The organism is Microbulbifer discodermiae (genome assembly GCF_040742695.1).
Lineage (GTDB): Bacteria > Pseudomonadota > Gammaproteobacteria > Pseudomonadales > Cellvibrionaceae > Microbulbifer.
In genome coordinates this window covers 55,567-112,348 of the sequence record NZ_JBFLAB010000008.1, presented here as the reverse complement: position 1 = coordinate 112,348, position 56,782 = coordinate 55,567, and the positions used below count along the sequence as shown (strand labels likewise).

The window sequence follows — 56,782 nt, the reverse complement described above, 5'->3', positions numbered from 1 at the left end:
AGCTCCGGGGAATGCCGGCGACGCTTCACGGGTTTCTTAGCAGGGATAATTTCACTCATATTAGGTGTCCACTTGTTGATAGGTGGACACCTAAATTACAGCGCAGAATTTGGCTTGGTAGATGAGTTTGCCGGACGCTTACCACTGTCGTCTGAATCTTCCGCTTGATTGAATTCTTTGCAAAAAGCGAATACCGTTGGTCTGATGCCATAGCGCCCAGTCGCTAACCCGGTACAGGCTAAAGAAAAAATTAAAAAACAGCCAAAAAAAGCTAAAGAATACCGCAGTCACTGTCGTTCAACCCGCGAGCGCCCGGTAACAGTGGCGCTCGCGTGAAATCAATAACCACAGCCAGTCGATAACAAACCAACAATCAAATAGGGAAGGACCACACCATGACCGCGTGAGTAAGGCATAGGCGCCACCTCCCGGTGTTGAGACCACCGAGAGATGGCTAACCCCGAAAGATACCAGAGATATCTAGCGAGGCTGTCTTGGATGATACGCCACACATTCGCTCGTCTTCAATAAGGTTCCCCCTGAAGCCGGGCCCGACTGGCCACCCCCGCCCCTGGCGCCGGGGTGTCCTGTGGCGTAGCGTGACCATTGGTGTGGTGCTTTACTTCAGCCGCGCACCGCCCTGGCAGCGCAACCTCTCCCCGGATTTATCCTTTCCTTTTCCCCAAGGACCGCGCCTGCGGCGAGAGAAACGGCGCAAAGCCAATCCCGCTGTCAGCGGCTCTCCGTCACAGGCGATTCAAGGAGCCTAAAAAGATGCCTGTATTCCCCTGTCGATTGTCTAAGTCACTACGACTGCAAAGTTTTTATATCATCACACCCGTAGCCATCCACGACGATATTGTGGATTTGGAAATTGAGCCATGCGAGAGCGGCCGTCCCCTTTGGCTCAAACGCTTATTCGAGCTGCAGGAGCAAGCTTGGGAGCTGGCGGACCATCAAGCCATATTCCCCTCCTCCCATACACCAGCCCAACCCAAACCGACCAGGCGAAAGCGATCCTGATTCCAGGGGCAGGGTGCCTCGAAATACCGGGCGCCCTGAGCTGCACCGAAAGCGCTCAGCTTCCTCGGCTGTCGCTGCGGGAAGCTAAGCGCGGTTGGAGCGGCGAGCGGACCTTTCGATCTGTACCAACTCGTTCTAGTTGCGCGATGTCTGACCACTGCGTGGGGCACAGCTGTGACTGTAACTGAAAGCTGTGTCAATGGACGAGATGGAGTAGGCCCCGCTGATAGTCATATATAGGTATAGTTTTGTGGGAAGTGTGACCGGATCAGAGTTGGGGTTCCGATCATCCTGACCGTTATTTTGACGAGGTTGGGAACTGCGCCGAAAAAGCCAAGTAATACAGAGGGTTATAAATGGTGGTTTATTCCTGAACAGTGCTGGTCGTGCAATATATCTAACTTTCGCAGCTGTATAAATTTTGCACAGTAGCGTGGCTTAATAGAATTATTGGCGAGCTGGCGCAAAATTGCTTTCGGAATAGCAATCAGGATAATAATATCCATGGTGGCCACTATATAAATATCAGCTGCAAGTGCAGAGTAAATGTATGAGTGAAGAATGGTTCCACTGGTATGTGGAGCAAGCGACTAAAGAAAAGCGTTGGGCAAGGTATCGGGATAGGTTCCTGTGCCCGTGCTGCTTTATGCCCACTCTTGATGAAAGAGCGCGCTTTGATATTTGCTCTATATGTTTCTGGGAGGATGACGGGCAAGATACAGACGATGCCGAAATTGTTCGAGGTGGTCCAAATGCAGATTATTCATTGAAAGAAGCTCGAGCTAATTTTAAGCTAAATCACACAATGTATCGTGCAGCAGATAAAGAAGCTTTCAGTCGCGAAATGAAAGAAATGCCGATAAAGAAGAAAGTGTATCAGGCATTCGCGCGGGCAATAAAATCGGGTTCTGATTCAGACTGGGAAAAAGCACTTGAAATTGAAGATGAGTACTACAATCATAGCTAACCAGTTGATGCTGTTTGTTCCGGCGCTGCGGCTCTCTACCGAATACTTCACTTCTCTTACGGTTTTCCGCGGACCAACGTATCAAGTTTCATCAATCGGATAGTTTATGCCATTTACACCAATTCATATGGGACCAGGAATTGCTATCAAGGCTGTATTGCAGACTGGCTTCAGTTTAATGGTTTTTGGCTGGACCCAAATCGTAATGGATATTCAGCCTCTAATTAATACATAGGTAAACCACCGCCTCTGGCGGTGAGACTTGACAGGGCTCTGCCGTTCAGTCGTGCAGAGTAGAGAATATGGCCTCCCATGAACCGGCAAGTTCTATTAGGAGGCCATATGAGAGATTGGCAGAGCCAAGCCCACGTTAAGCATTATTGCAGGTATCACATAGTATTTGTCCCGAAGTATCGAAGAAAAGCGATATTTGGGGCTTTAAGAAGAGAGATCGGAGTCATATTCCGTGATCTTTGCCGCCAAGCAGGAGTTGACCTAGTCGAGGGTTATGCGATGAGGGAGCACATTCATATGTTGTTGATGATTCCTCCGAAGTTCAGCGTGGCTCATACGGTAGGGCTCCTTAAAGGTAAGTCGGCGATTCGAATATTTCGTGAGTACATGCAGGTGAAGAGAAATTTCACCGGTAGGCATTTCTGGGCCAGGGGCTACTGCGTTAGCACAGTTGGCTTAGATGAGCAGATAGTTCGAGAGTACATCAAGAATCAAGAAAGTGAGAAACGTCGTCAAGAGCAGATGAGGTTGATGGGCCTGTAACATAGCCCCCTCTGGGGGCTTTCATCATACCACCCGCTTTGTGGGTGGTTGCTGATTGTTCTAATTACGGGCGAAGGCCACCTTCACGGTTTTACACATACCTATGCAGGTGCTAGCCTGCTGGCCGTATTTTCGGCTTTAAGTGGTAAATATCTATCAGAAATAGGGCTCTATATTCTCGACATGAATCCAAATTGGCAGGTAAAGATATCCTGGCGGGTTGCGCTTTTATCTGGTTTTATAGGTGCGTATAGCCATGTGTTTATAGATAGTATAATGCACTCAGATATGCATCCATTTTTCCCATTTAGTGAAAGCAACAAATTGCAAGGGATTATTTCAGTCGAATTGCTGCATAAGCTTTGTATGGTTAGTGCTATTATTGGTGGAATTTTGTACTTTGCAATTAATTGGTTTATCAAATTTAACAAGCAAAGGCAGCGCCGTTTTAAAGCACCTACATAGTTTGAGCGTTATAAATATTTCTAGCATACTGGTGCCGGCATAGCTATACAAAAAAATATCTTAACCAGCGGTATGGAGTACACTCGGGCCATACCCGTATCTGAGTATAGGTGCAGTTTTATAGGGAAATGGACCTGTTATGAATTGAAATTTCGGTCACCGTGGCCGTTATTTTTCAGGAGAGGGAATCACGTCGTAAAATAGCTATGAGTTTTCAAGAAAAATTGAAGAACAAGGGAAAATTACTATCGTCTTACTTGATGAGATTCAGGCATTATTGTGTCAATTTCAGTTAAGAGGAAGGTGCACTACAGAATACGATGAATAAATAGACCGTAATTGATTTGCAATAGCTCCGGATAGGTTAGAAGCAGTTGTTTTCGAGACCAAAAGTATACTTCTAAAGAAGATTTGGCTAAATTCAAAGACGGAGCTGGGTCAATGGTCAGAGGATCACTGTGAGTTATATATCTTTCAGAATCTGCCAGGATAACTGCACCCCTCTATAGTTCAATTAGTCGTATTGGTCAGTTATGTCTATATTCGGCGCCGTTGTCGTTGTAGGGAAGGTGGTTATAGCCGCTCACTTCTATTGCTGGCTGGTGTAAAGTACATCAGGTAGTAAGTAGTATTTATGGCTTTGAACATAGAGTATTTATATAAAACTGGGGAGGGCGTATTTTGCCGCTAAAAAAATGGACCTTGCAATACATTGTTATAGCCTTAGTGCTTTTCCTTGTTTTTTTTGCCGTGCAGTCGCTTAAAGGCCGTGATCCGTACTATGCACTCAAATTCGCGACAATATGGTGCCTGGTTACCACAACCCTGTTTTTTATTGCCCGGGCGAGAAATTTCAGAAACCGGGTTGCCTGTAAGCTATGTAATGACCTTCCGCAGAAATAGACAGTTAACCCTTTTAGGGTGCGGCTAATCATTCTTTGGATGGAATATTTGAAGGTTGGAGGGTTAAGGGGAATGGGTTGGCAGGTTGCTGAAAAGGCTTTTTCAGCAACTTACTAGAGGCCAGGCCGCAGCACAGCTGTGCTGCGGCTCCGGCGTGAAGTTCAGTTGCTCCGGTTTTCCATATAATTCAACGTCAGCTCGGTGAGAGCCTGGGTGCCGGTTTTCAGTGCGGTTTCATCGACGTAAAACAGCGGCGAGTGATTGCTGGGTGCGGTAGTGCGGTCCTGATCCCTGGGTGTGACACCGAGAAAATAATAGAAGCCGGGAACCTCGTTGGCGAAAAAGGAAAAATCCTCTGCGCCGGTGATCTTTGGAACCTCTATCACCTGCTTGTCTCCCGCGGCGGCTCTAAGTACCGGCAGAGCCGCTGCGGTCAACTCGGGGTTGTTCACGGTGACCGGGTAACCCTCCAGGATACGTACTGTGGCTTTGGCCCCGGCGCTTTCGGCAATGTTTTCCGCGGTTGTCTTCAGTTTTTGAAAGATCTGGCGGCGGTTGTCCATATCGAAATTGCGGATAGTGCCCACCATCTCCACCTGGTCCGGGATGATATTGTTGCGAACACCACCCTCGATTTTACCAAACGACACCACGGCGGGCTCTTTGGTGATATCGATCTGACGGCTGACGATGGTCTGCACCCCCAGAATGATCTGAGCCGCTACGGTAATCGGGTCTACGCCGCCCCAGGGGCGTGAGCCGTGGGTCTGGCGGCCGTCTACGGTGATGTAGAATTTATCCGAGCTGGCCATCAGCGGGCCGGAGCGATAGCCGATGACCCCCATGGGCAGGCTGGAGGTCACATGTTGGCCAAAAGCCACCTCCGGCTTGTATTTTTTGAACAGTCCCTCTTTTAACATCAGTTCGGCACCGCCCTCCTCACCGTCCGGCGCCCCTTCCTCGGCGGGCTGGAAGATAAACAGGACATTGCCCTTGAGCTGGTCGCGCATGGCTGCCAGCACTTCGGCGGCACCCATCAGCATTGCCATATGGGTGTCGTGCCCACAGGCATGCATCACGCCCACCTGCTTGCCGTTGTACTCAGTGGTGACCTTGGAGGCAAACGGCAGGTCCACCCGCTCGGTGACGGGCAGGGCATCCATATCGGCGCGCAGCGCCACGGTTGGTCCCGGTTTGCCGCCTTTCAACAGAGCGACGACGCCGGTATGGGCGATTCCGGTCTCTACTTCCATGCCCAGTTCGCGCAGGTGTCGGGCGACATATTTGGCGGTTTCAAACTCCCGGTTGCCCAATTCCGGGTTTTGGTGCAGGTGACGGCGCCATTCGATGACCTTGGGCTCTGTCTTCTGTAGCAGTTGGTCTGTATCCGCAGACAGTGATGTGTGGGCGGCGAGCAGCGTTGCGCTTGCGGCGAAACACAGGAATACTCTTTTCACGGTGGATCCCCCGATATTCGTGTTGTCATCCCTGGATTCTACCGCCAACTGGAGGAAGGACCCCATGACCAATCCGATCATCGAGCGGCTGCGCACGCAGCTGCAGGAGGGGCGGGACTCACCCCTGTTGCGTTTTGGTCTCGGCAGTGCTCTGTTTCAGGAGAAGGCCTTCGCCGAGGCAGCGGAGCACCTGCAGGTCTGCACCCAACAGATGCCGGACCATTCGGCGGCCTGGAAGCAACTGGGCCGCACCTATATGGCACTGGAGCAGTGGGAGTCGGCCCGCACGACACTCACCCGCGGGCTACAGGTAGCTAAGGATCGGGGGGACAAGCAGGTTGAGCGGGAAATAGGGGTATTTCTGCGTAAACTGGATCGACTGGGCGGCGATTGACTCCTTTGCCCTGGTCAATTAGTGTCCACTCACTAGGCCCCAGGGAGGGAGGATGTCGCGCCATCCGGGCCGCGGGACAATGCTTGGCTGGCAGTCCTGCGCCGGTGGTAAAGCCAAAATAACACCAACCTCGAAGTTGTACGCCCATGAGAGCATCCAGCCCAGACAGGTTAGCCGGCAGTGCCCGCGCGAAAGGGGTGACTTGTGGCTGGGATTGAGTTCAGAGGGGTGGTCAAGCGCTATGAGGACAATCCGCCGGTTCTGCCGGGGCTGGACCTGCGGGTGGACGACGGCGAGTTTATGGTGCTGGTGGGCCCCTCCGGTTGCGGCAAATCCACCACTTTGCGCCTGATTGCCGGGCTGGAGTCCGTGACCGCCGGCGAACTGTGGATCGGCTCCCGCCTCGTCAACCTACTGCCGCCCAAAGATCGCGATGTGGCGATGGTATTCCAGAACTACGCGCTCTACCCCCATATGACTGTGTTCGAAAATATGGCTTTCGGTCTGCGGGTGCGCAGGCAACCGCAAGCGCAGGTTCGATCAAAAGTACAGCAGGTGGCGGAGTCCCTGGGTCTGACGGATCTGTTGCTGCGCAAACCCGGTCAACTGTCCGGTGGCCAGTGCCAGAGAGTGGCGTTGGGGCGCGCGATTGTGCGCGATCCACAGGTCTTTCTGTTTGACGAGCCACTGTCCAACCTGGACGCCGAGCTGCGGGTGCAGATGCGCGCGAATATTGGTGGTTTGCATCGCGACTTGGGCACCACTGCTGTCTATGTGACCCACGACCAGGTGGAGGCCATGACGCTCGGTTCCCGCATCGCTATTTTGAATGCGGGTGCGGTGATGCAGGTGGGGACACCGATGGAACTCTATGGCGAGCCGGATAATGTGTTCGTCGCCGCTTTTATGGGTTCGCCGCCCATGAACATAGTGCCGGTACAAAACCGCGGCGACTCGCTGGGGAATGGCCTCTTCACACTTGGACGTGAGGATGTCGCCGGCCTGGGGGGTGAGCTGCTGCTCGGGGTGCGCCCGGAGAAAATCTGCCATGGTGCCGAGGCGCCGCGACACTGGCCGCGAATGCGTGCGGCTGTGGCGATGGTGGAGACCCTGGGTGCCGAAATGCTGGTCCATGTGGGTGACGGCGCCGAGCGCATGATTGCGCGGTTGCCGGGGTTGCGACCACTTACTCCGGGTATGGTGCTGGAATTGGCACTGGACCCGGACTCGGTCTATCTGTTCGACAGCCAAAGCCAGTGCCGTATTCGTCCTGCGCACACCCGGCCGGAGCCGGTGCTGTGCCCCTGATGCGCTGGGCGCTGCTCTGGTTGCTGGGTTGCTGCACCCTCGGTGCCGGTGCACAGGATACCCAGCAGCTCATGCTGTGGCACGGATACCGCGGTGCCGAGCGCCTGGCCCTGGAGTCGTTGCTGGAGGATTTCAATCACCGCCAGGAAAAGATACGGGTGAGGGCCCTGGCGGTACCTTTCGATGCCTATGCGGACAAGCTTTCCGCGGCCCTGCCACGCGGCCAGGGACCGGACCTATTTATTTTTGCCCAGGACCGCATTGGTGGCTGGGCCAGTGCCGGGCATATCATCGCGCCCATTGACGCGCTGGTGGAGGAGCCGGTGCTGCGGCGCTTCCCGCAAAAGCTGGTGGATGCCATGGGTTACCGGGGCCAGCTTTTTGGCCTGCCGTTCAGTTTCAAAAGCACGGCGCTGATCTACAACCGCGCCCTGGTACCCAAACCGCCCGCCACCACCGATGAGATGGTGACTCTGGCGCGCAGTCTCACCGACAGAAGCCGCGGGCGTTTTGGTCTCGCCTACAGCTATACAGAGCCTTTTTTTCACGGCGCATTGATGAACGCCTTCGGCGGCGGCCTATTGGATCGCCGGGGGGAACTGGCGCTGGACAGTGCCGCCAATGTCCGCTCGCTGGCACTGCTGCTGGGCTGGGTGCGGGAAGAGGGAATACTGCCGGAAGCGCCCAACAGTACCCTGGTCACCAACCTGTTCAATCAGGGGCGCGCCGCCATGGTGATCAGCGGCCCCTGGATGCGGGGTGAGATCACGGACCACGTGGACTACGGCGTGGTGCCGCTGCCGCGGCTCAGTGGCAGCGAGCGCCCGCTGGCCCCCTGGGTTGCAGTCGAGGGTCTGTTTATCTCTCCCTGGTCCACCCACAGGGCGGCCGCCTACCAGTTGATGGTGTATCTGACTTCCCGCGCCGCCGCCGAGCATATGGCGCTGGCGGGCGGCCAGATGCCAGCCAACCTTTCCGCCTTCGAAAATCCAACCCTGGCGGCCGATCCTGTGGTCATGGCTTACCGGCGCCAGCTGGACACGGCCGTTCCCATTCCCAATGTGCCTGAGATGACAATGCTGTGGCTGCCCTTGGAGACGCTGTTGAAGAAGGTGGTGAAAGGGGCCGCACAGCCAGCGGCGGAATTGCGCCGCCTGCAGGTCGAGGTGGAGCGGGGTACGGCGGCTCTGGCCACCGCCCGGACAGGGGAGGCAGCGCCGCTTGCCCCTGGGCTCTGGGCATTGGTGCTGATGTTGTTGGCGTTCCTACTGCTTCGCCGGCGCGGGCGGTTGCTGGAGGTCTGGCGCGACAACCGCACCGCCTACCTCTGCCTTCTGCCGGCGATGCTGGGTATGCTGCTGCTGGTCTTCTTTCCGCTGTTGTACGGATTCTTGCTGTCTTTCACGGACACCTCCCTGCTCAACGAAAATACGCCATTGGCGTCGCGCTGGCTGGGGCTGGATAACTATCTCGGTATTCTGGGTGACTGGAACCTCTGGTACGGGGAGGGCGCCGGGCGCAGTATCAATTTCGATAATTTCTACTGGACGCTACTGGTCACCATCTGCTGGACCGCCAGTAACGTGCTGCTGTCCGTGGGGCTGGCGCTGGTATTGGCGATGGCCCTGGACCAGCCGATACTGGGCCGCACCTGGTTCCGCGTTGTGCTGATTCTGCCCTGGGCCATTCCCAACTACATCACAGCGCTGGTGTGGAAGGGAATGTTTCATCCCCAGTTCGGGGTTATCAACCAGGCCTTGCAGATAATTGGTCTGGCTCCGGTAGCCTGGTTCGATTCCATCGGCACCAGCTTTGCCACCGGCCTGGTCACCAATGTCTGGCTCAGTATCCCGTTTATGATGGTGGTGATTCTCGGTGGACTGCAGGCGATTCCCCGGGAGCTGTATGAAGCGGCCAGTGTGGAAGGGGCGGGGCGCTGGTTCCGGTTCCGCAATATCACCCTGCCGCTGCTAAAGCCGGTATTGGTGCCCGCCATCATCCTGTCGGTGGTGTGGACCTTCAATATGTTCAACGTCATCTACTTGGTGAGCGACGGCGCTCCCGCCGGGGCCAACGATATTTTGATCACCAAGGCCTTCCGTATCGGTTTTGAGAAATACCAGTACGCCTATGCCGCGGCCTATTCCATGGTGATACTGGCGCTCCTGTTCTGCTATGCCATCTGGCAGACCCGGGCCAGCAACACACTGGCGGTGGCCCGATGAGCCTCGGTTTTTTGCGCCGCATCTGTGCCGATATTTTCAGCTGGCGCTTTTTGCTGCTGGCGGGTGCAGCGCTGGTGGTCTGCTATCCGCTGTTGTGGGTGGTGAGCCTGGCTTTTTCCGGTCAGCAGTCACTGCAGCTGATACAGCTGCCTGAAGATGCGAGCCGGTGGCAACAATTGGCGGCACTGTTACCCCTGCCGCAACAGTGGACACTGGATAACTTCCGCTCCGTGCTCAACGAGCAGCCGTTTATGCACTGGCTGCTGAACAGTTTAGTGGTGGCGCTGAGCACCACCATACTGGGACTGGGGCTGTCCTGCAGCGCCGCCTACGCATTTTCGCGCTTCAGCTTCCCCGGACGTGAACGGGGCCTGATGCTGTTTCTGATATCGCAAATGTTTCCCGCGGTACTGATGCTGATTCCCCTGTATGTAATCGTGGTGCAGTGGCTGGAGCTGGGCAACAGCTGGCTGGGGCTGATACTGGTATATTCGATTACGGCGCTGCCGTTTTGCGTGTGGATGCTGAAAGGGTACTTCGATACTCTGCCCTACGAGATCGAGGAGTCGGCGTTGCTGGAAGGGGCCAGCCGCCTGTATATTTTCTGCCGTATCATTCTGCCTCTGGCGCGCCCGGCCATTGCGGTGACCGGACTCTTTTCTTTTATGACCGCCTGGAATGAATTCATTCTCGCCTCCATCTTTATGGACGACGAGGCGCTGTATACAGTGCCGGTAGGACTGCGTTTTTTTGTCAGCGACTACGCTTCCGAATGGGGCTTTTTCGCCGCTGGCTCCATACTGGTTTCCGTACCGGTAATCCTGCTGTTCCTGGTGCTTCAACGTTTTCTGGTCTCCGGCCTGGCGGCCGGAGCGGCGAAGGGGTAGGGTTGCGGGTTCCGTTTGTCGCGGGCGCCATGCCAGCCTCCGTGGAGACAGATATTTTTTTACCGGCCGCGGGCACAGTGCAGCGCCTTGGTCAGAGACAGTGACAGGAATTGAAATGACGAGCATCGTTGCGGATATCGGCGGCACCAACGCCCGCTTTGCTATTGCCCGGGCCAGTGGCGACGGCTATCGGCTGGAAGAGCTAAAGGTCGCCGACTGCAAGCGCTTTGGCGGCTTCGACGGGGCCCTGCAACACTGGCTCAAGGGCCTGCAGCAGCCGGCGCCGCGGCAGGCGTGTATCGCCGTGGCCGGCCCTGTGGATAAAACTGCTGCCGGTGGGCGTGTCTATATGACCAATCTCGGCTGGCATATCTGTGCTGACAAGCTGCGCAAGCAGTTTGGCTTCACCAGCATCCAGTTGATCAATGATTTCGCTGCACTGGCACAGTCCCTGCCGTTGCTGTCCGGAGAGGATTACCAGGTGCTGCGGGACCAGCCGCGGCCCCCCGGGGCGGCCATGGCGGTGCTGGGCCCGGGAACGGGTTTAGGTGTTGCGGGGCTGGTGTGGGGTGAAGGGCGCTATCACGTACTCGCGGGGGAGGGGGGACATGCGAACCTGGCCGCTTCAACCGAGAGGGAGGCGGAGCTGTTGCGGATAATAGGCAGCAGCCAGCGGCCGGTCTTCAACGAGTGGGTGCTGTCCGGCTGTGGGCTGGTGAACCTCTACTCTGCCGTGTGCGAATTAAACGGCCAGCCGGCGGAAGCCCTGGAACCGCCGGACATCAGCGGCCGCGGTCTGGAGGGTTCTGATCCCATGTGCCGGCAAACACTGCTGGATTTCCTCAATTTTCTCGGCAGTGCCGCGGGGGATGTGGCCCTCTACCTGGGCGCGCGCGGCGGTGTTTTTTTGGGTGGGGGCATACTGCCACGCATTGTCGAACTGCTGCCGCAAAGCGAGTTCGAACAGCGTTTTTTAAACAAGGGGCGGGTTGAGGACTGGATGCGGGCGGTGCCCCTCTACGCTCTCAAGGCCGGTTACCAGGCATTGATCGGGGCTGCGGTACAGCTGCGCAAATAACACTATCAACCCGGCAACCAAAGTTAGTTGCCGGTTTAATGTGGTACAAGGATGTGCCACCGCCGGGCAGAGGTCGGCGCTAGGGAACCTATGGTTAAGTCGACGCAAAGCCCCGTAGGGCGGGGCTGTGGCGCCACTTGGACTGTGTTGCTGTGCTCGTCAAGGACAACCAGCCTTGATCTTCGCGCAGTGCCTTGCCAAGCGGTGCTACAGGCTCCGCTGAGGCAGTACTGAATTAATCAGAGGCTTCCTAGCCCTTGGAAGCAAGCGATTCCGCGTAATCGTGCAGGTTTTCAGGGGCGACAATCCAATCGATGAGGAATCGTCCATTGGATTGCCTGGTTAACAGCGGGAGAAGAAAGCGCCCGAAACCATAATCCGGTGCGGCATAGGAAGTACTCCCCAACGGGGCTTCAAATTTTCCCGCCTACTCCCCCCTCGGGGGAGGATGGCAAGGACGATGGGCAGACCTAGGATGCAGGGTCTCACTATAACGATAAGTCCAGGGAGAAGATGATGAGTCTATCCAACCGTGCAAAGGGGCCCTTTCGGCCGGCTTTGCTGTCCGCTGCAATTGCGGCGTCTATGACCGCCTCTGTCGGCGTCGATGCGCAGGAGCGGGAGGAAACCGGACCTCTTGAAGAAGTCATAGTGACCGGTTTTCGCAAGAGTGTGGTGGACGCCATCGGCACCAAGCGCGATGCCCAGGCCGTTGTCGAGGCCATCTCCGCAGAGGACATCGGCAAGCTGCCGGATTCCTCCATCGCCGAAGCCATTTCCCGCCTGCCCGGCCTGGCGGCCCAGCGCCTGGATGGCCGTGCCAGCCGCGTAACTATCCGCGGTTTTGGCGAGAACGAGAGCGCCACCACCTTTAACGGGCGCGAGCAGGTGTCCATTGGCGACAACCGCGGTGTTGAGTTCGATCTCTACCCGTCCGAAATCATGAGTGGCGTAACCGTCTATAAAACGCCCCAGGCCAGTATCGAGGCCGAGGGTATCGCCGGGGTGATCGACCTGCAGACGGTAAAGCCGCTGGAACGCAACGACCGTGTGGTTCAGTTCAATGGTCAGTACGAGATGACCAGCTTCGACAAGCTGAACCCGGATGGCGAGGATAGTGGGCACCGCGCCACCTTTTCCTATATCGACCAGTTCGCCGACGACAGGTTCGGCGTGGCCTTCGCCTATAACACCATGAGTTCTCCCAACCAGGAAGAGCGCTGGAATGCCTGGGGTTACCCGGAATTTACCCACCAGGGGCAGACTTTTTCCATCCTCGGCGGTGCCAAACCCTTTGTGCGCTCCTCGGTACTGGAGCGCGACAGCGCAATGCTGGTGCTGGAGGCTCAGGCGACCGAAAAACTGCACACCACTTTTGATGCTCTGTATGTGGATTTTTCCGATGAGAAAATCCTGCGCGGTATCGAGGTGCCATTCGCCTGGGGGCAGGGTTCCATCAGTGCGGATTCGGCCGTGGTAGATCCCGACACTGGTTTTGTTTCCAGTGCGGTCACCGAAGGCCAGCGGGTGGTGGTGCGCAATGATATGGAAAATCGTGATGCCGAGCTGAGCGCCTTCGGTTTCAATGCCAAATACGATGTCAGCGACACTTTACAGCTGGAATTCGATGCCAGCCATTCTGCGGTGGAGCGCCAGATCTGGAGCCTCGAAAGCTACGCTGGCACCGGTCGCGGCGACAGCGAGGGTGTGGCCGATACCCTGGGCTACACCTTCAATTCCGGTAATGCCGGTGCCAAATTTAGCCACGGCCTGGATTACAGCGACTTCGACCTGATCAGGCTGGGGGGGCCGCTTAGTTGGGGGGCAAGCTCCGCACTGAACGACAGATATGGTCTTGAAGAGGGGGACAGCTACTTTAACTCGGCCCAGGACGGTTTCCTCAATGCCCCGGAAATCGACGACGAGCTGACCTCACTGAAACTGGCCGCTACGCAAATGGTGGACGCCGGTATCGTAACCGAAATCGAATACGGTGTTTCCTTCCGCGAGCGCGAAAAAGTCAAGCGCTCCCGGGGGTTCTATATGACCCTGAGGGACTTCCCGGATATGGTGGCCGTGCCGGAGCAGTACCGCCTGGGTAGTGTATCCCTGGACTTTATCGGTATGGGCGACATGATTGCCTACGACTCTGGCGCCCTGCTGGCGGACGGTTTCTATGAGCTGACCGATGAAGCACTGACCGGTATCCAGCACCTGACCAAGTCCTATAGTGTCAATGAGGAGGTCACCGCCGCCTTTGTCCAGGCGGGTTTCGACACTGAGCTTTTTGGCCTGCCGCTAACCGGTAATGCGGGCTTGCGCTATGTCTACACCGAGCAGAGCTCCCGGGGTTTTGCCGGTCAGGTTAACGGAGACGGATTGGTGGTCGCCGAGCCCATCCGGATCAGCCACGACTACAGCAATTTTCTGCCGAGTCTGAATCTGGCATTGGCGATCGACGACCAGCAGACGGTGCGCTTTGGCGTCGCCAAGACCATCTCCCGCGCACGCATGGATGAGATGAATGCGTCCCTGGAAGTTACCTACAACCAGCAGCCGGATGACAATGGCAACAACTGGAGCATCAATGGCGGCAATCCCACGCTCGAGCCGAAAGAAGCGGTGGGAGTGGATCTCACCTACGAAAATTATTTCAGTGAGGAAGGTTACTTTTCCGCGGCTATTTTCTGGAAGGATTTGAGCCAATGGCACTTCGACGACAACTACACCCTGGAGCTGGTGGGTGTCGCCAACCCGGCCACAGGACAAGTGCCGGGGAATTCCACGGCAACTGCCTCCGGTAAGGTGAATGCCGGCGGCGGGACCCTGACCGGTTATGAGCTGTCTCTGGCGCTGCCATTTAATCTCTTTAGCGAAAGCCTGGATGGTTTCGGCCTGCTCGCCAGCTATACGGGAATCGAGTCCGATATTCAGGATCAGAACGGCAATGATTTCCAGTTGCCCGGCCTGTCCGAGAGCATCCAGAATCTGACCACTTATTATGAAAATTATGGTTTTTCTGCCCGTGTGAGTTTGCGCAAACGCGATGACTTTAAAGGAGAAGTTTACGGCGTTGGATTCGACAGTCAGCAGGTGGATGTGGTGGGTGAGACCATCGTCGATGCCCAGATCGGTTACGATTTTGCCGAGTCCGGTATCGGTGGGCTGGAGGGGCTGTCGGTGTTCCTGCAGGGCCAGAACCTGACTGACGAGCCCTTCACCACCCTGAGCGACGGCAATGCGCAGCAGGTGCGCGACTTCCAGAGCTATGGCAAGACCTATCTGCTGGGTTTCAGTTACCAGCTGTAAAGCCAATGGCTGAAGTTTAACAGCCTGTTGTTCCGAACCGGGGGGTTTGGGTTACGGAAAGCCAGGGAAGGCTTTTCAACGGGCTGTTAAGTCGTTGCGCGCCCTTGTGATACTGTCATTGCAGGGGCTTTTTGATTTTTGCTTTTGCGGTGGAGGTTTCAGTGAGCGGTGCCAAGATCAAAAAAGTCGTGATTCTGGGTGGCGGAACCGCTGGCTGGATGATCGCCGCACTCTTGGCCAAGGTACTCGGCAAAGCAATTTCCATTACTCTGGTGGAATCGGACCGCATCGGCACTGTCGGTGTCGGCGAGGCTACTATTCCGCCGATCGTCAATTTCAATCAAGCCCTGGGGTTGGATGAACGGGAATTTCTCCGGGCCACCAAGGGCACCATCAAACTGGGTATCCAGTTCGAAAACTGGCTCCGTCAGGGCGAGAGCTATATGCACGCCTTTGGCAGTGTCGGCAAGAAGTTTCCCTTCTGCGATTTCCACCACTTCTGGTGCAGGCACCGGCACGCCGGCGGCACATCCAGTTACTGGGACTATTCGCTCAATTACCAGGCCGCAGTTCACAACAGGTTTGCACCACTGGCGCAGATCAAAGGCACCAACCTGCCCGGTATCTCTTACGCCTATCATTTTGACGCCGGGCTCTATGCACAGTTTCTGCGCCGCTTCGCCGAGGACAAAGGCGTCCACAGAATCGAGGGTACCGTCAGCGGTGTGCAGCTGTGCCCCCGGGATGGCTTTGTGGAAAGCCTGTCCCTTGGGGGCGGGCAGCGGATTGCCGCCGGGCTGTTTGTGGACTGCACCGGTCTGGCCGCGCTGCTGATTGAAAAAACGCTGGGGATCGATCTGGAAAGCTGGTCGCAGTGGTTGCCATGCGACAGGGCCATGGCGGTACCCAGTGCCGGCAGCCGCCCCCTGATTCCCTATACCCGCTCCATAGCACGGGCCGCCGGTTGGCAGTGGCGCATTCCCCTGCAGCATCGCAGCGGCAACGGTATCGTCTACTCCAGCGATCACTGGAGCGACGCTCAGGCCAGGGAGGCGCTGATGGACAGTCTGGATGGCGAGGCGCTGGCGGAGCCGCGCATCATACCGTTTCGCACCGGCCGCCGCCGCAATCAGTGGGACAGAAATGTGGTGAGCATCGGGCTGTCGAGCGGCTTTCTGGAACCGCTGGAGTCCACCAGTATCCATCTGATCCAGTCCGCTGCCACACGTCTGATCAAATCCTTTCCCCATCGTGGGATCAGGCCCGCGGAGGTGGCTGAGTTCAACCGCCAGTCAAAGGTGGAGATGGAGCGCATCCGGGATTTTATAATCCTGCACTACAAATTGAATCAGCGCCGGGACACAGATTTCTGGCGCCAGTGCGAGGCGATGGAAATTCCGTCCACATTAGCGGATAAAATCGAACTCTTCCGGCACACGGGCAAGGTGTTCCGGGATTACGACGATCTGTTCACGGAGGAGGCCTGGCAGCAGGTGATGCTCGGGCAGGGTATAGTCCCTGAGGACTATCACCCCATCGCCGATACCCTGTCCGAGCGGCAGTTGGATGAGTTGATGGCCAGCCTGAAAACCCTGATCGACGGAACCGTAAAAAGTCTGCCAGCCCACGAGGAATATCTGCCTTTTTGTTAACCCGGCACCTTACTTAGGGCCTGTTGACACTAACTGAGTTGGCCCTGTTGTGGCAGAAAAGGTGCCAATCGAGGCAAGAGGAGAGCGATTTGGTTGTTCCAAATGAGCGACGAGCAACGAAGAGTGGCGCCTTTTCTGGCACAACCCGAAGGGCTGCCCCTGGTTTCGCGCCCTGCGGCGATAGAAATTGCTTATGTGGACCCACCACGCAGCGCAATTCCTGCCTTGCAGGCCACAAAACCAGTGGCAGCAGGACTATCTCAGTTAGTGTCAACAGGGCCTAGTTTTCCATTCGCAACTGTTCAAGGTCGGCTTTCAACGCCCGCAGTTTTTCCTTTACCCGCGCCGCATTGTCCGGGCCCATGCGGATCAGGAGTTTGTGTACGCCCGGGAGTTTTTCAATTTTGGGATCGGCAAACTTGTAGTAGACCGACGGGCGCACCAATTGCACGGGTTGATCCACTTCCGGTGCTGCCAGTACCCGATCGATCGCCTTGAGCACCACATCGTGGAAGCGCTTATCGCGGATACCGAGTTCCCTATAGGCTTCCGCCAGTCGCGGGTACCAGAAACGGTAGAGCGCCACAGCGGCGTCGTTGTCCATCATCGCCAGCAATCTTACCGGTGCGTCGTAGCGCCGGTAATTCCCCTCCGACAGTGTCATCCCGGTGGGACCCTCCTCAGTCACCAGCAGTGTGCCGCGGGGGCTGTTGTAGGGGCGGTTCTTGGCCATCATTTCGCCGCTGGAGGCCGCGTTGACGGCGGCCACCCACTTGCGGATTACCTCGTCGGTCACCAGCCAGCGCCCGAGCGCACCATCGGGTGCCAGGCTGAGCAGGTCGTTGCGCACAATGGCATCGCTGTCGTTGAGTGCTGGCAATTGTCGCTGCGGTTGGGTTTCCGGCGCCGGTTCCGGCACCGGTGTCTGCTCCGGTTCCGGGATGGGGGTCACCTCGGCTTCAGGCTCGGGCTCTACCACCGGTGGTGGAGCAGGCTCAGGTTGGGGGCCGGTGCTGACGAGAAAGTAGGCCCCTACCGCCAGGGCGGCAAGGACGATTAGGCCGGCGATCCAGACGCGGCCGGACTGATGCTCTGACATTCCCTCACCTCCTCAAGCTTATTGGGTATCCGGTTTGCGGCCGGGAGCGGGCGCCAGGTTGTCACCAGGCGCCCCTTGAGCCTTTGACCGTGACTGGCGGGCGCGGTTTCACTGGTGGCTATCCGGCAGGTGATAAAAACCTTGTCCGGCCGTCAGGTTGATAAGCTATCCGCATACCAGTGCCGGCGCAAGCGTGCGCCATCTACGCCCCCTGCGGGAGGATGCGGCTGCTCCGGGAGCGATTAGAGTGGGTTGCCCGGTTGACCATAGCCGGCGCCGAGTCCGGAGACATAACTATGAAACGAATCGCCCCGATCCTTGCCGCCTTTGTGCTTGCCGCCGTCTCAAGCAGCACCGCTGCCGACCCCTTCTGGCATAACGCCACCATCTATTTTATGTTGCCGGACCGTTTCGCCAACGGGGACACCGACAATGACCTGTCCTATGGCCGGCAAGCGGATGCAGGGCCCCTGCGCGGCTTTATGGGGGGGGATCTGCAGGGGGTGATCGACAAACTTAACCAGGGCTACTTCAACCAATTGGGGGTGGATGCCATTTGGGTCTCGCCGCTGTACGAGCAGATTCACGGCGCGACTGACGAGGGCACCGGCCGCACCTACGCCTACCACGGTTACTGGCCAAAGGACTGGACCGCAGTCGACCGCAACTTTGGCAGTGAGGCACTACTGGAGGAATTTGTCCGCACGGCGCACCGACACGGTATTCGTGTGTTGCTGGATGTGATTATCAACCACACGGGGCCGGTGACCGGTCGCGACCCGCGGGCGCCGCTGTCCTGGGTGCGCACCGAGCCGGTGTGCAACTGGTCCGGCTTTGCCGGCAACGTGCGCTGCACCCTGGTTGCCAACCTGCCGGATATCCGCACCGAAAGTGAAGCGCCGGTGGCACTGCCGCCGGCGCTGGTGGCCAAGTGGCAGCAAGAGGGGCGCCTGGAGCGGGAAAAAGCTGAGCTGGACGAATTTTTCGCCCGCACCGGATACCCCCGCGCGCCGAAATACTATCTCATTAAATGGGTCACCGACTGGGTGCGCGACTATGGTGTGGACGGTTTTCGCGTGGACACCGCCAAACATGTGGAGCCACAAGTCTGGCGGTTGCTGAAACGGGAGGCGAGCCGGGCGCTGGCTAAGTGGAAAGCGGACAACCCCGGGGAGAAACCCGATGACCGGGGTTTTTTTATGCTGGGGGAGGTCTATGGCTTTGGCGCCGACAGTTTTGGTGCGAGTGAGGGCCGCAATTACGATTTTGGCGATCGCCAGGTGGATTTTTTCGACTACGGCTTTGACAGTCTGATCAATTTCGATTTTGCCCGGCGCGTCAAGGGCGATACCGAGTCACTGCTCGCCAGCTACTCCGGGGATCTGCACGGCGGTGCCCTGGACGGGGTGGCCATACTCAATTATTTGGCTTCCCATGACGATATGCATTCGTTCGATCGCCGGCGTCAGCATGCCCGGGAGGCGGCGACCAAATTGATGCTGGCACCTGGAGCAGCACAAATCTACTACGGCGATGAACTGGCGCGACCCCTGCATATGACCGATGCCCAGGGCGATGCGCAGTTGCGCGGATTTATGAACTGGGACCAACTGGGCGAGCCGCAGACACAGGCCATCCTGTTGCACTGGCAAAAGCTGGGGCAGTTCCGTCAGGCCCATCCGGCTGTGGGTGCGGGGGTGCACAAAATGCTGTCGGAACAGCCCTATGTGTTTTCGCGCACACTGAACGGTGAACAGCCGGTGTTGGTGTCCCTGGGTCTGGCACCGGGCAGGAAGTCCATACCTGTGTATGGGGTCTTCGCCGATGGTGAGCTGGTGCGGGACTTCTACTCCGGCCAGCAGGTGCCGGTAGAGGGGGGCAAGGTCGAGCTGGAGTCACCCTATGAGCTGCTGCTGTTGGCAGCGGTGGACAGGCCCTAACAGTCTGAAGTTACCAACAGAAAACCGGGGCGAGTTTGTGTATAAGTGTTGAATATCCCGCTGCGAGCCAGCGATTGCGATAGTCCGGCCGCTGAGTATAAAAAAGCGCCAGCCTTTATCAGGTTGTTGAAAAAGCTTTCCCAGGCTTTCCTCTAACTCTCTTCGACAAATCAGGCAGTCACACGCTGGATTTGCGGCCCAAGAGTCCCTGTTAAGCTGCAAGCGGTATGGCCGTACCGATCGAGTTAGTGTCATCAGGCCCTCATTTATCCCTGGGATAACGGCGGTACCCGGCAGCGTCAATCGGCGGTAGTCGGTTGCGGCCCTTCGACGGTCACTTCCGCTTCCCCCTCTATGCGCAGGATCGCGGGGGTAAGGAAACCGGAGAGCCCCATCAGTATGCAGCCGGCGGCACCGGCGATGTACCAGGCCCGGACACCGACCAGCTCGGCGACGGGTGCGGCGAGCAGCAGACCCACCGGGGCAGTGATGCCGGCGAGGCTGCCCACCAGCGAGAAGATGCGGCCCTGAAAATCCGTGGCGACTGTCGCCTGAAGGATTGCGTGGATAGGGCCGTTGACCATGGCCGTGATGACGCCGATCGCGAACATCGCACCGGCGACGGCCAGCACACTGGGCGCCATTCCCACCCCGAGGGTCGCGATGCCCATGGCCATAAGGCCGCTCAGGGTCGTCAGGATGCGCCGCCTGAACCCGCCCCAGATTCCCAGCAGGATTCCACCGGCAAACGAGCCGATACCAAACACCGAGTTGGTCCAGGCGAGGTCGGTCGCTGTTCCTGTCAGCTCCTCACTCACAAGCAGTGGCAGTAGTGAGAAGGCCGGGATCAGCAGCATATTGACGCCCATAGCGATCAGAACTAAGCCCATGTGGCCCGGCCGCTCGCGCAGGTAGGTGAATCCTTCGTCCACGTCCCGCAAGGTCCCGCGGACCCCAGTGGACGACGGCTCTTCGCTGGATCGCTCCGGCTGAGGTACACGAATGAAGACCAGCGGTAGGATTGCGATTAGCGCGGTAGCGACATCCACCAACATGATACCGCTCATTGAGAGGGTAGCGACCAGGAGTCCGCCCAAGGGCGCGGCGATGACGAGCATGCCGCCCAGCATCATCTGGTTAATGCCCTGGATGCGGGTCAGGTGCCGTTCGGGGACCATCAGTGTCGTGGACGCGAGCATCGCCGGTGCATGGAAGGTTGATCCGATCGCGCGCAGGAGGAGCGCGGCGAACACAGTTTCGACACTCGCCATGTCGAGCAGGAAGAGAGCCGCTAACCCCAGTGATGTGGCCGCCACCAGGGCGTCGGCGGCGAGCATTACCCGTTTGCGGTTCCAGCGATCGACAAGGGCCCCTGCGAATGGGCCGACCAGGATCGGGGGCAGGAGGCCGAACAGCGACGCCGTAGCGAGCACGGTGGCGGAGCCGGTCTGGATGGTCAGCCACCAGATGATTGCGAACTGGACTGCCTGACTGCCGACCAGTGACAGCGCCTGTCCTGTCCAAAGGATCAGGAAAGGCCTCATCGGCGGATCATCGGCGCAGCTGGATTCTGCCACTGTCGCGGCGTCCGGTGTCTGTGTCCCGAGGTCGGGACTCCTGGCGCCGCTCATCGCTGTCTCCATCCTTCAATGACTACCGCAGGGTTTGACTTTTCTTTGTTGTGTAATTGGCGGGTAGTGATTGCATCCTGGTCCGATGCGCCGCAACCCCGGGCTGAAAAAGCCGCGCAGGGCTTTTTCAGCAACCTGCCAGATTTTCCGGCAGCAGATCGAGGCTGGTCCCGTCAAAGCCAAAATTTTCCAGCGGCACCAGTTGGGCGGAAATCTCAAACTGGCGCTGGGCCTTTTGATCGCACCAATCCATGATCTCCAGTTGGTCACCTTCCACACCGTGGAGCAGGGATTCCCAGTTGGACCTGGCTGTTTCGATAAGGCTCTGATAGTGGAGATCCTGGCCGAGCTTGAGAAAACGGAATTCCCCATCGGCGCTCTCCATCCTCAGCCATCCTGCGCCGCGTTCTCTATTTTGTTCGCCGATAAGCAGCGGACCCTCGGGGTCACTGTGCAGGGGGCACAGTGCGGAGTCAGCCGGCGGCGCTACGGGAGTGCCGACCCAGACCCATCCCGACAGGCCGATACGGCTGAGCTGCCACTCGCCCAGCGAGACAGTCTGTTGTTTGTCGATGCGAAACTCATCGCATTCCCTCTGCTCCGAACTGCCCTCGAAGCCGACCGCTGCGCCGGGATTTTTGCTGCGGAAACTGCGTAGCTGCCGGGTCATTGCGCTGTTCACTTTCCAGTGTTTCCGCAGCCTCCAGCGCATGGGGTAGTCGCCCCAGGCTACGATATAGTCCTCGCCCTCGGTCAGGGTTTGTACCAGGCGCCAGAGGGACCCGTCGATAAGAATACCGGTACCACTCTGCGCCGGGGCTTCCATTGCGTTGACGACATGTTCAGCACGACCCTCGATAACCTCGTACCAGGGAAAGCCGTGGCGCAGTGGTGGAGGGAATAGTAAAGGCGGGCGCCCGGACAGCAGTCGGCGAAAAAGCACTGACTTCTCGATTTCCCAGTCGGTCAGGACATAGCCTTCCCTCTGGGCGGTCTGTCCCCAGGCAAAGGCGGCACGGATCAACTGTTTTTCTCGGTCTGAAAAGCTCATGGACAGGGGACGGGTATTGTAAAGCGGGCACCTTACCACTGTGGGTGAGTGGGCGCTAATGTAATTGGCTGTAATAGAATGCGCGGCCAAAAGCGATGGTTGCTGGCTATACTGCCGGGCTTGGTATTTTGTTGAGGGGGAGTTCGGTTATGACCTGGATGCGGTGGCTTGGCACTGTTGTAGCCATGCTTTACGGAAGCCTGTCCCAGGTAGTCTGGTCCGAAGCGGTGGATAGCCGTGACTGCTACCTGGATGGCTGGAGGAGTGCGCTTAAGTGTTCGCGTCTCACCGTTGGTGAAGGGGTGACAAAAGTAGATCTCGCGGTGATGGTGGCGCCCGCGGTAAACGAAGTTGGCAGGGCGCCACTCTATTTGCTCGCCGGGGGGCCGGGCCAGGCGGCCAGCGACCTGGCGCCACTGCTGAATCTGTTTGACAGGATAAACCGGGAGCGCGCGATAGTGCTGGTGGATCGCCGCGGTGTAGGGCGCTCACAGCCGTTGGATTGTGGCTGGAAGCTGGACCCCCCCGACGATCTGGAAGTGTTTTCCGCACAGCTGGCGGACTGCTATCTGCAACAGAAAGATTTCGCCAACTCCCTGAGTAGCCGCCAGGAGGTCGATGACCTGGAGCGGGTGCGACAGTATCTGGGGCATACAAAGATTGCCCTGTGGGGCGTTTCCTGGGGTAGCCGCACAGCCCTGCTCTACCAGCAATGGTACCCGGAAAGCTTGAACAGCCTGGTTCTGGACGCGGTGGCGCCCATTGAGGTCAAGGTTTTTTTAGCCGCGACGGCGGCGGAACAAGCGTTGCGAAAACTGGAGCGGGACTGTTCCGGGGACCCGGCCTGTGCCCGGCTCGGGGACTGGCGGGCCGACCTCGATCAGCTGCTGCAAGACTGGGACAATGATACCCGCCGGTTTCCCGACCCTTATACCGGTGTGCTTACCGGGGAGCCGGTACCCCGTTGGATTTTGCTGAACATCATCCGCGGCGCTCTCTACCTGCCGGAAACCGCGGCGCAACTACCCTATGCCATCAAGCAGGCCGGCAGTGGCAATTATCGCCCCCTGGCGGCAATTGAAGGCGTTTTGCGCGGGAACAACATGTCGCTGGGCCTCACCTTTTCGGTGGCCTGCGCCGAGGAGCTGAGCCGGACCAGCGACGAGGAGGTTGCCAGTGACAGTGCGGATACGTTTCTCGGCACAGCCTATGTAGCCCTGTTTGAGCGGGGTTGCCGGGTATGGCCGGTGGCTGAAAGGCCCTACCCCCAACCGGAGTCCAGGAGCCATCCGGTTCTGCTGATTTCCGGCGAGGCGGACCCGATTACGCCACCCGTTTATGCGGATACACACCTGGATTACCTCACCGATAAGCAACACCTGGTCGTGGCGGGGGGCGGGCACTCCAATTCTGCCCGCGGTTGTATCCCCGAACTGATCGAGCGCTTCCTCAAGGCGCCTGAGACCTCGCTGGATCCGGGCTGCGTAGAGGAGATTCAAAGGCCCCCATTCATGGTCGACAAATTCGGCCCGGAGCTGGGGGCACAGCGCGGGGAGGCAGGGGGGCAAATGGAAATCGGAGGGCGCGGCAGTGATCCGGGTTGAATCAGTCAACAAACAGTTTGCGGGCAGGCGGGTGCTGCACAACCTCAGCTTTTCGGTGCCCGACGGCCGCATCACTGCGCTGCTGGGCGCCAATGGCGCGGGCAAGACGACCTGTCTGCGCATTATCTCCGGTCTGCTGAAGGCTGATGGGGGCGAGGTTTCAGTGGGCGGCCTGGATGTGGCCCGCCACCCCTTGGCCATTCGTCGACAGCTGGGCATCATCGGTGACCGGGAGGGTTTGTACGAGCGCCTCACTGTCGGCGAATATTTGTCCTTTTTTGCCAGTGCCCAGGAAGTGCCCGCTGCGGAGCTGGAGCAGGCGCTGGTGCGTATCCGCGCGGAACTGGAACTGAACGATCTCTGGGACCGGCGCATCAAGGGGTTTTCCCAGGGGGAACGTATGAAGGTCTCTCTGGCCCGGGCACTGGTACACAGGCCCAGCCATTTGATTCTCGATGAGCCCACCCGGGGCCTGGATGTGCTGGCCGCCCGCTTGCTGCGCAAAACGCTGTTGCGATTGCGCGCGGAGGGAACGGCCATACTGTTCTCAAGCCATATCATGGCGGAGGTGCTGGAGCTTTCCGATACAGTGCTGGTTATGGCCGGTGGCACCATCGTCGGCGATGGCACGCCGGATGCGCTTAACGAACAGTCCGGATGTGGCAACCTGGAGGACAGTTTTGTCGCGCTCGCCTATGGAGAGCGGGAGCTAATGGATAAACAGGGGGCACTGCCATGAGTGCGGTAAAGGATTTGTTCTCGCGGCAGATGCGCGCTTTAACGGGCAAAGAGTTTTTGGAAGTCTGGCGCGACCGGCGCGCTCTGATGATTGCCGCGGCTTTCACCCTGCTGTTTCCCGCGCTGATGGTCGGCGCCGGCTCCCTGTCCCTGAAGGTGTTGTCTGAAGACCATGCCAATGTCGCGGTTATCGGTGCTGAATATGCGCCGCTATTGGTGGAGCGGTTGCGGGGAGATGGCTTGCAACTGGAACTCCTGGATGAGGGCTCCCCGCCGGAACTGCTGCGGGAGCGGTATGACCTGGTGCTGCAGATAGAGGTGGCGTTCGAGGAGCGCTACCGGGACCTGTCGACGCCGCAGATTTATTTATACTTGGATGGCTCGGAGCAATCCGGTGGGCGGGGTGCGCAACTTCTGCAGGCGCGCCTGAATGGACTGGAGCGAATCGTTGCGCAACAGCGCCTCTCGGCGCAGGGCATTGCCCCCGGGCTTTTGGCTCCCTGGCAATTGCAGGTGCGCGATGTCAGTACACCCTCCAGCCGTGCGGTGGCGGTGCTCGGTACCTTGGTCCAGGTACTGCTGATTTCGGCGTTGCTGGTGTGCAGTGCGGCCCCGTCGATCGATACCTCCGCCGGGGAGCGCGAACGTATGAGCATCGAAATATTGCTGCAGCAGCCATTGCGAGGCTGGCAGATCATAGTGGCAAAAGTGCTGGCGGTGACCAGCATAGGCTGGCTAGGTGCGCTGATCTCGCTGGCGGTGTTAACCATCGCTTTCGCGCTACTGCCTCTGGCGGATATCGGCGTCCAGTTTTCCGCTGACGCCTGGTCGTCGCTGGTGATGGGGTTGTTGCTGCTGCCGCTTGCACTGTTGGTGGCGGTATTGCAGATACTGCTGGCACTGCGTTCGCGGTCCTTTAAGGATGCCCAGATCCAGCTGAATATTTTGCAGGGGCTACCGCTGATGCTGTTGGTGGTGTGGAACCTGTCCGGTATCGACCTGGAGGCCTCCGCCTGGCAGCTGATCCCGTTTCTCGGTCAGCAACTGTGGTTGAACCTGTTAATGGCGGGGGAGCCCGTATCTGTGCCTATGGCCCTGGCCGGCTCCCTGGTCACCCTTTCGGCTGTGGGGCTGTGTATATTAGTCGGCGCCCGGGCCTTGCGCCGGGAGAGCCTGCTGGGGGCCGCATAGCCGGTGAAGAGAGGTTGGTGAGGGCATGAACGATTCCCGCGAGGGGCTGCTGAGTATCGATTTGGAGTCCATCGCTGCTAATTATCAGGACCTGGCCGGGCGCCTGGCCGACGGCAGCCGCTGCGGCGCAGTGGTAAAGGCCAATGCCTACGGCCTGGGTATGGAGCATGTGGCGCCGGCTTTGTATCGACGCGGCTGTCGCGACTTTTTTGTCGCCACTCAGGCCGAGGGGGAGCAGCTGCGTGCCCTGCTGGGCAGTGATGTGTCCATCGCAGTTTTCACCGGGGTGCGGCCGGGCAATGAAGGCCGCTGTATCGGTTCGGGCCTGCTGCCGGTGTTGTTTACCCTGCCGCAGGTGCGGGCCTGGGTGGAGGCCTGCGGGCGGGCAGGGGTCGCGGCGCCCTCGGTGCTCAAAGTGGACACGGGGATGACCCGCCTCGGAATGACTGCGGAGGACTTCGATGTTCTGCTGCAGGACCTCCCTTTACTGAGGGCGGCAAATATTCGCCTGCTGATGAGTCACCTGGCTTGCGCGGACCAGTCTCAGCATCCGCTCAACCGCGTGCAACTGGAAAATTTTAGCCGCGCTGCAGAGCGATTGCGCGAGCGGTTGCCGCAGGTTCGCCTCAGCCTGACCAATTCATCGGGTATTTTTCTCGGCCCGGAATACCACTTCGATATCGCCCGCCCGGGCTCGGCCCTCTTCGGTATCAACCCCACGCCGGGGAGGGAAAACCCCATGCGCGCGGTGGTGGAACTGAGCCTGCCGGTGGTGCAGACGCGCTATGTGAGCCAGCGGCGCCAGGTGGGCTACGGCGCAACCCAGTCGGTGGATGCCGGTACCTGGCTGGCGGTGGCGCGGGGTGGCTATGCCGACGGTATACTGCGCTCTCAGGCGGGTCGCGGTTGCGGCTGGGCCTGTGGCCGGCGGCTGCCGATGGTGGGCAGGGTGTCGATGGACTCCGCCACCTACGATATTTCCGCGCTGGAGCCGGCGGACCGGGATGCTCTGCAGACGATTCAGGTGTTGAACACCGAACTCACGGTGGATGAGATCGCCGCCCATGCCGGAACCATTGGGTACGAAATTCTTACCGGCCTGGGCCACCGTTACCACCGCCGCTATTTGGGAAGCTGAAATTGTCCCGTAACAATCCATTGCAGACGTTGCGCCCGGTGCTGGAACTGCTGGCCGACGGAGAGGTGCATTCCGGGGAATCCCTGGGCTCCGCGTTGGGCGTGAGCCGTGCGGCAGTGTGGAAGCAGCTGCAGAAGCTGGAGCAGCAGGGAATAGTGCTGGAGTCTGTGAAGGGGCGTGGCTATCGCCTCCCCGGTGGGCTGGACCTGTTGTCGCCGGCGGCGATCGACTCCTATTTAAACCCGGGCGCGCGCGCCCTGTTGGGCGGCTTGCAGGTGGTTGACCAGGTGGATTCCACCAACGCCCGTATGCTGGAGCTGCTGGAGCGGCGTTGCGGACACGCGGTGGTGATGTTTGCGGAGCAGCAGACGGCTGGCCGCGGCCGCCGCGGTCGCCCCTGGGTGAGTCCCTTTGGTGGCGGAATCCACTTTTCTGTCGGCTGGCAGTTCAATGGTGGCGTTCAGCTGCTGGAGGGGCTGAGTCTGGCGGTGGGTGTGGCACTGACCAGGGCGATGGCCGAGTTTGATGTGCCGGACCTGCGCGTGAAATGGCCCAACGACATCTGGTGGCGGGGGCGCAAGCTGGCGGGAGTGCTGCTGGAACTCAGCGGGGACCTCTCGGACAGTTGCGCTGTGGCAATCGGCATAGGGCTCAATTTTTGCCTGTCGCCCCAGAGTGCGGCGGCTATCGACCAGCCCTGGGCGGAATTGGCGGGTATCAGGCCCGGCCTGGATCGCAATCGGGTTGCGGCGGCGGTGCTCAACCATCTTTTGCCCTTGCTGGAGCAGTATCCGGGGGAGGGGTTCGGCCCCTATCGGGACGCCTGGCTGCAACTGGACCAGTTTGCCGGCCGCCCCGTGATTCTGCGCTCGGCGCAGCGGGAATGGTGTGGTGTGGCCCGCGGGGTGGACGCGTCCGGGGCATTGTTGCTGGAGCTGGATGGCCGGCTGCAGCGCTTCCACGGCGGTGAATTGTCGCTGCGTGAGGCGTGTCCGTGATTCTCGAGTTTGACCTGGGAAACTCCTGCGGCAAGTGGCGCCAGCTCCGGGCTGGCGCGGTGATGGCGCGGGGCAGTCTGTCCTACGCCGATCTCCACCGCGGTCTGCTGCCGGGGGAAAGTGCGTTGGCGCGCCCGCGGCGGGTGCGCGCGGCCAATGTGGCCGGGGCTCAGGTCGCGGGGGTGCTGCAGCAGGTTATCGGGGACAAGTTCGGTCTGCCGGTGGAGTTTGCCCGTGTGGAGCCAGACTGTGCCGGTGTCACCTGCGCCTATCGGGATGTGGGCCGCTTGGGGGTGGATCGCTGGCTGGCGGTGCTGGCCGCCCACCAGCGCTATCCGGGTCCGGCGCTGGTGGCTGATTGTGGAAGTGCGTTGACCCTGGATCTGCTGGGGGCTGGCGGTCAGCACCTGGGCGGTTATATATTGCCGGGGCTTGAATTGATGCACCGGGCGCTGTTTCGGGATACCGACGCGGTCAAGGTCTCATTGGACCCCTCTCCGGGGATGTCGCTGAGTCCCGGGCGGGACACCGGAGAGGCGGTCAACCGCGGACTGCTGCTGATGGCACTGGGGGCTGTGGAGCGTTCACTGCGGCTGCTTGAGTCCCAGAGCGGTGGTGCGGGGCCGCGCCTGTGGCTGACGGGCGGTGATGCTGCGCTGATCTCGTCTTTTTGTGAGTGGCCTTACCAGATAGTGCCGGACCTGGTGCTCGATGGACTGGCGCTCACCAACCCATAACTCGGATTCACATATAAGCCCTATGCGCTGGATAGTTTTACTGCTGTTTCTCGTCAATGTTGGCCTCTTTGCCTGGTTTCAGACTCTGGGGCAGAGCGTCGACACTCCCGCCGTGCGGCCACCGCCAAAAGAGGCGCAGGGGGAGCGGATACAGCTGCTCAGCGAGGTGCCGGCGAACAGTCTTGCCGCTGTGGCTCCGCCGCCGCAGCAGGCGGAGCCGGAACTGGCGGAGGACCAGCTCTGCACCATACTGGGCCCGTTCGGAGAGGCGTATCAGGGCGAGGATATTGTGCAGCGGCTGGGGGCCCTGGAGGTGACGGCGCAACTGCGCAACATAGAAATGCAGGGGCAGATGCGCTACTGGGTCTACCTGGCGCCGATGGGCTCCCGGCGCGAGGCGCTGCACAAGCTGCGCCAGTTGCAGGCCGAGGGAATCGACAGCTATGTGATTCCCAAAGGCTCCCTCAGCAACGGCATCTCGTTTGGTATTTTTGCCGAGCGGGGTCGCGCCGCATCACTGGTTGACGACTTGCGTGGACGCGGTATCGATGTCCTTATGCGCGAGGAGCCCCAGACTTATGCGGAGCTCTGGCTGGTTATCCCGCCCGGGGGCAGCGGGCAGTTGGCGGAGGAGTTCTGGCAACAGCTGCAATTGGAGTATCCGCAGCTCAGTTTGCGTCAGAACCTCTGTGATGAAGTGCGCTCCGGCCACCGCGGGCCAGAGCAATCCGCCGGTGGTTGAGAAGGCAAATTTCCCGGCCGGGAACGGTTGCTTGTGGGGGGAACATCCCCTAGAATCCCGCCTCCACTTAGGGGCCGAAGCGGGTTCCATATAGTGAGGGAAAGGGCTGGCGTAGCTCAGTTGGTAGAGCAGCTGACTTGTAATCAGCCGGTCGGGGGTTCGACTCCTCTCGCCAGCTCCATTTTGCTTCCCGTGCTGCAAGTCGTCGGATTGTGCAGTTAAGTCTGTGAATTTGAAGGGAAAATTGTTGACAGCGCTCTGGCTGGTGTAGAGAATACACGCCGTTTTCGAGCAGGGGTTCCCGAGTGGCCAAAGGGATCAGACTGTAAATCTGACGCGAAAGCTTCGGTGGTTCGAATCCACCCCCCTGCACCAATTTGACACGCTGGACGGCCGCCGGGCCGGGCAGTGTTGCCAGCGGGAGATGGAAGGGCCTGTGTCTGGAGTCTCCCGTTCGCGGGCATAGTTCAACGGTAGAACCTCAGCCTTCCAAGCTGATGATGCGGGTTCGATTCCCGCTGCCCGCTCCAAGTCGTAATGCCGGAGTTTCGGGATGTGCCGTCGGTGATCGGCGGCGAGGTAGTGATCTCCGGGGTGCTGTCGCTGTGCTGCCCTCGGGTGGCAGATTGTGGCAGTTAAACGCTCATGTAGCTCAGGGGTAGAGCACACCCTTGGTAAGGGTGAGGTCGGCGGTTCAATTCCGCCCATGAGCTCCATTCTTATGACCGCGGGGGCAGAGGTCTCTGCGGTTATTTGTATCCGGGTTTTGGGTTTCGCTGCTCGGGTGCGCCTGTTCCGGAAGTAGGTGCGGGCTTTGTCTGTGTCTATATTAGGAGGCTAGCAATGGCAAAAGAAAAGTTTGAACGTTCCAAGCCCCACGTGAACGTGGGCACCATCGGTCACGTAGACCACGGCAAGACCACCCTCACCGCTGCCCTGACCCGCGTATGTTCGGAAGTCTGGGGCGGTGACGCCGTTGCCTTCGACGGCATCGACAATGCCCCGGAAGAGCGCGAGCGCGGTATCACCATCGCCACCTCCCACGTGGAGTACGAGTCCCCGGTCCGCCACTATGCCCACGTGGACTGCCCCGGACACGCCGACTACGTCAAGAACATGATCACCGGTGCCGCGCAGATGGACGGCGCTATCCTGGTATGTTCCGCTGCCGACGGCCCCATGCCGCAGACCCGCGAACACATCCTCCTGTCCCGTCAGGTAGGTGTACCTTACATCGTTGTGTTCCTGAACAAAGCGGACATGGTCGATGACGAAGAGCTGCTCGAGCTGGTGGAAATGGAAGTGCGCGAACTGCTCGACCAGTACGAATTCCCCGGTGACGACACCCCGATCATCATCGGTTCCGCGCTGATGGCGCTGGAAGGTAAAGACGATAACGAAATGGGTACCACTGCAGTCAAGAAGCTGGTGGAAACCCTGGACGAGTACATCCCTGAGCCGGAGCGCGCCGTAGACCAGCCGTTCCTGATGCCCATCGAAGACGTATTCTCTATCTCTGGCCGCGGTACCGTAGTGACCGGCCGTGTAGAGCGCGGTGTGATCAACACTGGCGATGAAGTTGAGATCGTCGGTATCAAGGAAACCACCACCACCACCTGTACCGGTGTGGAGATGTTCCGCAAGCTGCTGGACGAAGGTCGTGCGGGTGAGAACATCGGCGCCCTGCTGCGCGGCACCAAGCGCGACGAGGTAGAGCGTGGTCAGGTACTGGCCAAGCCGGGTTCCATCACTCCGCATACCAAGTTCGAAGCGGAAGTGTACATCCTGTCCAAGGACGAAGGCGGTCGTCACACTCCGTTCTTCAAGGGCTACCGCCCGCAGTTCTACTTCCGTACCACCGACGTGACCGGTGCGGTGGAGCTGCCGGAAGGTACCGAGATGGTGATGCCGGGTGACAATATCCAGATGAAAGTCACTCTGATCGCCCCCATCGCCATGGAAGACGGGCTGCGCTTCGCGATCCGCGAAGGTGGTCGTACCGTTGGCGCAGGTGTTGTTGCCAAGATTATCGAATGATCATTGGCTGTCTCAAAGTCGTTGAGATATGCGACTTTGCCAAGTGCGGGGTAGGGTGTTAAGATCCGCCCCCGCATTTTCGGGCGGCGTAATGGGCCCGAATGGATACAGGCCAGTAGTTCAATTGGTAGAGCACCGGTCTCCAAAACCGGCTGTTGGGGGTTCGAGTCCCTCCTGGCCTGCCAACTTTTCAACCGCCCCGCCGGGTCGTGCCTGAGGGCGTCACGAGTCCTCGCCATGTATGGCTGGCTTGTGTGTGTTAGCGCTAAGGGCTTCGTTTATGAATGCTAAAGTAGAAGCGAAAACCTTTCGACTGGACGGTCTGAAGTGGCTGCTGGTTGCGCTGCTGGTGGGCGCTGCGGTCGCGGGCAATTCCTACTATGCTGAATTCCCGCTGTTGTACCGCGTGCTGGCAATGGTCGCGCTCATTGTCGTGGCACTGGCCGTTGCCTTCAATACAGCGAAGGGCAATGCGCTCTGGACCCTGTTGCGGGAAGCGCAGGCCGAAGTGCGTCGAGTCGTCTGGCCGACGCGCCAGGAGGCAACTCAGACTACCTTGATTGTGATGGTCGTCGTGTTGATTATGGCGCTGATTTTATGGGCGCTGGATTCAGCTCTGGGCTGGGCGGCCTCCAAGGTTATCGGCTAAAGGTTGATACATGTCTAAGCATTGGTATGTGGTTCAGGCTTACTCCGGCTACGAGAAACGTGTTGCGTCTTCTCTGAAGGAGCGTATCGAGCTACAGGAAATGGGGCACCTGTTCGGTGAAGTGCTGGTGCCCACCGAGGAAGTGGTGGAGATGCGCGCAGGCCAGAAGCGCAAGAGTGAGCGCAAGTTTTTCCCCGGCTATGTCCTGGTGGAAATGGAACTGAATGACGACACCTGGCACCTGGTGAAAGAGACGCCGCGGGTGCTGGGCTTTATCGGTGGCAAGGCGGACAAGCCGGCACCGATTACCGATCGCGAGGCTCAGGCGATTCTCAACCGGATCGACGATTCCGTCGACAAGCCCAAACCCAAGACTCTGTTTGAGCCCGGTGAAATGGTGCGGGTCATCGACGGGCCTTTCAATGATTTCAACGGTGTGGTGGAAGAGGTCAACTACGAGAAGAGCCGCCTGCGTGTCGCAGTGCTGATCTTTGGACGCTCCACCCCGGTAGAGCTGGAGTTTGGCCAGGTAGAAAAAGCCTGAGCCCAGCGAGATTTTCAGCCCCCTTCCACCCATAGGGTGGTAGGGGGCTTTCGCGTCCCTGGAAACTGCCGTCATTGCGGCGGGCCGCCGGGGAACCCTGGGGAGCCGGGCGTTGCGGTTTTGCTGCCGTACAGCGCAGGCGCTACCACCCAAATCAAGAGGAAGCTGTAATGGCTAAGAAAGTCGAAGCTTATATCAAGCTACAAGTGAAGGCCGGCCAGGCCAATCCGAGTCCGCCCGTCGGCCCCGCACTGGGTCAGCACGGTGTGAACATTATGGAGTTCTGTAAGGCCTTCAACGCCCAGACCCAGAGCCTGGAACCGGGTCTGCCGGTGCCGGTTGTGATCTCCGTATACAGTGATCGCTCCTTCACCTTTATCATGAAGTCTCCGCCCGCTGCGGTACTGCTGCGCAAGGCCGCTAAGATCAAGAGCGGTTCTGGTCGACCGAATACCGACAAGGTCGGTAAGGTGACCCGCGCGCAGTTGGAAGAGATCGTAGAAATGAAGAAGGCCGATCTGACTGCATCCGATATGGACGCCGCCGTACGCACTATCGCCGGTTCCGCGCGCAGTGCCGGTATCGAAGTGGAGGGTCTCTAAGTGGCTAAATTGAGCAAGCGTCAGCGCGCTATCGCTGAAAAAGTCGAAGCTGGCAGGACCTACGGCTTTGAAGAGGCCGTGGCCCTGTTGAAGGAATTGTCCAAGGTGAAGTTCGCAGAGACTGTGGACGCCTCGGTTAACCTGGGCATAGACCCGCGCAAATCCGACCAGGCTGTTCGCGGTGCGACCACTCTGCCCCACGGTACCGGTAAAGATGTGCGCGTTGCAGTTTTCACCCAGGGTGCCAACGCCGACGCCGCCAAGGAAGCGGGCGCGGACCTGATCGGTATGGACGAACTGGCCGCTGACGTAAAAGCGGGCAAAATGGACTTCGACGTAGTGATTGCCTCTCCCGATGCGATGCGCGTAGTGGGCCAGCTGGGTCAGATTCTCGGCCCGCGCGGCCTGATGCCGAACCCGAAAACCGGAACTGTCACCCCGGACGTGGCCACTGCGGTTAAAAACGCCAAGGCGGGCCAAGTGCGTTTCCGTGCCGACAAAGGCGGCATCATCCACGGTGGTATCGGCAAGGTGAACTTTGACGCGGCCGCGTTGAAGGAAAACCTGGAGGCCCTGGTGGCGGACCTGAAGAAGGCCAAGCCGGCTTCCGCGAAAGGCGTGTTCCTGAAAAAGATCACCCTGAGCACCACCATGGGCCCCGGGCTGACTATCGATCAGTCCTCCCTGAATATTTAATCCGCTGTAGGGCGACCCCTCGGGCTCGCCCTCAGTGCTACCGAACTTTGGGGTTCGCTGGAATGCCTCGGCAGGAAAGCGGGCCGTCAAAGACCGTAGGTGCCCGATGCGTTGAGGTTTAACGTATCTGGCTTAATGCGGACTCCGGCCAGGCTGGCCAAGCAGGGGTCCGAGCCTACGCAGACGGTGTCGCCCAAACCAGTATTTATGCTGGATTTGAGCTTTATGCACCGGAACGATCGGGCTGAGCCCGGTTTTTTTCAAATCCAGGAGTGACACTATGGCTATTGGACTCGAAGACAAGAAAGTGATTGTCGCGGAAGTCCAGCAGGCTGCTGAAGGCGCTCTGTCAGCGGTGGTTGCGGATTCCCGCGGCGTTACCGTGAATGACATGACCGCCCTGCGCAAAGAGGCACGCGAGAACGGCGTTTGGTTGAAGGTCGTCCGCAACACTCTGGCGCGTCGCGCTCTGGCCGGTACCGATTACGAATGTCTGACTGACAAATTCGTGGGTCCCAGCATCATTGCATTCTCCAACGAACATCCAGGTGCCGGTGCGCGCATCCTGAGTCAGTTCGCCAAGGGCAATGACAAGCTGGAACTGAAAGGTGCCGCCTTTGAAGGCGCGGTCACCGACGTCGCACTGTTGGCAAGCCTGCCGACATACGACGAGGCGATCGCCAAGCTGATGAGCGTGCTCAAAGAAGCGTCTGCTGGCAAGCTGGTCCGCACTATCGCGGCCATTCGCGAGCAAAAAGAGCAGGAAGCTGCGTAACAGATTCGCGCTGGCGAATTGCAGTTTCGAAACGAAATACGAGCAGCTACTGCTCAAACCAATTCAGGTAATGAATTATGTCTCTGACTAAAGAAGATATCATCAACGCAGTTGCCGAAATGTCCGTTAAGGACGTTGTCGAGCTGATCGAAGCTATGGAAGAGAAGTTCGGTGTAACCGCTGCCGCAGCTGTTGTAGCTGGCCCGGCTGGTGGTGAAGCCGCCGCTGAAGAGAAGGACGAGTTCGACGTGATCCTGACTTCCGCCGGCGACAAGAAGGTCAACGTGATCAAGGCCGTACGCGGTCTCACCGGCCTGGGCCTGAAAGAGGCCAAGGCGCTGGTCGACGGCGCTCCGAGCCCGCTGAAGGAAGGCGTGAGCAAGGACGAGGCCGAAGCGGCCAAGAAGGACCTGGAAGAGGCCGGCGCAACCGTAGAGCTGAAGTAATTCGGTTGCCGAAAGGCTCCGCTGTCGCCGGCAGGGCCGGCGGTCAGCGGCGAGGCTGGTGGATTTTTGTCCGCCGGCCTTTTTGCCGTTTGCGGGACAGGGGTTTGTGTCGCTCCCTCGCCGGGTATTGCGCCGGTACTTAGACACATTCAACGCGGGCCGGGCTCACCAGCGCGGCTGCAGGAGAGGGTTCCGACCAGCGCAGGGAAACGTTTGCGCTGATCAGAGGCTTCTCGCCCGGAGGGGCTCCCGACTGGGGTCCCACGAAGTCTTGTCACTGATCAAGCTGGGGAATATGAATGGCTTATTCGTACACTGAGAAAAAACGTATCCGCAAGGATTTTGGCAAGCTGCCAAAGGTCATGGATGTGCCCTTCCTGCTTGCGATACAGCTGGATTCATATCGCAACTTTACGCAGGCGGATGCGCGCCCCGACGACCGCCGGGACGTGGGCCTGCAGGCGGCGTTTAAGTCTGTATTTCCGATTGTGAGCTACTCCGGTAATGCGGCTCTCGAATATGTGAGCTACACCCTGGGCAAGCCCGCCTTCGATGTCAAGGAATGTACCCTGCGCGGCGTGACCTACGCCTGTCCCCTGAGGGTGCGCGTGCGCCTGATCATTTATGACAAGGAGTCCGCCAACAAGGCTATCAAGGACATCAAGGAGCAGGAAGTGTACATGGGCGAGATTCCGCTCATGACCGACAACGGCACCTTTGTGATCAATGGTACCGAGCGTGTGATCGTGTCACAGCTGCATCGCTCCCCGGGTGTATTCTTCGATCACGACAAGGGCAAGACCCACTCCTCCGGCAAGCTGCTGTACGCCGCGCGCGTTATCCCCTACCGCGGCTCCTGGCTGGATTTCGAGTTTGACCCGAAAGATCTGGTATTCGTGCGTATCGACCGCCGCCGCAAACTGCCGGCGACCATCCTGCTGCGCGCCCTGGGCTACAGCTCCCAGGAAATGCTGGAGATGTTCTTCGAAACCAGCAGGTTCGAATTGCGCGAGGAGTCCGTCAGCCTGGAGCTGATTCCCTCCCGCCTGCGCGGCGACGTCGCCTCCTTCGATATCAAGGACAACAAGGGCAAGGTCATCGTCGAAGAGGGTCGCCGCATCACCCCGCGCCATATTCGCCAGCTGGAAAAAGCCGGTGTGGAAAAACTGGAAGCGCCGTTGGAATACCTGCTCGGCCGGACTCTGGCCCACGACATCATCGACGAGTCCACCGGTGAAATCGCAGTCGACTGTAACGCGGAGATCACCGAAGAGGTCATCGCCAAGCTGCGTTCACTGAACGTCAAGCACTTCGAGACCCTGTACACCAACGACCTGGACCGCGGTCCTTTTATCTCCGACACTTTGCGCGCAGACCCTTCCCGCACCCAGCTGGAAGCCCTGGTGGAAATCTACCGTATGATGCGCCCGGGCGAGCCGCCCACCAAGGAGTCCGCGGAGTCCCTGTTCGAGAATCTGTTCTTCGCCGATGAGCGCTACGACCTGTCCGCCGTTGGCCGGATGAAATTCAACCGCCGCCTCGGCCGCGAAGACGAAACCGGTCCCGGCACCCTGAGCAAAGAGGATATTGTCGAAGTCCTCAAGACGCTGATCGATATCCGCAACGGCCAGGGCATGGTGGATGATATCGACCACCTGGGTAACCGCCGGGTGCGCTCCGTGGGCGAAATGGCGGAAAACCAGTTTCGCGTAGGCCTGGTGCGGGTGGAGCGGGCGGTCAAGGAGCGTCTGTCCATGGCCGAGTCCGAAGGACTGATGCCGCAGGACCTGATCAACGCCAAGCCGGTTGCGGCCGCAGTGAAGGAGTTCTTCGGCTCCTCGCAGCTGTCCCAGTTTATGGACCAGAACAACCCGCTGTCGGAAGTGACCCACAAGCGCCGTGTTTCCGCTTTGGGCCCGGGCGGACTGACCCGCGAGCGCGCCGGTTTTGAGGTGCGGGACGTGCACTCCACCCACTATGGCCGGGTGTGTCCGATTGAAACGCCGGAAGGCCCCAATATCGGCCTGATCAACTCGCTCGCCACCTATGCACGTGCCAATCACTACGGTTTTCTCGAAAGCCCCTACCGGAAGGTGGTCGATGGCCAGGTCACCGATGAGATCGAGTATCTGTCGGCGATCAACGAGGCCAACTATGTAATCGCCCAGGCGTCCGCCGCGGTAGACGGTAACGGCCGCTTCACCGACGACCTGGTGAGTGTGCGCCACCAGAACGAATTTACCCTGAAGGCGCCGGGGGAAATCCAGTATATGGATGTTTCTGCCCGCCAGGTGGTCTCCGTGGCTGCGGCCATGATCCCCTTCCTGGAGCACGACGACGCCAACCGGGCACTGATGGGCTCCAACATGCAGCGTCAGGCGGTGCCGACCCTGCGCGCCGAAAAGCCGCTGGTGGGCACCGGTATGGAGCGCACTGTAGCGGGCGACTCCGGCGTGTGCGTGGTGGCCAGGCGCGGCGGTGTGATCGAGCGCGTGGATTCCAGTCGCGTGGTGGTACGTGTGCACGACGCCGAGGTGGAGGCCGGTGAGGCGGGCGTGGATATCTACAACCTGACCAAATATATCCGCTCCAACCAGAATACCTGTATCAACCAGCGCCCCATCGTCAATACCGGCGATGTAGTGGCCCGCGGTGATATTCTCGCCGACGGCCCGTCCGTGGATCTGGGTGAGCTGGCCCTGGGGCAGAATATGCGCATCGCATTTATGCCCTGGAATGGCTACAACTTCGAGGATTCCATCCTCATCAGCGAGCGGGTGGTACAGGAAGACCGCTTCACCACCATCCACATCCAGGAGCTGACCTGTATTGCCCGGGACACCAAGCTGGGCAGTGAGGAAATTACTGCGGATATCCCCAATGTGGGCGAGTCTGCACTGAACAAGCTCGATGAATCCGGCATCGTCTATATCGGTGCGGAAGTGGGCGCCGGTGACATATTGGTGGGCAAGGTCACTCCAAAAGGGGAAGCCCAGCTGACCCCGGAAGAGAAGCTGCTGCGCGCCATCTTTGGTGAGAAGGCCTCCGATGTGAAGGACTCCTCCCTGCGTGCGCCGAGTGGCACCCGCGGTACCGTGATCGACGTGCAGGTATTTACCCGCGACGGCCTACAGAAAGACCAGCGCTCCATCGACATCGAAAAGGCGCAGCTGGACGAGGTGCGCAAGGACCTGAACGAGGAATACCGCATCGTCGAGGGCGCCACCTTTGAGCGTCTGCAGGCGGCCCTGGAAGGCCAGAAGGTCGCCGGAGGCAAGGGCGTCAAGAAGGGCGACCTGCTGACGGCGGAAATCCTGGCCGGCCTGGAGCGCGACGACTGGTTCAAGTTGCGCATGGCGGAAGACAGTCTCAACGAGCAGTTGGAAAAGGCCGAAGCGCAGCTCACGGAGCGCCGCAAGCTGCTCGACGAAGCCTTCGAAGACAAGAAGAAAAAACTGGAGTCCGGCGACGACCTGGCGCCCGGTGTACTGAAAATCGTCAAGGTCTACCTGGCGATCAAACGCCGCATTCAGCCCGGTGACAAGATGGCCGGTCGCCACGGCAACAAGGGCGTTATTTCCGTGATCAAGCCGGTCGAGGATATGCCCTACGACGAGAACGGCGAGCCGGTGGATATAGTCCTGAACCCCCTGGGCGTTCCCTCGCGGATGAACGTGGGTCAGGTGTTGGAAATGCACCTGGGCATGGCCGCCAAGGGACTGGGTGCCAAGGTCGATCAGATGGTCAAGGAGCAGCGGGAAGTGTCCAAGGTGCGCGGTTTCCTGGAGGAGGTCTACAACTCCAGCGGCGGGCGCAAGGAAGAGCTGAACGCACTCTCCGATGAGGAAGTCATGGCCATGGCGCAGAACCTGCGCAGAGGGGTGCCCATGGCGACACCGGTGTTCGACGGCGCCGACGAGAGTGAGATCAAGCAGCTGCTGCGCCTCGCGGATCTGCCGGAGTCCGGCCAGATCACCCTGCACGACGGTCGCACCGGCGATGCGTTTGAGCGCCCGGTGACTGTGGGCTACATGTACATGCTGAAGCTGAACCACTTGGTGGACGACAAGATGCACGCGCGTTCCACCGGTTCCTACAGCCTGGTTACCCAGCAGCCGCTGGGGGGCAAGGCGCAGTTCGGTGGCCAGCGTTTCGGGGAGATGGAGGTCTGGGCGCTGGAAGCCTACGGCGCCGCCTACACTCTGCAGGAGATGCTTACGGTCAAGTCCGACGATGTGGAGGGACGCACCAAGATGTACAAGAACATTGTCGACGGCGACCACCGCATGGAGCCGGGCATGCCCGAGTCCTTCAATGTACTGGTCAAGGAGATCCGTTCGCTCGGTATGAACTTCGAGCTTGAGAACGAGTAACAAGGGTCCCTTGTCGGATTCAGTAGATTGCGGCCGGCGGCGCGGCGACAGCCCGCCCGGCCCGCCCGGCCCAGCCGGGATGACTACCCCCTAGTGGAGAAAGGCTTTGAAAGATTTGTTAAACCTGGTGAAGGATCGGGACCAGCTGGAAGAATTTGACGCTATTCGCATCGGTCTGGCGTCTCCCGACATGATCCGCTCCTGGTCCTACGGCGAAGTGAAAAAGCCGGAGACCATCAACTACCGCACCTTCAAGCCGGAGCGTGAGGGGCTGTTTTGCGCCAAGATCTTTGGCCCGGTGAAGGATTACGAGTGCCTGTGCGGCAAGTACAAGCGCATGAAGCACCGCGGCATTATCTGTGAGAAATGTGGCGTTGAGGTGACCAAGGCCAAGGTGCGCCGCGAGCGTATGGGCCACATCGAACTGGCCAGCCCGGTGGCCCACATCTGGTTCCTGAAATCCCTGCCGTCCCGTATCGGCCTGCTGCTGGATATGACCCTGCGGGATATAGAGCGGGTACTCTACTTCGAATCCTATGTGGTCACCGATCCCGGCATGACCACCCTGGAGCGCGGCCAGCTGCTCAACGACGAACAGTACTTCGAGGCGATGGAGGAGTTCGCCGATGAGTTCGAGGCCAAGATGGGCGCCGAGGCGATCCAGGAGCTGATGCACGACATTGACCTGCCGTCGGAAATCCAGCGTCTGCGGGAAGAGATTCCAGCCACCAACTCCGAGACCAAGATCAAGAAGCTGTCCAAGCGCCTGAAGTTGCTGGAGGCCTTCTACAAGTCCGGCAACAACCCCGAGTGGATGATCATGCAGGCCCTGCCGGTGCTGCCGCCGGACCTGCGCCCCTTGGTACCCCTGGATGGCGGCCGCTTTGCGACCTCCGACCTGAACGACCTCTACCGCCGCGTGATCAACCGCAACAACCGCCTGAAGCGGCTGCTGGAACTTAACGCGCCGGACATCATTGTGCGCAACGAAAAGCGCATGCTGCAGGAATCCGTGGACGCGCTGCTGGACAACGGCCGCCGCGGCCGCGCCATTACCGGCTCCAACAAGCGCCCGCTGAAATCCCTCGCGGACATGATCAAGGGCAAGCAGGGCCGCTTCCGCCAGAACCTGCTGGGCAAGCGCGTGGACTACTCCGGCCGCTCCGTGATCGTGGTGGGGCCGACCCTGCGGCTGCACCAGTGTGGCCTGCCCAAGAAAATGGCGCTGGAGCTGTTCAAGCCGTTTATTTTCGGCAAGCTGGAAGCCCGCGGCCTGGCCACCACCATCAAGGCGGCCAAGAAAATGGTTGAGCGCGAAGAGGCGGTGGTGTGGGACATTCTCGACGAGGTGATCCGCGAGCACCCGGTACTGCTCAACCGTGCGCCGACCCTGCACCGTCTGGGTATCCAGGCGTTCGAGCCGGTATTGATCGAAGGCAAGGCGATCCAGCTGCACCCGCTGGTGTGTGCGGCCTATAACGCCGACTTCGACGGCGACCAGATGGCGGTACACGTACCCCTGACCATCGAGGCGCAGCTGGAATCCCGCGCGCTGATGATGTCCACAAACAATATCCTGTCGCCTGCCAACGGCGAGCCCATCATAGTGCCGTCCCAGGACGTGGTACTGGGCCTCTACTGGATGACCCGCGACCGGGTCAACGACAAGGGCGAGGGGATGTTCTTCTCTGATATCAAGGAGGTCAGCCGCGCCTTTTACGCCAAGCAGGTGGGACTGCAGGCGAAAATCAAGGTGCGTATCGACGAAGTGGTCGTCGGTGAGGATGGTGAAAAAGAGGAAAAGCGCACCGTTTACGATACCACCGTCGGTCGCGCCCTGCTGTGGAACATAGTGCCGCAAGGCCTGCCCTTCGAGCTGGTCAACCAGCCCATGAAGAAAAAGGCCATTTCCCGTGTATTGAACGAGTGCTACCGCAAGGTGGGGCTCAAGGCGACGGTTATTTTTGCCGACCAGTTGATGTATACCGGTTTTGACTTCTCCACCAAGTCCGGTTCCTCCATCGGTGTGAACGACTTCGAGATCCCGGCAGCCAAGGCGGATCTGATCGCGGCGGCGGAAGAGGAGGTCAAGGAGATCGAGAGTCAGTTCGCTTCCGGTCTGGTCACCGCCGGTGAAAAATACAACAAGGTTATCGACGTCTGGTCCCGAACCAATGACAAGGTGACCCAGGCGATGATGGCCGGCATCAAGAAGGAGCCGGTCATCGACCGGGAGGGCAGGGAGACCCAGCAGGATTCCTTCAACTCCGTCTATATGTATGCGGACTCCGGCGCGCGGGGCTCCGAGGCGCAGATTCGTCAGCTCGCCGGTATGCGCGGTCTGATGGCCCGTCCGGACGGCTCCATTATGGAGAGTGCCATTACCGCCAACTTCCGCGAGGGTTTGACCGTACAGCAGTACTTCATCTCCACCCACGGCGCCCGTAAGGGTCTGGCGGATACCGCACTGAAAACCGCCAACTCCGGTTACCTGACCCGCCGCCTGGTGGACGTGGCCCAGGACGTGGTGATCACCGAAGTGGACTGCGGCACCGACGACGGCCTCACCATGGCGCCGGTGATCGAGGGTGGCGACGTGATCGAGTCCCTCGGCGACCGTATCCTGGGCCGGGTTGTGGCCCGGGACGTGATCAGGCCCGGCAGCGACGAGATTGCCGTTCCCGCCGGCACCATGATCGACGAGAAGTGGGTGCAACGCATCGAAGCCATGGGTATCGACGAGGTGCTGGTGCGCTCGCCAATCACCTGTGAGACCGGGCACGGTATCTGCTCCCAGTGTTACGGCCGCGATCTGGCCCGCGGCCACCGCGCCAACTCCGGTGAGTCTGTGGGTGTTGTCGCCGCCCAGTCCATCGGTGAGCCGGGCACCCAGCTGACCATGCGGACCTTCCATATCGGTGGTGCGGCGAGCCGCGCTTCCGCTGCGGACAGCGTCCAGGTCAAGCAGGGCGGTACCGTGCGCCTGCACAATGTGAAGACCGTGAAAACTGAAGCGGGCAATCTGGTAGCGGTATCCCGCTCCGGTGAGCTGGCGGTCGCCGACAGTGCCGGCCGTGAGCGGGAGCGCTACAAGCTGCCCTATGGTGCACAGATTACCGTTGCCGAGGGCGCCGAAGTGGATGGGGGCCAGATAGTGGCCAAGTGGGACCCGCATACCCACCCCATCATCACCGAGGTTGCCGGTTGGGTGCGGCTTTCAGGCATGGAGGAAGGGCTCTCCGTGCGCAAGCAGACCGACGAGATCACCGGTCTCTCCTCTATCGAGATTATCGATCCGGCCGAGCGCCCGGCGGCGGGTAAAGACCTGCGCCCGGCGGTGACCCTGGTGGATGAAAGTGGCGAGGAACTGACCCTGGCCAGCAGCAATGCCCCGGCCCACTACGCACTGCCGCCGCGGGCCATCCTCAGCCTGAAGGATGGGGACAAGGTGAATGTGGGTGATGTTATCGCCCGTATACCGCAGGAATCCGGCGGTACCAAGGACATCACCGGTGGTCTGCCGCGGGTGGCCGACCTGTTCGAGGCGCGCAAGCCGAAAGAGCCGTCCATCCTGGCGGAAATCTCCGGTACCGTTTCCTTCGGTAAAGAGACCAAAGGCAAGGTGCGCCTGCAGATCACGCCCCGGGATGGCAAGCCACTGGCCAACGGCAAGGATCACTACGAGGTCCTGATTCCCAAGCACCGCCAGCTGACCGTGTTCGAGGGTGAAACCGTAGAAAGGGGCGAGGTCATCTCCGACGGTCCGCCCAGCTCCCACGATATCCTGCGCCTGAAAGGCGTCGAGGAGCTGGCGCGCTACATCACCAACGAGATCCAGGAGGTCTATCGTCTCCAGGGTGTGGGCATCAACGACAAGCACATTGAAGTGATCGTGCGTCAGATGCTGCGCAAGGTGGAAATCACCGAGATGGGCGATTCAGAGTTCATCAAGGGCGAGCAGGTGGAATACCAGCGTGTGATCGAGGAGAACGAGCAACTGCGGGCCGAGGGCAAGCAGCCGGCCCAGTTCGAGCGCCTGTTGCTGGGTATCACCAAGGCATCCCTGGCCACCGAGTCCTTCCTGTCCGCGGCATCCTTCCAGGAGACCACCCGCGTCCTCACCGAGGCAGCCGTGACCGGCAAAGGGGACAGTCTGCGCGGTCTGAAAGAAAACGTCGTTGTGGGCCGCCTGATTCCGGCGGGTACCGGTCTGGCCTACCACAGCGAGCGCAAGCGCAAGCGCAGCCTGCAACTACCTCTGGGCCAGGCGGAAGGTCCGTCTGCAGCAGAGGTGGAAGCGGCGCTGACCGAAGCCCTCAAATCGTCCGGGGGCTAAATGGTCAATCCGCAACTGCTGCGGTTGCGGATTGACTCGGCGGGCGGGCGCCGATAGAATGCGGCCCCCGCTAATGGGGCGTGTCCGCCTGGACGGTGGTCGCGTACTGACGATAAGCCCTCACTCGCTGTTGATTGGGTGGGGGCCTTTTATTTTTGGAGTGATTTTTAATGGCAACGATCAACCAGTTGGTTCGTAAGCCGAGAAAACGCAAAGTCGAAAAAAGCGACGTTCCCGCACTGCAGGCCAGCCCGCAGCGCCGCGGAGTCTGCACCCGCGTGTACACCACTACACCGAAGAAGCCGAACTCCGCACTGCGCAAGGTTTGCCGTGTGCGCCTCACCAATGGATACGAAGTCACTTCGTACATCGGCGGTGAGGGCCACAACTTGCAGGAACACAGTGTGGTACTGATTCGCGGCGGTCGTGTTAAAGACCTGCCGGGTGTGCGCTACCACACGGTACGCGGTGCGCTGGACTGCGCCGGCGTAAACGACCGCAAGCAGGGCCGTTCCAAGTACGGTGCCAAGCGTCCCAAGGGCTAATCCCCATAACGATTTGCGTTTCGGTTTCCAACCGGAGTAAGGCTGAGCTCGCCGGATTGTAAGGTTTTACGGCGGCGTCTCAGAGTAACCCTGAAGAGAGGCAACACCCATGCCGAGAAGACGAGTAGTCGCCAAGCGCGAAGTACTGCCCGATCCCAAATTCGGGAACGTCACCCTGGCCAAGTTCATGAACCATGTCATGATCAGCGGCAAGAAGTCGGTGGCAGAAAGCATCGTATACGGTGCTTTGGACATGGTTTCAGAAAAACTGAACAAAGACCCCATCGAAATTTTCGAAGAGTCCTTGGAAAACATCGCCCCTATGGTGGAAGTAAAGTCCCGCCGTGTGGGTGGCGCCACCTACCAGGTGCCTGTTGAAGTGCGTCCCTCGCGCCGTATGGCCCTGGCGATGCGCTGGCTGGTGGAGTTTTCCCGCAAGCGCGGTGAAAAATCCATGGCCCAGCGCCTGGCCAACGAAATGATCGATGCCTCCCAGAACAAGGGCGGCGCGGTCAAGAAGCGTGAAGACGTCCACCGTATGGCGGAAGCCAACAAGGCGTTCTCTCACTACCGCTTCTAAGTCTGATGATGACCTACATCGGCAATTAATACCGAAAGGCAGCAGGGAAATTTCCCAGCTGCCTTTTGCCGTTATATCGAGGATACAACTGTGGCACGTAAAACGCCTATCGCACGCTACCGCAACATTGGTATCTGCGCCCACGTAGACGCTGGTAAAACCACCACTACAGAACGCGTTCTTTTTTACACGGGTCTGTCCCACAAAATTGGTGAAGTGCACGAAGGTGCCGCCACCATGGACTGGATGGAGCAGGAGCAGGAGCGTGGAATCACCATCACCTCCGCTGCGACCACCTGTTTCTGGGCCGGCATGCAGCAGCAGTTCGACCAGCACCGCGTCAATATTATCGACACCCCGGGGCACGTGGACTTCACCATCGAGGTGGAACGTTCCCTGCGTGTGCTGGATGGCGCCGTCGTTGTACTGTGTGGCTCCTCCGGTGTTCAGCCCCAGACCGAAACTGTCTGGCGCCAGGCCAACAAGTACGAAGTTCCCCGTATGGTGTTCGTCAATAAGATGGACCGCGCCGGGGCCAACTTCCGCAACGTCGTCAGCCAGCTGAAAGACCGCCTGAACGCAAATGCGGTGCCGCTGCAGATGACCATCGGCGCCGAGGATGAATTCAAGGGCGTAGTCGACCTGGTCAAGATGAAGGCTATTATCTGGAACGAATCCGACCAGGGCATGACCTTCACCTACGAGGATATTCCCGCAGACCTGCTGGGTGAGTGTGAGGAAATGCGCGAATTCCTGGTGGAAGCGGCAGCGGAAGCCAGTGATGAGCTGATGGAAAAGTACCTGGAAGAGGGCGAGCTGACCGAGGAAGAGATCAAGGCAGCCATCCGCCAGCGTACCCTGGCCAATGAAATCGTGCCGGTTCTGGGCGGCTCTGCGTTCAAGAACAAGGGTGTGCAGGCGGTACTGGACGCGGTGATCGAATACCTGCCGGCACCGACTGAAGTTAAAGCGATCGAAGGCACCCTGGAAGACGGTGAAACCGTTGAGAGCCGCGAAGCGGACGACGATGCCCCCTTTGCTGCCCTGGCCTTCAAAATCGCCACCGACCCCTTCGTCGGTACCCTGACTTTCTTCCGTGTCTACTCCGGTAAGCTGGAGAGCGGTACAGCGGTTTACAACTCCGTGAAGATGAAGAAAGAACGTGTTGGCCGTATGGTGCAGATGCACTCCAACGACCGTAAAGAGATCAAGGAAGTACTGGCGGGTGACATCGCTGCTGCCATCGGCCTGAAAGACGTCACCACCGGTGACACCCTGTGTTCCGAGAGCAACAAGATTGTTCTGGAGCGCATGGAGTTCCCCGAGCCGGTGATCTCTGTGGCGGTCGAGCCCAAGTCCAAGGCGGACCAGGAAAAAATGGGTATCGCCCTGGGCAAGCTGGCCCAGGAAGACCCGTCTTTCCGCGTCAAGACCGACGAGGAGACCGGCCAGACCATTATCTCCGGTATGGGTGAGCTGCACCTGGACATTATCGTCGACCGTATGCGTCGCGAGTTCAATGTCGAGGCGAATATCGGCAAGCCTCAGGTGGCCTATCGCGAAGCGATCCGTAACACCAGCGAAATCGAAGGCAAGTTTGTGCGTCAGTCCGGCGGACGCGGCCAGTATGGTCACGTCTGGGTCAAGTTTGAGCCCGCCGAGGACGCGTCCCAGGAAGGTCTGGAATTCGTCAATGAAATCGTGGGTGGTGTGGTACCCAAGGAATATATTCCGGCGGTACAGAAAGGTATCGAAGAGCAGATGCAAAACGGTGTCCTGGCCGGCTACCCGCTGCTGGGCCTGAAGGCGAGCCTGTACGACGGTTCCTACCACGATGTGGACTCCAGTGAGATGGCGTTTAAAATCGCCGGTTCCATGGCCACCAAGAAACTGTCCTCCGTGGGCGGCGCTGTGCTGCTGGAGCCGGTCATGAAGGTGGAAGTGGTGACTCCGGAAGAGAACATGGGCGACGTGGTCGGCGACCTCAACCGCCGCCGCGGCCTGATTCAGGGCATGGATGACAACCCCGCCGGTAAGGTGGTTAACGCGGAAGTTCCCCTGGCGGAGATGTTCGGTTACGCAACCGACCTGCGCTCCGCCACCCAGGGCCGCGCCACCTACACCATGGAGTTCCTGAAGTACGCCGAGGCGCCGAGAAACGTTGCCGATGAGATCATCGCAAAGAACAAGGCCTGATTCACTTCTGTTCAAAAGGGCCCCGGTGAAGCGCCGGGGTTTCTTTGGCAAACATCTAGCTTAGAGGACATTTAAAATGGCAAAAGAAAAGTTTGAACGTTCCAAGCCCCACGTGAACGTGGGCACCATCGGTCACGTAGACCACGGCAAGACAACCCTCACCGCTGCCCTGACCCGCGTATGTTCGGAAGTCTGGGGCGGTGACGCCGTTGCCTTCGACGGCATCGACAATGCCCCGGAAGAGCGCGAGCGCGGTATCACCATCGCCACCTCCCACGTGGAGTACGAGTCCCCGGTCCGCCACTATGCCCACGTGGACTGCCCCGGACACGCCGACTACGTCAAGAATATGATCACCGGTGCCGCGCAGATGGACGGCGCTATCCTGGTATGTTCCGCTGCCGACGGCCCCATGCCGCAGACCCGCGAACACATCCTCCTGTCCCGTCAGGTAGGTGTACCTTACATCGTTGTGTTCCTGAACAAGGCGGACATGGTCGATGACGAAGAGCTGCTCGAGCTGGTGGAAATGGAAGTGCGCGAACTGCTCGACCAGTACGAGTTCCCCGGTGACGACACTCCGATCATCATCGGTTCCGCGCTGATGGCACTGGAAGGCAAAGACGATAACGAAATGGGTACCACTGCCGTCAAGAAGCTGGTGGAAACCCTGGACGAGTACATCCCTGAGCCGGAGCGCGCCGTAGACCAGCCGTTCCTGATGCCCATCGAAGACGTATTCTCCATCTCCGGCCGCGGTACCGTAGTGACCGGCCGTGTAGAGCGCGGTGTGATCAACACTGGCGACGAAGTTGAGATCGTCGGTATCAAGGAAACCACCACCACCACCTGTACCGGTGTGGAGATGTTCCGCAAGCTGCTGGACGAAGGTCGTGCGGGTGAGAACATCGGCGCCCTGCTGCGCGGCACCAAGCGCGACGAGGTGGAGCGTGGTCAGGTACTGGCCAAGCCGGGTTCCATCACTCCGCACACCAAGTTCGAAGCGGAAGTGTACATCCTCTCCAAGGACGAAGGTGGTCGTCACACTCCGTTCTTCAAGGGCTACCGCCCGCAGTTCTACTTCCGTACCACCGACGTGACCGGTGCGGTGGAGCTGCCGGAAGGCACCGAGATGGTGATGCCGGGTGACAATGTCCAGATGAAGGTCACGCTGATCGCCCCCATCGCCATGGAAGACGGGCTGCGCTTCGCGATCCGCGAAGGTGGCCGTACTGTTGGCGCAGGTGTTGTTGCCAAGATCATCGAGTAATTGTAGTCTCGACTGATCTAGTCTAAAGGAAGACCGCAGTGGAAACATTGCGGTCTTTTTCTTTTCTGTGTTAGATCCACTTCTTAACAAATATTGATTTATATCAACTTGCAGCACCGCCGATGAGGTATCACGAAGTGTGAGGGCTTGAGAGTCCGTAGTCAGCTCAACAGATAAGCATTCGAACAAAAAATCCTATAGCACCCACTAAAATGCTCTGAAGGTCAAACAATAGGCTTCGAATAAGAGCTGTGCCAACTTCAGAAAATCTAAAAGGGCGCACCGGTAGAGATAAAATTCCTGCTGCAATATTTCGAATTTCTTTACATATCCTTATACGCTTTAGTAGTACTTGATTTATTTCTATTCCCAATAAGATAAAAAATTATAGCAACTAAACATCCTGAAATATGACTGGTTTGCATCGGGATAAATAATTTACCACTGCCCGAAGGGAGAGGGGATGCATTGATGTATATCTCTACAGCTATTTTAATGGGAACAAAAAAGACTGCGAAGAGACATATGGTCTGCCAGGGACGTGCCTCTTTGATACCCATTAATGCGCAATAGTATAGAATGCCATAAGCGATTCCAGACAAGCCCCCATAGTAATTCATGTGGGGCTTAAAGATTAGTAAACAGATGCTAATAATCATGGGTAGACTAAAGTAGAATATATAAGGGTTTGGGTATTTTTTATTCTCCATCACATAGCCTAAAACCAAGAAGGCGAATAGATTAAAAGTCAGGTGTGTGGTGGAAAAGTGGACAAGATGGCCGGTTATAATACGCCAAATTTCACCATCGAAAATAGCATTGCGATCGAAAACGAGAGCGGAGGAAAAATTAGATGACAAGCTTGCTAGCAAGCTTGTCAGAGTAACTAAGGCTAAAAATATCAGTTGCCCCATTACTATGTTTTCTTGGTTCTTCTGGAGTAGAAGAAATATGCGCTAATAAGTGCTAAGAAGATTACAGTTGCGGCATCAAGGCTTCCGCCGCCTGTATATCCAGGGCTGTGCGCTATTTGAAAATCTTCTGGTAGCTCTTTCACTTTTTCTTTAAATAACTCCAGTTGAATCTCCAGATTTGTAACAAGATCTTTACTTGCCTCTTTGAAGCCGTCTATTCTGTCAGCTCTCAATTGCTCTGAAAGGTTGACTGGAGTGGCCTTGCTTTTTATATGACTGATGCCCGGAGCACGAAATAACATTTTACGGCTTTGGATATCGTAAACCGATGCATCCACCATTGTATTAGTATCATTTTTTTCACCAGGTATGACGTAGGCTCCCACTAGTGTCCAATAAGTTATTGAAGCTATGCCTTCGTCGGTGAATTGAGTTTGGTCATACGAAAGCAGGGCCACGACATCTATGTCATAGATAGTTCGAATTTGGTCTAAATTCGTAAAGCCACCTTCTTTTTTTAAGTAAGCTGAAGGAATTAATTCTATTGATTTTACAAATGTAAATTTTTTGAAATTCTTGCTGACTTCATGCATTAGGTCTATTTTATCTTTTTCGGTAAGGGTTTGCTTCCCTCTGGTTCCCTCAGGAACAAAAGCAACTCCCACTTTCAATGGCAGGGTTAACTGCGGAATGCCTGGGCTTTCAATGCGCTCATCCTCATTCGGGTACAAATATTGAACGGCACTACTGCTGTAATGTTGGGATCTTACAAAGCCGCAATTTGATAACGCCACGCTGTTAACTAGCAAGATTATTAAAAATAAATATTTTTTTGATGGTTTCATTAAACGTCCTTTAGATTGTTACTTGATGCATTTAAAATTGGTTATATTGCTTAAATAACTAATTATGAGAATTTTCGGCATGGTTGGCACTGGTTGAGGTGTTAGTCGAGTATCTGGATGTGGAGGTATAAAACTACTTGTTCGCTTGAGCATAAGAGAGCAAATCCCTTGTAACTTGTTAAACTTGTTCGTACGGGTCGACGGGACATGAGTGCTAATTAAAGAATAATACTCTTAGGTGTTCTTTTTGTAATTCTTCTTCCTGCCTGCCCGGTCTTGATGACCATACGTTTTCCGGTAGCCACCGCCAACCTTCATTAGAGACTTGCTTCCCGTTTTCGGTATTGCTGAGTTCGATTGCTAGGGTCGGGCGATCCATTGATTTCTTATAGCATTAATCTTACCACTCAATGTTCGGAGGCCAAACTTTTTCGAGAGGTTAGTTTTCTACCGCAATTCGGGCGCCCTAACGCCCGGATTGAGGTTTGTCTTATTGCGTCACAGCTTTTGGGATACTTCGGTGGGTGGTTGGTAGAGGCTCAATATGTGTCCGTCCGGATCGGCAAAATCCGCAGTCAAGCCGCCATCCGGAGCATGTTGCACTGGGGCAATAATTTCCACGTTGCAGGCGACCAGCTGTTCAACCATACGGTGTATGTCGTTGTCGCCGGTTGAAAAAACAATGATAGGTGTCCTTGCCGGCTTCTCCTCCCCTTTAAAGAAGACCAGTACAGAGTCGCCGATATGGGCTAGCAGATGGCTGTCGTCTTCTTCCCCCTCTGCAGCGGCTATCCAGCTGGTCTCAAGCCCCAGGGTGCCTTCATAAAACTGCCGCGTACTATCCAGGTCGCTGACAAAAAATACCACAGCGCCTATATGTGAATTTTGCAACATAACAATCTCCGGTCAATGCTTGGTTTCGAGTGTATATCCGCTTTGCGGACACTTACTTATTGCCGCGCCTGGGTGTTTTGTGAGCCGATCGCTCAGTTTATTTTTCCGCTAATCTGCTCTGCCGTCAGAGTGGTTGGCCAATATGGAGCGGCGCGGCGCGCGAACCGGATAACGCTATTTCTCCGGTGAGCGGCTGATTGCAAGCAGGTTGCAGTCCGGGTCTGTGATGCCAAAGCGAAAGTCCACCAGGCGGGCGGGCCCCTGTGCCAGGGCGGCGCGGCGTTGGCCGGCTCCGGGAGGGTTTGCGCTGTCCATTCGCGCGGCGTAGGCCGCAGCCAGGCTCGCGGGGTCGATCTTCCTGCGAGCCTCCTGCGAGGCGAGTTTTTTGCGCATAGCGCTGAGGCGTTGGCGCAAAGTGGCATCGGCAATGCCGAGAACCTGGCAAATCTCACTTTTGTTGAGACCGTTCAAAGCCAGCAGCAGGACCAGTCGCTGCGCCGGGGGCAGGGGCGGGATGCTGCTGCCGCCCAGGATCGTTTTTCGTCCCGGTTCGCGGTTTTCCCGGGCGTAGCTGGACTCCCGGGCCTGGCGGCGCCTGGTCTGCCGGATTGTCTGGGCGGCAAGATTGCGCAGTACCCCATAAAACCAGGCGGCGTCCCGGGGTTCCTGAAAGGGCTTTCGCCGTGCCTCCAGTGCGGCCAGCAGGCCTTGCTGCAGCAGGTCTTCCGCTCCCTGGGAGTCTCCGGAAAGCCGGGCGCTGATACCTAGCCATTTCTGGTATTGATCGATAGCTGGAGGGGTGCTGGGCATTGGCGAAACTGTGTGTCAAGCGGGGTCGTTCCAATTGTGGTTCACCCGGTTGTTATTATTGGTTGCTCTAAGGGTACGGCCGCACAGAGGGAGATGCCAGTGCGGCTGGACAGCCTCCTTCATCAGCCAGTATCGATGACTGACTCCGTGTCGGAACTCTATCACTGGGGCCGGGATAAATCAGTTCCTGTAGCGAAGGGGAGCGCATAGCGTCGCTCGGGCGGCCTCGGCGTTTCACTTTGGTCAGGGTCTCCAATTGGGCGCCGGGGCCCGGGGGCGGGCCGCCCGGCTGTCACTCCCTTCCCCTGCTAGGGCCAGTCTTTGCTTAGGTCGGCGATGTGGCTGCCCATGAACAACTGCGTGAATTGCGGTCCATCCATCGCCACCAGCTCCTCGTGGTCGCCGGCCTCGAAATAGATGGTCTCGCAGCGGCTCAGGCCGCTATCCAGCAGTGTGGTGATACCGTAGGCCTGGCCCAGAGGAGGCAGGGCGCCCAGCTCACAATCCGGGAATAGCGGCCCCAGCTCGCTCTCCGCTACCATCTGCAGGCCATTGCGCCCGGTTTCGTCGTGGACTGCGCGCATATCCAGGCTGCTGCTGGCGGGTATTACCGCCATCACATAACCCTCATCGTCCCTGAGCAGGACTGCCTTGGCCACCCGGTCCTCCCGCACCTGGGCGGCATGGGCGCTCTCACGGCTGGTATGGCTATGGGGATGCTGAATCAGACGATAATCGACTGATTGGTCATTGAGATATTGACTCAATCTTGCGGCAATAGTCATGTCGGTACCCTCGATCCGCTGCCGATACTTCATTGTAGTTTGCGCGCGGGTAAATTTGTGCCGGCCCTCCAGTTGACAGTGCGGCGGCCTGCCCGTAGAATTCGCGCTCCTTTTCGCCCGCCCACGGGGCTGCGTAAAAGGACGTTCTTTGGTTTTGAGTTGGAGTTTGATTCCATGCAGGGTCAACGTATCCGAATTCGCCTGAAGGCGTTCGATCACAAGCTGATCGACTCGTCTACCCAGGAGATCGTCGAGACGGCCAAGCGCACCGGTGCGCAGGTCCGCGGTCCCATTCCGCTGCCGACTCGCAAAGAGAAGTACACCGTGTTGATTTCCCCGCACGTCAACAAAGACGCGCGCGATCAGTACGAGATCCGTACACACAAGCGTTTGCTGGACATCGTTGAGCCGACCGAGAAAACCGTCGACGCGCTGATGAAGCTCGATCTGGCGGCCGGTGTAGAGGTCCAAATTAGTCTCGGCTAACACTTTTACTAACTACCGAATCCCGGGCGAAAAAGGTCTGGGTAGTGTAACGCTCTGAAACTGGGCGGCCGCAGTGGGTTAAAGCCCCGTGCACTGAGAGGTTGAAAAGATGACAATAGGTATTGTCGGCCGCAAGAGCGGCATGACTCGCGTCTTCACCGAGAGTGGCGTATCCATTCCGGTCACCGTGATTGAGGTGGCCCCGAATCGCATCACTCAGGTGAAAACCGCTGAAACCGACGGCTATGCCGCTGTCCAGGTCACTGTGGGCAGTCGCAAGGCGTCCCGTGTCTCCAAGCCCCAAGCGGGTCACTTCGCCAAAGCCAGCTCAGAAGCTGGTACCCGTCTCTTCGAACTGCGCACCGAAGGTGCTGAAGAGGCTTTTGAAATCGGTTCTGAGATCACTGTGTCCGGCTTTGAGGCTGGCCAGAAGATCGACGTGACCGGAACCTCCAAAGGTAAGGGTTTCCAGGGCGGTGTTAAGCGCTGGAACTTCCGCACCCAGGATGCCACCCACGGTAACTCCCTGTCCCACCGCGCACCCGGTTCTATCGGTCAGTGCCAGACTCCTGGCCGCGTATGGAAAGGCAAGAAGATGGCCGGTCATATGGGTGCTGAGCGCGTCACCGTGCAGAATCTGGAAGTGGTTCGTGTGGATGCCGAGCGTAACCTGCTGCTGGTGAAAGGTGCCGTGCCCGGTGCTCCCGGTGGCGACGTAATTGTTCGCCCGGCAGTTAAAGCCTAACACCGAGGGGGAAATGGGTATGGAACTGAATATCGCCACTCCCGAAGGTGCCAAAGGCACAGTGGCTGTCTCTGAAGTGACTTTCGGGCGTGAATTCAATCAGGACCTGGTGCACCAGGCAGTGGTCGCCTTCATGGCCGGCGCTCGCCAGGGTACCAAGGCACAGAAAAACCGCTCTGACGTTTCCGGTGGTGGCAAAAAGCCCTGGCGCCAAAAGGGTACCGGCCGCGCCCGTGCGGGCACTATCCGCAGCCCGCTGTGGCGCTCCGGTGGTGTCACTTTTGCCGCTGAGCCGCGCGATCACAGCGTCAAGTTGAACAGGAAAATGTACCGCGCTGCACTGCGCTGCATCCTGTCCGAGCTGGCCCGTCAGGGGCGCCTGGTGGTGGTGGAGTCCTTCGACGTGGAGGCGCCCAAGACCAAGCAGTTGGTGAGCAAGCTGGCCCAGTTCGATTTGGCCGATGCGCTGATCGTGACCGAGGAGCTGAGCGAAAACCTCTACCTGGCCGCGCGCAACCTGCACAAGATCGACGTCCGCGACGTGCAGGGCATAGACCCGGTGAGCCTGATCCGCTTTGACAAGGTGGTGGTGACCGTGGCGGCGCTCAAGAAAATTGAAGAGGTGCTGGGATGAACCAGGAGCGACTCTACAACATAGTGTTGGGCCCGGTGGTTTCCGAAAGAGCCGCCATGCTGGCCGATAGCGCCAACCAGGTGGTTTTCAAGGTTGTCGCCGACGCCGAGAAAGCTGAGATCAAGGCCGCGGTTGAGAAGCTGTTCAACGTTTCCGTCGAGCAGGTTCGCACCCTGAACGTCAAAGGCAAAACCAAACGCACCCGCCACGGCATAGGCCGTCGCAGTGGCTGGAAAAAAGCCTATGTTCGCCTGGCTGAAGGCAGCGATATCAACTTTGAAGCTGCTGAGTAAAGGGGACAGTTGCAATGCCGATTGTAAAAAGTAAACCGACCTCCGCCGGTCGACGCCATCAGGTAAGGGTCGTCAATCCCGACCTGCACAAAGGCGCGCCCTATGCCCCTTTGCTGGAGAGCAAAAGCAAAAGCGGTGGCCGTAACAACAATGGTCGTATCACTACCCGTCATATCGGTGGTGGTCACAAGCAGCACTATCGCATCATCGACTTCAAGCGCAACAAGGACGGTATTCCGGCCAAAGTTGAACGCCTGGAGTATGATCCCAACCGCAGTGCGAACATCGCACTGGTTTGTTACGCCGATGGTGAGCGCCGCTACATCATAGCGCCTAAGGGCCTCAAGGCGGGTGCCACCATTCAGTCGGGCGATGCCGCGCCGATTGCGGTGGGCAACACTCTGCCCCTGCGCAATGTTCCGGTGGGTTCGGTGATCCACGCCATCGAGCTGAAGCCGGGCAAGGGCGCCCAGCTGGCCCGTTCCGCCGGTGCCTCTGTGCAACTGGTGGCCCGGGATGGCCAGTACGCGACCATTCGCCTGCGTTCAGGGGAAACGCGCAAGGTGCTCGCTGAGTGCCGCGCAACCCTGGGTGAAGTGGGCAATTCCGAGCACGGCCTGCGCAAGCTGGGCAAGGCCGGTGCTGCGCGCTGGCGCGGTGTTCGTCCAACCGTTCGCGGTGTGGCGATGAACCCGGTCGACCACCCGCACGGTGGTGGTGAGGGTCGTACCTCTGGTGGACGCCATCCGGTGACCCCCTGGGGCGTTCCCACCAAGGGTAAGAAAACGCGCAAGAACAAGCGCACCGATAAAATGATTGTACGTCGCCGCGGCAAGTAAGCCGTGCGGTGTCTGAGCAGCTAGAGAGGAATCGACAGTGCCACGCTCACTCAAGAAAGGTCCCTTTATTGATCTGTACCTGATCAAAAAGGTGGAGGCAGCGATTGCAGCCAATGATCGCCGGCCGATTAAAACCTGGTCCCGCCGTTCCATGATTATGCCGGAAATGGTGGGGCTGACGATCGCTGTGCACAACGGTCGTCAACACGTGCCCGTTTTGGTCAACGAAGAAATGGTTGGTCACAAGCTGGGCGAGTTCGCTGCCACCCGCACTTACCGCGGCCACGCTGCGGATAAGAAAGCGAAGAAGCGCTAAGCCGAGGTTATTACGATGGAAGTAGCAGCAAAATTACGCGGCGCACGTCTGTCGGCGCAAAAGGCGCGACTGGTAGCGGATCAGGTTCGTGGCAAAGGCGTTGAGGAAGCCCTGGATATTCTGGCATTCAGCAATAAAAAGGGTGCGGCGATCGTCAAGAAGGTGCTGGAGTCGGCGGTTGCCAACGCCGAGCACAACGAGGGCGCCGACGTGGATGAACTGAAGGTTTCCACAATTTTTGTGGACGAAGGTATGACCATGAAGCGCATTAAGCCGCGTGCCAAAGGTCGTGCTGATCGTATTCTTAAGCGTACTTGTCACATTACTGTGAAAGTGGCCGAGAAATAACAGAGCAGGCGAGAAAACCATGGGACAAAAAGTACATCCTACCGGCATTCGTCTGGGTATCGTTAAAAAGCATACCTCCGTGTGGTATGCCGGCAGCGACGAGTACGCAGACAAGCTGTACACGGATCTGAAAGTTCGCGAATTCATTCGCAAAAAACTGGCCCACGCCTCTGTGAGCCGAATCGAGATCGAGCGTCCGGCAAACACCGCGCGTGTGACGATTCACACCGCCCGGCCCGGTATCGTGATCGGTAAAAAAGGTGAAGACGTGGAACGTCTGCGCAAAGAGGTAAGCGCGCAGATGGGCGTGCCGGTGCATATCGATATCGAAGAGGTGCGCAAGCCGGACCTGGATGCAACTCTGGTGGGCCAGAATGTCGCCCAGCAGCTGGAGCGCCGTGTCATGTTCCGTCGCGCCATGAAGCGCGCGGTACAAAACGCCATGCGTCAGGGCGCCCAGGGCATCAGGATTCAGGTGAGTGGTCGTCTCGGTGGTGCGGAAATCGCCCG

General features: G+C 58.5%; 48 protein-coding genes and 5 tRNA genes (1 of these 53 cut by a window edge). 44 read left to right on the top strand and 9 right to left on the bottom strand.

Going from position 1 to position 56,782, the window contains the following annotated elements; all coding sequences use genetic code 11:
• The first annotated feature begins 1,573 nt into the window (after positions 1-1,573).
• From AB1S50_RS05105 to AB1S50_RS05095, 3 genes are all read left to right on the top strand, one after another.
• On the top strand, positions 1,574-1,990 hold the full coding sequence (locus AB1S50_RS05105; protein ID WP_367149388.1) for a CPCC family cysteine-rich protein: 417 nt from the start codon (positions 1,574-1,576) through the stop codon (positions 1,988-1,990).
• Positions 1,991-2,332: 342 nt separating this feature from the next.
• A complete protein-coding gene (gene tnpA, locus AB1S50_RS05100) occupies positions 2,333-2,767 on the top strand; it encodes an IS200/IS605 family transposase (RefSeq protein WP_367149387.1) in 435 nt (144 codons plus the stop codon).
• A gap of 48 nt (positions 2,768-2,815) precedes the next feature.
• On the top strand, positions 2,816-3,232 hold the full coding sequence (locus AB1S50_RS05095; RefSeq protein ID WP_367149386.1) for a hypothetical protein: 417 nt from the start codon (positions 2,816-2,818) through the stop codon (positions 3,230-3,232).
• Between the two features lie 1,064 nt (positions 3,233-4,296).
• On the opposite strand, the gene AB1S50_RS05090 is transcribed toward AB1S50_RS05095, so the two are convergent.
• Complete coding sequence (locus tag AB1S50_RS05090) at positions 4,297-5,592, bottom strand: M20 family metallopeptidase (RefSeq protein WP_367149385.1); 1,296 nt, start codon at positions 5,590-5,592, stop codon at positions 4,297-4,299.
• Between the two features lie 64 nt (positions 5,593-5,656).
• Between AB1S50_RS05090 and AB1S50_RS05085 the strand changes: the two genes are divergently transcribed.
• From AB1S50_RS05085 to AB1S50_RS05055, 7 genes are all read left to right on the top strand, one after another.
• Entirely contained in the window at positions 5,657-5,986 is a 330-nt protein-coding gene (locus AB1S50_RS05085; RefSeq protein WP_367149384.1) for a tetratricopeptide repeat protein, read from the top strand.
• 204 nt (positions 5,987-6,190) lie between these two features.
• Positions 6,191-7,294: an ABC transporter ATP-binding protein gene (locus AB1S50_RS05080; RefSeq protein ID WP_455363732.1), complete on the top strand. Its 1,104-nt coding sequence runs from the start codon at positions 6,191-6,193 to the stop codon at positions 7,292-7,294.
• The gene (locus tag AB1S50_RS05075) at positions 7,294-9,519 is read left to right on the top strand and encodes an extracellular solute-binding protein (RefSeq protein ID WP_367149390.1); all 2,226 of its coding nucleotides are present in this window, start codon (positions 7,294-7,296) and stop codon (positions 9,517-9,519) included. Before AB1S50_RS05080 ends, AB1S50_RS05075 begins: the two co-directional genes overlap by 1 nt.
• On the top strand, positions 9,516-10,406 hold the full coding sequence (locus tag AB1S50_RS05070) for a sugar ABC transporter permease (protein ID WP_367149382.1): 891 nt from the start codon (positions 9,516-9,518) through the stop codon (positions 10,404-10,406). Before AB1S50_RS05075 ends, AB1S50_RS05070 begins: the two co-directional genes overlap by 4 nt.
• A gap of 115 nt (positions 10,407-10,521) precedes the next feature.
• The gene (gene glk / locus AB1S50_RS05065; protein WP_367149381.1) at positions 10,522-11,484 is read left to right on the top strand and encodes a glucokinase; all 963 of its coding nucleotides are present in this window, start codon (positions 10,522-10,524) and stop codon (positions 11,482-11,484) included.
• Positions 11,485-12,000: 516 nt separating this feature from the next.
• On the top strand, positions 12,001-14,793 hold the full coding sequence (locus AB1S50_RS05060) for a TonB-dependent receptor (RefSeq protein ID WP_367149379.1): 2,793 nt from the start codon (positions 12,001-12,003) through the stop codon (positions 14,791-14,793).
• 161 nt (positions 14,794-14,954) lie between these two features.
• The gene (locus AB1S50_RS05055) at positions 14,955-16,445 is read left to right on the top strand and encodes a tryptophan halogenase family protein (RefSeq protein ID WP_367149378.1); all 1,491 of its coding nucleotides are present in this window, start codon (positions 14,955-14,957) and stop codon (positions 16,443-16,445) included.
• A 280-nt stretch (positions 16,446-16,725) separates the two neighbouring features.
• Here the strand turns inward: AB1S50_RS05055 and AB1S50_RS05050 are convergent, their stop codons facing one another.
• Positions 16,726-17,544 carry a DUF3014 domain-containing protein gene (locus tag AB1S50_RS05050; protein ID WP_367149377.1) on the bottom strand — a complete coding sequence of 273 codons (819 nt, stop codon included), beginning with the start codon at positions 17,542-17,544 and terminating at the stop codon, positions 16,726-16,728.
• Positions 17,545-17,840: 296 nt separating this feature from the next.
• Here AB1S50_RS05050 and AB1S50_RS05045 point away from each other — a divergent pair, with 296 nt between their 5' ends.
• Positions 17,841-19,484 (top strand): alpha-amylase family glycosyl hydrolase, encoded by a 1,644-nt coding sequence (locus AB1S50_RS05045; protein ID WP_367149376.1) that lies wholly within the window; start codon positions 17,841-17,843, stop codon positions 19,482-19,484.
• Between the two features lie 299 nt (positions 19,485-19,783).
• On the opposite strand, the gene AB1S50_RS05040 is transcribed toward AB1S50_RS05045, so the two are convergent.
• Together AB1S50_RS05040 and AB1S50_RS05035 are read right to left on the bottom strand one after the other, a co-directional pair.
• Positions 19,784-21,115: an MFS transporter gene (locus AB1S50_RS05040; RefSeq protein ID WP_367149374.1), complete on the bottom strand. Its 1,332-nt coding sequence runs from the start codon at positions 21,113-21,115 to the stop codon at positions 19,784-19,786.
• Positions 21,116-21,242: 127 nt separating this feature from the next.
• Complete coding sequence (locus AB1S50_RS05035) at positions 21,243-22,166, bottom strand: hypothetical protein (protein WP_367149373.1); 924 nt, start codon at positions 22,164-22,166, stop codon at positions 21,243-21,245.
• Positions 22,167-22,315: 149 nt separating this feature from the next.
• Between AB1S50_RS05035 and AB1S50_RS05030 the strand changes: the two genes are divergently transcribed.
• From AB1S50_RS05030 to tuf (AB1S50_RS04910), 25 genes are all read left to right on the top strand, one after another.
• Positions 22,316-23,770 (top strand): alpha/beta hydrolase, encoded by a 1,455-nt coding sequence (locus tag AB1S50_RS05030; protein ID WP_367149372.1) that lies wholly within the window; start codon positions 22,316-22,318, stop codon positions 23,768-23,770.
• Positions 23,757-24,509, top strand: a complete 753-nt coding sequence (locus tag AB1S50_RS05025; RefSeq protein WP_367149371.1) for an ABC transporter ATP-binding protein — start codon at positions 23,757-23,759, stop codon at positions 24,507-24,509. The genes AB1S50_RS05030 and AB1S50_RS05025 overlap by 14 nt, the downstream gene beginning before the upstream one ends.
• Positions 24,506-25,699, top strand: coding sequence for an ABC transporter permease (locus tag AB1S50_RS05020; RefSeq protein WP_367149370.1), 1,194 nt, complete (start codon positions 24,506-24,508; stop codon positions 25,697-25,699). The genes AB1S50_RS05025 and AB1S50_RS05020 overlap by 4 nt, the downstream gene beginning before the upstream one ends.
• A 25-nt stretch (positions 25,700-25,724) precedes the next feature.
• Positions 25,725-26,837, top strand: coding sequence for an alanine racemase (gene alr, locus AB1S50_RS05015; protein ID WP_367149369.1), 1,113 nt, complete (start codon positions 25,725-25,727; stop codon positions 26,835-26,837).
• A 2-nt stretch (positions 26,838-26,839) separates the two neighbouring features.
• On the top strand, positions 26,840-27,835 hold the full coding sequence (gene birA / locus AB1S50_RS05010; RefSeq protein ID WP_367149368.1) for a bifunctional biotin--[acetyl-CoA-carboxylase] ligase/biotin operon repressor BirA: 996 nt from the start codon (positions 26,840-26,842) through the stop codon (positions 27,833-27,835).
• The gene (locus tag AB1S50_RS05005; RefSeq protein ID WP_367149367.1) at positions 27,832-28,572 is read left to right on the top strand and encodes a type III pantothenate kinase; all 741 of its coding nucleotides are present in this window, start codon (positions 27,832-27,834) and stop codon (positions 28,570-28,572) included. The genes birA and AB1S50_RS05005 overlap by 4 nt, the downstream gene beginning before the upstream one ends.
• A 22-nt stretch (positions 28,573-28,594) precedes the next feature.
• A complete protein-coding gene (locus tag AB1S50_RS05000) occupies positions 28,595-29,314 on the top strand; it encodes an SPOR domain-containing protein (RefSeq protein ID WP_367149366.1) in 720 nt (239 codons plus the stop codon).
• Between the two features lie 105 nt (positions 29,315-29,419).
• Positions 29,420-29,495 (top strand) — tRNA-Thr (locus AB1S50_RS04995).
• 110 nt (positions 29,496-29,605) lie between these two features.
• Positions 29,606-29,689: transfer RNA gene (locus tag AB1S50_RS04990), tRNA-Tyr, on the top strand.
• An 81-nt stretch (positions 29,690-29,770) separates the two neighbouring features.
• A tRNA-Gly gene (locus tag AB1S50_RS04985) sits at positions 29,771-29,844 on the top strand.
• 111 nt (positions 29,845-29,955) lie between these two features.
• Positions 29,956-30,030: transfer RNA gene (locus AB1S50_RS04980), tRNA-Thr, on the top strand.
• A 127-nt stretch (positions 30,031-30,157) separates the two neighbouring features.
• Complete coding sequence (tuf, locus tag AB1S50_RS04975; protein ID WP_367149365.1) at positions 30,158-31,351, top strand: elongation factor Tu; 1,194 nt, start codon at positions 30,158-30,160, stop codon at positions 31,349-31,351.
• Positions 31,352-31,460: 109 nt separating this feature from the next.
• Positions 31,461-31,536 (top strand) — tRNA-Trp (locus tag AB1S50_RS04970).
• A 95-nt stretch (positions 31,537-31,631) separates the two neighbouring features.
• The gene (gene secE, locus AB1S50_RS04965) at positions 31,632-32,000 is read left to right on the top strand and encodes a preprotein translocase subunit SecE (RefSeq protein ID WP_367149363.1); all 369 of its coding nucleotides are present in this window, start codon (positions 31,632-31,634) and stop codon (positions 31,998-32,000) included.
• A gap of 10 nt (positions 32,001-32,010) precedes the next feature.
• Complete coding sequence (nusG, locus tag AB1S50_RS04960) at positions 32,011-32,544, top strand: transcription termination/antitermination protein NusG (RefSeq protein ID WP_367149362.1); 534 nt, start codon at positions 32,011-32,013, stop codon at positions 32,542-32,544.
• 170 nt (positions 32,545-32,714) lie between these two features.
• Positions 32,715-33,146 carry a 50S ribosomal protein L11 gene (rplK, locus tag AB1S50_RS04955; protein ID WP_020411126.1) on the top strand — a complete coding sequence of 144 codons (432 nt, stop codon included), beginning with the start codon at positions 32,715-32,717 and terminating at the stop codon, positions 33,144-33,146.
• Positions 33,147-33,842, top strand: coding sequence for a 50S ribosomal protein L1 (rplA, locus tag AB1S50_RS04950; protein ID WP_367149361.1), 696 nt, complete (start codon positions 33,147-33,149; stop codon positions 33,840-33,842). It abuts the gene before it with no gap.
• Between the two features lie 280 nt (positions 33,843-34,122).
• Positions 34,123-34,617: a 50S ribosomal protein L10 gene (gene rplJ / locus AB1S50_RS04945; protein WP_367149360.1), complete on the top strand. Its 495-nt coding sequence runs from the start codon at positions 34,123-34,125 to the stop codon at positions 34,615-34,617.
• A gap of 77 nt (positions 34,618-34,694) precedes the next feature.
• Complete coding sequence (gene rplL, locus AB1S50_RS04940) at positions 34,695-35,063, top strand: 50S ribosomal protein L7/L12 (protein WP_367149359.1); 369 nt, start codon at positions 34,695-34,697, stop codon at positions 35,061-35,063.
• A 299-nt stretch (positions 35,064-35,362) separates the two neighbouring features.
• A complete protein-coding gene (gene rpoB, locus AB1S50_RS04935; RefSeq protein WP_367149358.1) occupies positions 35,363-39,436 on the top strand; it encodes a DNA-directed RNA polymerase subunit beta in 4,074 nt (1,357 codons plus the stop codon).
• Positions 39,437-39,542: 106 nt separating this feature from the next.
• Positions 39,543-43,772 carry a DNA-directed RNA polymerase subunit beta' gene (gene rpoC / locus AB1S50_RS04930; protein ID WP_367149357.1) on the top strand — a complete coding sequence of 1,410 codons (4,230 nt, stop codon included), beginning with the start codon at positions 39,543-39,545 and terminating at the stop codon, positions 43,770-43,772.
• Positions 43,773-43,942: 170 nt separating this feature from the next.
• Positions 43,943-44,317 (top strand): 30S ribosomal protein S12, encoded by a 375-nt coding sequence (gene rpsL / locus AB1S50_RS04925; protein WP_067150990.1) that lies wholly within the window; start codon positions 43,943-43,945, stop codon positions 44,315-44,317.
• A gap of 109 nt (positions 44,318-44,426) precedes the next feature.
• Positions 44,427-44,897 carry a 30S ribosomal protein S7 gene (gene rpsG / locus AB1S50_RS04920; protein WP_367149356.1) on the top strand — a complete coding sequence of 157 codons (471 nt, stop codon included), beginning with the start codon at positions 44,427-44,429 and terminating at the stop codon, positions 44,895-44,897.
• Between the two features lie 90 nt (positions 44,898-44,987).
• Entirely contained in the window at positions 44,988-47,093 is a 2,106-nt protein-coding gene (gene fusA, locus AB1S50_RS04915; RefSeq protein ID WP_367149355.1) for an elongation factor G, read from the top strand.
• A gap of 76 nt (positions 47,094-47,169) precedes the next feature.
• The gene (tuf, locus tag AB1S50_RS04910; protein ID WP_367149354.1) at positions 47,170-48,363 is read left to right on the top strand and encodes an elongation factor Tu; all 1,194 of its coding nucleotides are present in this window, start codon (positions 47,170-47,172) and stop codon (positions 48,361-48,363) included.
• Between the two features lie 323 nt (positions 48,364-48,686).
• On the opposite strand, the gene rrtA is transcribed toward tuf (AB1S50_RS04910), so the two are convergent.
• The 5 genes from rrtA to AB1S50_RS04885 all read right to left on the bottom strand — a co-directional run bounded on the left by rrtA (position 48,687) and on the right by AB1S50_RS04885 (position 52,644).
• Positions 48,687-49,277, bottom strand: coding sequence for a rhombosortase (gene rrtA, locus AB1S50_RS04905; RefSeq protein ID WP_367149353.1), 591 nt, complete (start codon positions 49,275-49,277; stop codon positions 48,687-48,689).
• Between the two features lie 2 nt (positions 49,278-49,279).
• Positions 49,280-50,122: a rhombotarget lipoprotein gene (rhlP, locus tag AB1S50_RS04900; protein WP_367149352.1), complete on the bottom strand. Its 843-nt coding sequence runs from the start codon at positions 50,120-50,122 to the stop codon at positions 49,280-49,282.
• Between the two features lie 498 nt (positions 50,123-50,620).
• Positions 50,621-51,016, bottom strand: a complete 396-nt coding sequence (locus AB1S50_RS04895; protein ID WP_367149350.1) for a VOC family protein — start codon at positions 51,014-51,016, stop codon at positions 50,621-50,623.
• Between the two features lie 174 nt (positions 51,017-51,190).
• Positions 51,191-51,826, bottom strand: coding sequence for a sigma factor (locus AB1S50_RS04890; RefSeq protein ID WP_367149348.1), 636 nt, complete (start codon positions 51,824-51,826; stop codon positions 51,191-51,193).
• 308 nt (positions 51,827-52,134) lie between these two features.
• Complete coding sequence (locus AB1S50_RS04885) at positions 52,135-52,644, bottom strand: aminoacyl-tRNA deacylase (protein ID WP_367149347.1); 510 nt, start codon at positions 52,642-52,644, stop codon at positions 52,135-52,137.
• 141 nt (positions 52,645-52,785) lie between these two features.
• Here AB1S50_RS04885 and rpsJ point away from each other — a divergent pair, with 141 nt between their 5' ends.
• The 8 genes from rpsJ to rpsC all read left to right on the top strand — a co-directional run.
• The gene (gene rpsJ, locus AB1S50_RS04880; RefSeq protein WP_367149346.1) at positions 52,786-53,097 is read left to right on the top strand and encodes a 30S ribosomal protein S10; all 312 of its coding nucleotides are present in this window, start codon (positions 52,786-52,788) and stop codon (positions 53,095-53,097) included.
• 109 nt (positions 53,098-53,206) lie between these two features.
• Entirely contained in the window at positions 53,207-53,842 is a 636-nt protein-coding gene (rplC, locus tag AB1S50_RS04875) for a 50S ribosomal protein L3 (protein ID WP_367149345.1), read from the top strand.
• A 19-nt stretch (positions 53,843-53,861) separates the two neighbouring features.
• Entirely contained in the window at positions 53,862-54,476 is a 615-nt protein-coding gene (rplD, locus tag AB1S50_RS04870) for a 50S ribosomal protein L4 (RefSeq protein ID WP_367149344.1), read from the top strand.
• Positions 54,473-54,769 (top strand): 50S ribosomal protein L23, encoded by a 297-nt coding sequence (gene rplW, locus AB1S50_RS04865; RefSeq protein ID WP_367149343.1) that lies wholly within the window; start codon positions 54,473-54,475, stop codon positions 54,767-54,769. Before rplD ends, rplW begins: the two co-directional genes overlap by 4 nt.
• A gap of 14 nt (positions 54,770-54,783) precedes the next feature.
• On the top strand, positions 54,784-55,608 hold the full coding sequence (rplB, locus tag AB1S50_RS04860; protein ID WP_367149342.1) for a 50S ribosomal protein L2: 825 nt from the start codon (positions 54,784-54,786) through the stop codon (positions 55,606-55,608).
• 37 nt (positions 55,609-55,645) lie between these two features.
• Positions 55,646-55,924 (top strand): 30S ribosomal protein S19, encoded by a 279-nt coding sequence (gene rpsS / locus AB1S50_RS04855; RefSeq protein ID WP_367149340.1) that lies wholly within the window; start codon positions 55,646-55,648, stop codon positions 55,922-55,924.
• A gap of 15 nt (positions 55,925-55,939) precedes the next feature.
• The gene (gene rplV / locus AB1S50_RS04850; RefSeq protein WP_367149339.1) at positions 55,940-56,272 is read left to right on the top strand and encodes a 50S ribosomal protein L22; all 333 of its coding nucleotides are present in this window, start codon (positions 55,940-55,942) and stop codon (positions 56,270-56,272) included.
• 19 nt (positions 56,273-56,291) lie between these two features.
• Positions 56,292-56,782: the 5' portion of a 30S ribosomal protein S3 gene (rpsC, locus tag AB1S50_RS04845; protein ID WP_367149338.1), read on the top strand. Its footprint extends 190 nt past the window's final position; the window shows 491 of its 681 coding nt (coding positions 1-491); the start codon lies at positions 56,292-56,294; its stop codon lies beyond the right edge, outside the window.

Bases quoted from the DNA above. Each gene is read 5' to 3' on its own strand.
- alr (WP_367149369.1), top strand. From the start codon at position 25,725: ATGAACGATTCCCGCGAGGGGCTGCTGAGTATCGATTTGGAGTCCATC.
- AB1S50_RS05060 (WP_367149379.1), top strand. From the start codon at position 12,001: ATGAGTCTATCCAACCGTGCAAAGGGGCCCTTTCGGCCGGCTTTGCTG.
- nusG (WP_367149362.1), top strand. From the start codon at position 32,011: ATGTCTAAGCATTGGTATGTGGTTCAGGCTTACTCCGGCTACGAGAAA.
- AB1S50_RS05045 (WP_367149376.1), top strand. From the start codon at position 17,841: ATGAAACGAATCGCCCCGATCCTTGCCGCCTTTGTGCTTGCCGCCGTC.
- AB1S50_RS05000 (WP_367149366.1), top strand. From the start codon at position 28,595: ATGCGCTGGATAGTTTTACTGCTGTTTCTCGTCAATGTTGGCCTCTTT.
- AB1S50_RS05085 (WP_367149384.1), top strand. From the start codon at position 5,657: ATGACCAATCCGATCATCGAGCGGCTGCGCACGCAGCTGCAGGAGGGG.
- rplW (WP_367149343.1), top strand. From the start codon at position 54,473: ATGAACCAGGAGCGACTCTACAACATAGTGTTGGGCCCGGTGGTTTCC.
- AB1S50_RS05030 (WP_367149372.1), top strand. From the start codon at position 22,316: ATGACCTGGATGCGGTGGCTTGGCACTGTTGTAGCCATGCTTTACGGA.
- rplD (WP_367149344.1), top strand. From the start codon at position 53,862: ATGGAACTGAATATCGCCACTCCCGAAGGTGCCAAAGGCACAGTGGCT.
- AB1S50_RS05070 (WP_367149382.1), top strand. From the start codon at position 9,516: ATGAGCCTCGGTTTTTTGCGCCGCATCTGTGCCGATATTTTCAGCTGG.
- rplJ (WP_367149360.1), top strand. From the start codon at position 34,123: ATGGCTATTGGACTCGAAGACAAGAAAGTGATTGTCGCGGAAGTCCAG.
- tnpA (WP_367149387.1), top strand. From the start codon at position 2,333: ATGAGAGATTGGCAGAGCCAAGCCCACGTTAAGCATTATTGCAGGTAT.
- AB1S50_RS04885 (WP_367149347.1), bottom strand. From the start codon at position 52,644: ATGAAGTATCGGCAGCGGATCGAGGGTACCGACATGACTATTGCCGCA.
- tuf (WP_367149365.1), top strand. From the start codon at position 30,158: ATGGCAAAAGAAAAGTTTGAACGTTCCAAGCCCCACGTGAACGTGGGC.
- rplC (WP_367149345.1), top strand. From the start codon at position 53,207: ATGACAATAGGTATTGTCGGCCGCAAGAGCGGCATGACTCGCGTCTTC.
- AB1S50_RS04890 (WP_367149348.1), bottom strand. From the start codon at position 51,826: ATGCCCAGCACCCCTCCAGCTATCGATCAATACCAGAAATGGCTAGGT.
- rrtA (WP_367149353.1), bottom strand. From the start codon at position 49,277: ATGGGGCAACTGATATTTTTAGCCTTAGTTACTCTGACAAGCTTGCTA.
- rpsL (WP_067150990.1), top strand. From the start codon at position 43,943: ATGGCAACGATCAACCAGTTGGTTCGTAAGCCGAGAAAACGCAAAGTC.
- glk (WP_367149381.1), top strand. From the start codon at position 10,522: ATGACGAGCATCGTTGCGGATATCGGCGGCACCAACGCCCGCTTTGCT.
- rplV (WP_367149339.1), top strand. From the start codon at position 55,940: ATGGAAGTAGCAGCAAAATTACGCGGCGCACGTCTGTCGGCGCAAAAG.
- rplL (WP_367149359.1), top strand. From the start codon at position 34,695: ATGTCTCTGACTAAAGAAGATATCATCAACGCAGTTGCCGAAATGTCC.
- AB1S50_RS05020 (WP_367149370.1), top strand. From the start codon at position 24,506: ATGAGTGCGGTAAAGGATTTGTTCTCGCGGCAGATGCGCGCTTTAACG.
- rplK (WP_020411126.1), top strand. From the start codon at position 32,715: ATGGCTAAGAAAGTCGAAGCTTATATCAAGCTACAAGTGAAGGCCGGC.
- AB1S50_RS05040 (WP_367149374.1), bottom strand. From the start codon at position 21,115: ATGAGCGGCGCCAGGAGTCCCGACCTCGGGACACAGACACCGGACGCC.
- secE (WP_367149363.1), top strand. From the start codon at position 31,632: ATGAATGCTAAAGTAGAAGCGAAAACCTTTCGACTGGACGGTCTGAAG.
- rpsG (WP_367149356.1), top strand. From the start codon at position 44,427: ATGCCGAGAAGACGAGTAGTCGCCAAGCGCGAAGTACTGCCCGATCCC.
- tuf (WP_367149354.1), top strand. From the start codon at position 47,170: ATGGCAAAAGAAAAGTTTGAACGTTCCAAGCCCCACGTGAACGTGGGC.
- AB1S50_RS05075 (WP_367149390.1), top strand. From the start codon at position 7,294: ATGCGCTGGGCGCTGCTCTGGTTGCTGGGTTGCTGCACCCTCGGTGCC.
- AB1S50_RS05105 (WP_367149388.1), top strand. From the start codon at position 1,574: ATGAGTGAAGAATGGTTCCACTGGTATGTGGAGCAAGCGACTAAAGAA.
- rplB (WP_367149342.1), top strand. From the start codon at position 54,784: ATGCCGATTGTAAAAAGTAAACCGACCTCCGCCGGTCGACGCCATCAG.
- rhlP (WP_367149352.1), bottom strand. From the start codon at position 50,122: ATGAAACCATCAAAAAAATATTTATTTTTAATAATCTTGCTAGTTAAC.
- AB1S50_RS04895 (WP_367149350.1), bottom strand. From the start codon at position 51,016: ATGTTGCAAAATTCACATATAGGCGCTGTGGTATTTTTTGTCAGCGAC.
- rpsJ (WP_367149346.1), top strand. From the start codon at position 52,786: ATGCAGGGTCAACGTATCCGAATTCGCCTGAAGGCGTTCGATCACAAG.
- AB1S50_RS05035 (WP_367149373.1), bottom strand. From the start codon at position 22,166: ATGAGCTTTTCAGACCGAGAAAAACAGTTGATCCGTGCCGCCTTTGCC.
- AB1S50_RS05050 (WP_367149377.1), bottom strand. From the start codon at position 17,544: ATGTCAGAGCATCAGTCCGGCCGCGTCTGGATCGCCGGCCTAATCGTC.
- rpoB (WP_367149358.1), top strand. From the start codon at position 35,363: ATGGCTTATTCGTACACTGAGAAAAAACGTATCCGCAAGGATTTTGGC.